The 55938-nt window shown below is 68.2% G+C and carries 54 protein-coding genes (2 of these 54 only partly in view); 30 read left to right on the top strand and 24 right to left on the bottom strand.

Annotation, left to right across the window (positions count from 1 at the left end; translation table 11 throughout):
- A protein-coding gene (locus ACUDP5_RS10950; protein WP_445658754.1) for a LysR family transcriptional regulator crosses the window boundary here: on the top strand, positions 1-669 show its 3' portion. Its footprint begins 345 nt before the window's first position; 669 of the gene's 1014 nt are visible here — the last part of the coding sequence; the start codon falls outside the window, past its left edge; its stop codon occupies positions 667-669.
- A 99-nt stretch (positions 670-768) separates the two neighbouring features.
- Here ACUDP5_RS10950 and ACUDP5_RS10945 read toward each other — a convergent pair whose 3' ends face one another.
- Genes ACUDP5_RS10945 through ACUDP5_RS10930 form a run of 4 tightly spaced genes read right to left on the bottom strand, consistent with a single transcriptional unit; the run spans position 769 to position 4341 of the window.
- Positions 769-1695 carry an electron transfer flavoprotein subunit alpha/FixB family protein gene (locus ACUDP5_RS10945; protein WP_445658753.1) on the bottom strand — a complete coding sequence of 309 codons (927 nt, stop codon included), beginning with the start codon at positions 1693-1695 and terminating at the stop codon, positions 769-771.
- A complete protein-coding gene (locus ACUDP5_RS10940) occupies positions 1695-2444 on the bottom strand; it encodes an electron transfer flavoprotein subunit beta/FixA family protein (RefSeq protein WP_445658752.1) in 750 nt (249 codons plus the stop codon). The genes ACUDP5_RS10945 and ACUDP5_RS10940 overlap by 1 nt, the downstream gene beginning before the upstream one ends.
- Positions 2445-2459: 15 nt before the next feature.
- Positions 2460-3170, bottom strand: a complete 711-nt coding sequence (locus ACUDP5_RS10935; RefSeq protein ID WP_445658751.1) for a HutD/Ves family protein — start codon at positions 3168-3170, stop codon at positions 2460-2462.
- On the bottom strand, positions 3154-4341 hold the full coding sequence (locus ACUDP5_RS10930; protein ID WP_445658750.1) for an NAD(P)/FAD-dependent oxidoreductase: 1188 nt from the start codon (positions 4339-4341) through the stop codon (positions 3154-3156). Before ACUDP5_RS10930 ends, ACUDP5_RS10935 begins: the two co-directional genes overlap by 17 nt.
- Before the next feature lie 203 nt (positions 4342-4544).
- Here ACUDP5_RS10930 and ACUDP5_RS10925 point away from each other — a divergent pair, with 203 nt between their 5' ends.
- From ACUDP5_RS10925 to ACUDP5_RS10915, 3 genes are read left to right on the top strand one after another with little or no spacing between them, the layout of a single operon-like run.
- On the top strand, positions 4545-5543 hold the full coding sequence (locus ACUDP5_RS10925) for an aliphatic sulfonate ABC transporter substrate-binding protein (protein ID WP_445658749.1): 999 nt from the start codon (positions 4545-4547) through the stop codon (positions 5541-5543).
- Positions 5544-5561: 18 nt separating this feature from the next.
- Entirely contained in the window at positions 5562-6332 is a 771-nt protein-coding gene (locus ACUDP5_RS10920; RefSeq protein ID WP_175194941.1) for an ABC transporter permease, read from the top strand.
- Positions 6320-7111: an ABC transporter ATP-binding protein gene (locus ACUDP5_RS10915; RefSeq protein WP_025139087.1), complete on the top strand. Its 792-nt coding sequence runs from the start codon at positions 6320-6322 to the stop codon at positions 7109-7111. The genes ACUDP5_RS10920 and ACUDP5_RS10915 overlap by 13 nt, the downstream gene beginning before the upstream one ends.
- 42 nt (positions 7112-7153) lie before the next feature.
- Here the strand turns inward: ACUDP5_RS10915 and ACUDP5_RS10910 are convergent, their stop codons facing one another.
- Entirely contained in the window at positions 7154-7642 is a 489-nt protein-coding gene (locus tag ACUDP5_RS10910) for a DUF4952 domain-containing protein (protein ID WP_263911849.1), read from the bottom strand.
- A gap of 67 nt (positions 7643-7709) precedes the next feature.
- The gene (locus ACUDP5_RS10905) at positions 7710-8678 is read right to left on the bottom strand and encodes a LysR substrate-binding domain-containing protein (RefSeq protein WP_263911847.1); all 969 of its coding nucleotides are present in this window, start codon (positions 8676-8678) and stop codon (positions 7710-7712) included.
- Between the two features lie 95 nt (positions 8679-8773).
- Here ACUDP5_RS10905 and ACUDP5_RS10900 point away from each other — a divergent pair, with 95 nt between their 5' ends.
- Both ACUDP5_RS10900 and ACUDP5_RS10895 read left to right on the top strand, forming a co-directional pair.
- Positions 8774-12421 (top strand): ABC transporter ATP-binding protein/permease, encoded by a 3648-nt coding sequence (locus tag ACUDP5_RS10900; protein ID WP_445658748.1) that lies wholly within the window; start codon positions 8774-8776, stop codon positions 12419-12421.
- Between the two features lie 586 nt (positions 12422-13007).
- A complete protein-coding gene (locus tag ACUDP5_RS10895) occupies positions 13008-14906 on the top strand; it encodes an ABC transporter ATP-binding protein/permease (RefSeq protein WP_263911844.1) in 1899 nt (632 codons plus the stop codon).
- A gap of 177 nt (positions 14907-15083) precedes the next feature.
- Here ACUDP5_RS10895 and ACUDP5_RS10890 read toward each other — a convergent pair whose 3' ends face one another.
- The gene (locus ACUDP5_RS10890) at positions 15084-15737 is read right to left on the bottom strand and encodes a LysE family translocator (protein ID WP_445658747.1); all 654 of its coding nucleotides are present in this window, start codon (positions 15735-15737) and stop codon (positions 15084-15086) included.
- Positions 15738-15834: 97 nt separating this feature from the next.
- Between ACUDP5_RS10890 and ACUDP5_RS10885 the strand changes: the two genes are divergently transcribed.
- Positions 15835-16317: an Lrp/AsnC family transcriptional regulator gene (locus ACUDP5_RS10885; protein WP_263911841.1), complete on the top strand. Its 483-nt coding sequence runs from the start codon at positions 15835-15837 to the stop codon at positions 16315-16317.
- A 102-nt stretch (positions 16318-16419) separates the two neighbouring features.
- Here ACUDP5_RS10885 and ACUDP5_RS10880 read toward each other — a convergent pair whose 3' ends face one another.
- Entirely contained in the window at positions 16420-17100 is a 681-nt protein-coding gene (locus ACUDP5_RS10880; protein WP_263911839.1) for a DJ-1/PfpI family protein, read from the bottom strand.
- Between the two features lie 90 nt (positions 17101-17190).
- On the opposite strand from ACUDP5_RS10880, the gene ACUDP5_RS10875 reads away from it, so the two are divergent.
- Positions 17191-18063 carry an AraC family transcriptional regulator gene (locus tag ACUDP5_RS10875; protein ID WP_263912036.1) on the top strand — a complete coding sequence of 291 codons (873 nt, stop codon included), beginning with the start codon at positions 17191-17193 and terminating at the stop codon, positions 18061-18063.
- Positions 18060-18455 carry a hypothetical protein gene (locus tag ACUDP5_RS10870; protein WP_263911838.1) on the top strand — a complete coding sequence of 132 codons (396 nt, stop codon included), beginning with the start codon at positions 18060-18062 and terminating at the stop codon, positions 18453-18455. The genes ACUDP5_RS10875 and ACUDP5_RS10870 overlap by 4 nt, the downstream gene beginning before the upstream one ends.
- A gap of 21 nt (positions 18456-18476) precedes the next feature.
- On the opposite strand, the gene ACUDP5_RS10865 is transcribed toward ACUDP5_RS10870, so the two are convergent.
- Together ACUDP5_RS10865 and ACUDP5_RS10860 are read right to left on the bottom strand one after the other, a co-directional pair.
- Positions 18477-19202: an SDR family oxidoreductase gene (locus tag ACUDP5_RS10865; protein WP_263911836.1), complete on the bottom strand. Its 726-nt coding sequence runs from the start codon at positions 19200-19202 to the stop codon at positions 18477-18479.
- Positions 19199-20194 (bottom strand): Bug family tripartite tricarboxylate transporter substrate binding protein, encoded by a 996-nt coding sequence (locus ACUDP5_RS10860; RefSeq protein WP_445658746.1) that lies wholly within the window; start codon positions 20192-20194, stop codon positions 19199-19201. Before ACUDP5_RS10860 ends, ACUDP5_RS10865 begins: the two co-directional genes overlap by 4 nt.
- 181 nt (positions 20195-20375) lie before the next feature.
- Between ACUDP5_RS10860 and ACUDP5_RS10855 the strand changes: the two genes are divergently transcribed.
- From ACUDP5_RS10855 to ACUDP5_RS10840, 4 genes are all read left to right on the top strand, one after another.
- The gene (locus ACUDP5_RS10855; RefSeq protein ID WP_445658745.1) at positions 20376-21410 is read left to right on the top strand and encodes a cyclase family protein; all 1035 of its coding nucleotides are present in this window, start codon (positions 20376-20378) and stop codon (positions 21408-21410) included.
- A gap of 3 nt (positions 21411-21413) precedes the next feature.
- Positions 21414-23111, top strand: coding sequence for an AMP-binding protein (locus ACUDP5_RS10850; protein WP_445658744.1), 1698 nt, complete (start codon positions 21414-21416; stop codon positions 23109-23111).
- 12 nt (positions 23112-23123) lie between these two features.
- Positions 23124-23867, top strand: a complete 744-nt coding sequence (locus ACUDP5_RS10845) for a GntR family transcriptional regulator (RefSeq protein WP_025140991.1) — start codon at positions 23124-23126, stop codon at positions 23865-23867.
- A gap of 100 nt (positions 23868-23967) precedes the next feature.
- On the top strand, positions 23968-25251 hold the full coding sequence (locus ACUDP5_RS10840; protein ID WP_445659151.1) for an ABC transporter substrate-binding protein: 1284 nt from the start codon (positions 23968-23970) through the stop codon (positions 25249-25251).
- 86 nt (positions 25252-25337) lie between these two features.
- Here ACUDP5_RS10840 and ACUDP5_RS10835 read toward each other — a convergent pair whose 3' ends face one another.
- The 4 genes from ACUDP5_RS10835 to ACUDP5_RS10820 form a co-directional block, all read right to left on the bottom strand.
- Entirely contained in the window at positions 25338-25937 is a 600-nt protein-coding gene (locus ACUDP5_RS10835; RefSeq protein ID WP_263911828.1) for a 2-hydroxychromene-2-carboxylate isomerase, read from the bottom strand.
- Positions 25938-25944: 7 nt separating this feature from the next.
- Positions 25945-27270: an MHS family MFS transporter gene (locus tag ACUDP5_RS10830; RefSeq protein WP_263911826.1), complete on the bottom strand. Its 1326-nt coding sequence runs from the start codon at positions 27268-27270 to the stop codon at positions 25945-25947.
- Between the two features lie 41 nt (positions 27271-27311).
- Positions 27312-28097 (bottom strand): aldolase, encoded by a 786-nt coding sequence (locus ACUDP5_RS10825; protein ID WP_263911824.1) that lies wholly within the window; start codon positions 28095-28097, stop codon positions 27312-27314.
- Positions 28098-28250: 153 nt separating this feature from the next.
- A complete protein-coding gene (locus tag ACUDP5_RS10820; protein WP_445658743.1) occupies positions 28251-29117 on the bottom strand; it encodes a LysR family transcriptional regulator in 867 nt (288 codons plus the stop codon).
- A gap of 150 nt (positions 29118-29267) precedes the next feature.
- Here ACUDP5_RS10820 and tetR point away from each other — a divergent pair, with 150 nt between their 5' ends.
- The 3 genes from tetR to ACUDP5_RS10805 all read left to right on the top strand — a co-directional run bounded on the left by tetR (position 29268) and on the right by ACUDP5_RS10805 (position 31264).
- Positions 29268-29861, top strand: coding sequence for a tetracycline resistance transcriptional repressor TetR (gene tetR / locus ACUDP5_RS10815; protein ID WP_445658742.1), 594 nt, complete (start codon positions 29268-29270; stop codon positions 29859-29861).
- Positions 29862-29947: 86 nt separating this feature from the next.
- Complete coding sequence (locus ACUDP5_RS10810) at positions 29948-30397, top strand: NUDIX hydrolase (protein ID WP_445658741.1); 450 nt, start codon at positions 29948-29950, stop codon at positions 30395-30397.
- Between the two features lie 57 nt (positions 30398-30454).
- Positions 30455-31264: an aminoglycoside phosphotransferase family protein gene (locus tag ACUDP5_RS10805; protein ID WP_445658740.1), complete on the top strand. Its 810-nt coding sequence runs from the start codon at positions 30455-30457 to the stop codon at positions 31262-31264.
- A gap of 50 nt (positions 31265-31314) precedes the next feature.
- Here ACUDP5_RS10805 and ACUDP5_RS10800 read toward each other — a convergent pair whose 3' ends face one another.
- Positions 31315-32073 (bottom strand): AraC family transcriptional regulator, encoded by a 759-nt coding sequence (locus ACUDP5_RS10800; protein ID WP_263911817.1) that lies wholly within the window; start codon positions 32071-32073, stop codon positions 31315-31317.
- 225 nt (positions 32074-32298) lie between these two features.
- On the opposite strand from ACUDP5_RS10800, the gene ACUDP5_RS10795 reads away from it, so the two are divergent.
- Both ACUDP5_RS10795 and ACUDP5_RS10790 read left to right on the top strand, forming a co-directional pair.
- A complete protein-coding gene (locus tag ACUDP5_RS10795; protein ID WP_445658739.1) occupies positions 32299-34392 on the top strand; it encodes a TonB-dependent siderophore receptor in 2094 nt (697 codons plus the stop codon).
- 109 nt (positions 34393-34501) lie between these two features.
- On the top strand, positions 34502-35896 hold the full coding sequence (locus tag ACUDP5_RS10790) for a GntP family permease (protein ID WP_445658738.1): 1395 nt from the start codon (positions 34502-34504) through the stop codon (positions 35894-35896).
- Here ACUDP5_RS10790 and ACUDP5_RS10785 read toward each other — a convergent pair.
- On the bottom strand, positions 35875-36786 hold the full coding sequence (locus tag ACUDP5_RS10785) for a LysR family transcriptional regulator (RefSeq protein WP_445658737.1): 912 nt from the start codon (positions 36784-36786) through the stop codon (positions 35875-35877). The two genes, ACUDP5_RS10790 and ACUDP5_RS10785, sit on opposite strands and share 22 nt — an antisense overlap.
- Positions 36787-36898: 112 nt before the next feature.
- Here ACUDP5_RS10785 and ACUDP5_RS10780 point away from each other — a divergent pair, with 112 nt between their 5' ends.
- From ACUDP5_RS10780 to ACUDP5_RS10750, 7 genes are all read left to right on the top strand, one after another.
- On the top strand, positions 36899-37642 hold the full coding sequence (locus tag ACUDP5_RS10780; RefSeq protein ID WP_445658736.1) for an SDR family oxidoreductase: 744 nt from the start codon (positions 36899-36901) through the stop codon (positions 37640-37642).
- A gap of 253 nt (positions 37643-37895) precedes the next feature.
- The gene (locus ACUDP5_RS10775) at positions 37896-39116 is read left to right on the top strand and encodes a CoA transferase (protein ID WP_263911808.1); all 1221 of its coding nucleotides are present in this window, start codon (positions 37896-37898) and stop codon (positions 39114-39116) included.
- Between the two features lie 36 nt (positions 39117-39152).
- Complete coding sequence (locus ACUDP5_RS10770; RefSeq protein WP_175217900.1) at positions 39153-39950, top strand: enoyl-CoA hydratase/isomerase family protein; 798 nt, start codon at positions 39153-39155, stop codon at positions 39948-39950.
- Positions 39951-40058: 108 nt separating this feature from the next.
- Entirely contained in the window at positions 40059-41282 is a 1224-nt protein-coding gene (locus tag ACUDP5_RS10765; RefSeq protein WP_445658735.1) for a CaiB/BaiF CoA transferase family protein, read from the top strand.
- Complete coding sequence (locus ACUDP5_RS10760; protein WP_445658734.1) at positions 41279-43609, top strand: acyl-CoA dehydrogenase; 2331 nt, start codon at positions 41279-41281, stop codon at positions 43607-43609. The genes ACUDP5_RS10765 and ACUDP5_RS10760 overlap by 4 nt, the downstream gene beginning before the upstream one ends.
- A gap of 44 nt (positions 43610-43653) precedes the next feature.
- Positions 43654-44625, top strand: coding sequence for a tripartite tricarboxylate transporter substrate binding protein (locus ACUDP5_RS10755; RefSeq protein ID WP_263911800.1), 972 nt, complete (start codon positions 43654-43656; stop codon positions 44623-44625).
- A 63-nt stretch (positions 44626-44688) separates the two neighbouring features.
- Positions 44689-45651, top strand: a complete 963-nt coding sequence (locus tag ACUDP5_RS10750) for a LysR family transcriptional regulator (RefSeq protein WP_263911799.1) — start codon at positions 44689-44691, stop codon at positions 45649-45651.
- Between the two features lie 13 nt (positions 45652-45664).
- On the opposite strand, the gene ACUDP5_RS10745 is transcribed toward ACUDP5_RS10750, so the two are convergent.
- The 8 genes from ACUDP5_RS10745 to ACUDP5_RS10710 form a co-directional block, all read right to left on the bottom strand.
- Entirely contained in the window at positions 45665-46561 is an 897-nt protein-coding gene (locus ACUDP5_RS10745; protein WP_445658733.1) for an amidohydrolase family protein, read from the bottom strand.
- Entirely contained in the window at positions 46558-47172 is a 615-nt protein-coding gene (locus ACUDP5_RS10740) for a carboxymuconolactone decarboxylase family protein (protein ID WP_445658732.1), read from the bottom strand. Before ACUDP5_RS10740 ends, ACUDP5_RS10745 begins: the two co-directional genes overlap by 4 nt.
- Positions 47173-47185: 13 nt before the next feature.
- Entirely contained in the window at positions 47186-47800 is a 615-nt protein-coding gene (locus ACUDP5_RS10735) for a glutathione S-transferase family protein (RefSeq protein ID WP_445658731.1), read from the bottom strand.
- Between the two features lie 37 nt (positions 47801-47837).
- On the bottom strand, positions 47838-48482 hold the full coding sequence (locus ACUDP5_RS10730; protein WP_445658730.1) for a flavin reductase family protein: 645 nt from the start codon (positions 48480-48482) through the stop codon (positions 47838-47840).
- Positions 48483-48504: 22 nt separating this feature from the next.
- Entirely contained in the window at positions 48505-49461 is a 957-nt protein-coding gene (locus tag ACUDP5_RS10725; protein ID WP_445659150.1) for a tripartite tricarboxylate transporter substrate binding protein, read from the bottom strand.
- 35 nt (positions 49462-49496) lie between these two features.
- The gene (locus ACUDP5_RS10720) at positions 49497-50477 is read right to left on the bottom strand and encodes a Bug family tripartite tricarboxylate transporter substrate binding protein (protein WP_445658729.1); all 981 of its coding nucleotides are present in this window, start codon (positions 50475-50477) and stop codon (positions 49497-49499) included.
- Between the two features lie 240 nt (positions 50478-50717).
- On the bottom strand, positions 50718-51383 hold the full coding sequence (locus ACUDP5_RS10715; protein WP_445658728.1) for an imm11 family protein: 666 nt from the start codon (positions 51381-51383) through the stop codon (positions 50718-50720).
- Between the two features lie 295 nt (positions 51384-51678).
- Complete coding sequence (locus ACUDP5_RS10710) at positions 51679-52200, bottom strand: GNAT family N-acetyltransferase (protein ID WP_445658727.1); 522 nt, start codon at positions 52198-52200, stop codon at positions 51679-51681.
- Positions 52201-52272: 72 nt separating this feature from the next.
- Here ACUDP5_RS10710 and ACUDP5_RS10705 point away from each other — a divergent pair, with 72 nt between their 5' ends.
- The 5 genes from ACUDP5_RS10705 to ACUDP5_RS10685 form a co-directional block, all read left to right on the top strand.
- Positions 52273-52824, top strand: a complete 552-nt coding sequence (locus ACUDP5_RS10705) for a helix-turn-helix domain-containing protein (RefSeq protein ID WP_263911789.1) — start codon at positions 52273-52275, stop codon at positions 52822-52824.
- 353 nt (positions 52825-53177) lie between these two features.
- On the top strand, positions 53178-54341 hold the full coding sequence (locus tag ACUDP5_RS10700; RefSeq protein WP_445658726.1) for a hypothetical protein: 1164 nt from the start codon (positions 53178-53180) through the stop codon (positions 54339-54341).
- Positions 54342-54501: 160 nt separating this feature from the next.
- Complete coding sequence (locus ACUDP5_RS10695) at positions 54502-55122, top strand: hypothetical protein (protein ID WP_263911786.1); 621 nt, start codon at positions 54502-54504, stop codon at positions 55120-55122.
- Positions 55123-55200: 78 nt separating this feature from the next.
- The gene (locus tag ACUDP5_RS10690) at positions 55201-55560 is read left to right on the top strand and encodes a Rap1a/Tai family immunity protein (RefSeq protein ID WP_445658725.1); all 360 of its coding nucleotides are present in this window, start codon (positions 55201-55203) and stop codon (positions 55558-55560) included.
- A gap of 342 nt (positions 55561-55902) precedes the next feature.
- Positions 55903-55938, top strand: the 5' end (the start) of a protein-coding gene (locus tag ACUDP5_RS10685) for an alpha/beta hydrolase (protein WP_445658724.1). The gene runs 891 nt beyond the window's last position; only the first 36 of its 927 coding nucleotides appear in the window; its start codon is at positions 55903-55905; its stop codon lies beyond the right edge, outside the window.

Raw genomic sequence — 55938 nt, 5'->3', positions numbered from 1 at the left:
ACCCTGGGCCCGACGCTGATCCATGGGCTGTCGGGCGCCTCGCGCCAGATCCGCCTGTGGTCGGGCATCACGCCCGTGCTGGACAAACAGCTGGAAGACCGGCAGCTGGACCTGGTGGTCACCACCAGCGCCGCCACCGGCAAACCCGGCATCCGCAAGACCAGCCTGTTCAGCGAGCCCTACGTGCTGGTCGTGCCGCGCACCCTGGACATGGGCCGCATCACCACGCTGAAAGAGCTGGGCAAGCGCGCGCAGTTCATCCGCTACAGCGCCCGCTCGTTCATCGGCGCCGAGATCGACCGGCTGGTCGAGGCGCACGACGTGATGATCGAACGCACCTTTGAATTCGACAACACCGACCCGCTGCTCAGCCTGGTCACGGCCGGACTGGGCTTCGGCATCAGCACGCCGCTGTGCGTCTGGCAGTCGCGCCACTTCGTCGACCAGTTGCGCGTGCTGCCGCTGGCGCCGTTCCTGGGCATGGGACGCAGCGACGACGCCAGCCTGTCGCGCAGCTTCTACCTGGCGGCGCGCCCCCAGGAGGTCGGCAAGCTGCCGACCGAGGCGCGCGACGTCATCCTGGTGGCCATGGAACGGCTGGTGCACAAAGACATCGCGCCCGCGCTCGGCTTGCCGCCGGCCACGCTCTGGCGCAGCCTGCGGCGTTGATCCCGCCAGGCCCTGTGCGGGCCGGCCCGGCGGCGCGCCGATCCGCTGGCCTGGGCCGCTGGCGAACCGGCCCCACCATCGACGACCGGCGTGCGCCCCTCACAGCGCCGCGGTCAGCGCCGGCACGGCCTCGAACAGATCCGCCACCAGCCCGTAATCGGCCACGCCGAAGATCGGCGCATCGCCGTCCTTGTTGATGGCGACGATGGTCTTGGAATCCTTCATGCCGGCCAGGTGCTGGATGGCACCCGAGATGCCCACCGCCACGTACAGTTCGGGCGCGACGATCTTGCCCGTCTGCCCCACTTGCCAGTCGTTGGGCGCGTAGCCCGCATCCACGGCGGCACGTGAGGCGCCCAGTGCGGCCCCCAGCTTTTCCGCCAACGGATCGAGCAGCTTGAAGTGCTGCGCGCTGCCCAGGCCCCGCCCGCCCGACACCACGGTCCGCGCGCCGCCCAGGTCGGGGCGTTCGGACGTGACGATCTCGCGACTCACGACCCGCGCCAGGCCCGCATCGGCCACGGCGGCCACGTTTTGCACCGGCGCGTTGCCGCCGCCGGCGGCCGCGTCAAAGGCCGTTGGGCGGATGGTGGCCACCACCACCGGGTACGCACTGCGCACCGTGGCGATGGCGTTGCCCGCGTAGATGGGGCGCTTGAAGGTATCGGCGCCCAGCACGTCGATCACGTCCGAGACCTGCGCCACGTCCAGCAGCGCGGCAATGCGCGGCGCGACGCTCTTGCCCTGCGCGGTGGCGGCCAGGAAGACGTGCGTGTATCCGCCCGCCAGCGCCACCGCCTGCGCAGCCAGGTTCTCGGGCAGGCCGTCGGCCAGCTGCGGCGCCTGGGCCAGCAGCACCTGCGCCACGCCCGCGACGCGCGCGGCGGCATCGGCCACCGCCTGCACGCCGTCGCCGGCCACCAGCACATGGATGGGCCGCGCCAGCCGGGCCGCGGCGGCGATGGCATTGAGGGTGGCGCCGTGCAGCGTGCGCCCGTCGTGTTCGGCAATTACCAGGACGGTCATCAGATCACCTTTGCTTCATGCTTGAGTTTGTCGACCAGCGCGGCCACGTCGGCCACCTTGATACCGGGCGCGCGGGCCGCGGGCGGCTCCACCCGCAGGGTCTCCAGGCGCGAGGCCGGGTCCACCCCCAGCACCTCGGGCGAGGTCACGTCCACGGGCTTTTTCTTGGCCTTCATGATGTTGGGCAGCGTGACGTAGCGCGGTTCGTTCAGGCGCAGGTCGGCCGTGACGACGGCCGGCAGCGCCAGGTCCACCACTTCCAGGCCGCCGTCGACCTCGCGGGTGACGCGGGCGCGCCCGCCTTCGATCTGGATGGCGCTGGCCTGGGTGGCTTGCGGCCAGCCCAGCAGCGCGGCCAGCATCTGGCCCGTCTGGCAGGCGTCGTCGTCGATGGCCTGCTTGCCCAGGATCACCAGCGCCGGCTGCTCGGCCGCCACCACGGCGCGCAGCAGCTTGGCTACCGCCAGGGGCTGCAAAGCAACGTCGGTCTGCACCAGCACGCCCCGGTCCGCGCCGATGGCCAAGGCCGTGCGCAGCGTTTCCTGTGCGGCCGCGACGCCGCAGGTCACCGCGACCACCTCGGTGGCCACGCCCTGCTCTTTCAGGCGCACGGCGGCCTCGACGGCGATCTCGTCGAACGGATTCATCGACATCTTGACGTTGCCGATGTCGACACCCGTCTGATCGGCCTTGACGCGTACGTTGACGTTGTAGTCCACCACGCGCTTGACCGCGGCAATTACCTTCATGAAAAGACTCCTGGGTCAGTAGAAAATGTCCAGCAATACGGCGGCCAGGCCGGGGGGCGGCGGTGACGCGCCGCGGATGGGCGTATAGGTGTCTTCCGCCTGGCCTTCGGCGCTACGGGGGCCACCCGGATTCGCCGGGTGGCCGGAACACGCCGCCGGCCGCAGCAGGAACTCGCCCGCGGCCAACTCGGTCACGCCCTCCGGGGTGTGCCAGCCGCCCGCGACGTGCGCCACGCACAGCGTCAGGTGCCGCGCGGCGCCGCAAGCCGCCAGCGCGCCGGCGGCCACCCCGGCCCGCCCGGCTTGGGGCCCCTGGCCCACGCCGCGCACCCAGGCCCGCGCCGCTCCGCGGCGCACGAACAGGTTCAACACCTGCACCGGGCCGTCGACCAGCGTGCCGTGCCAGGCCGCGTCGCCCGCGTAGGCGACGGGCTGGCCGGGCGGCAACAGGATCTGCGCGTTGCCCTCCCGCTGCGGGACGCCTGCATCACGCAGGACCACCCCTGCACCGGACAGCACCACCGACACGCGGTCATCGCCCGCAAAGCGCGAATACGGGCCGTCCCGCGTGATATCCGCGACGCTGAGGCGCCATCGGGGCGCCGCGCCTTCGGCCGTGTCCGCGGCCAGCGTGCGCGTCACGCCGCCGCCGTTCTTCCACGGTTCGGGCGGCAGCGCCTGCCAAGAGCCCCGCCGTGCGCCGCCGGTCTCAGGAGACTGCGCCAAGGCCGTACTTCCCGGTCAGCAGCGCGCCGCGCTGAAAGCGGCTCAGCGCGTACGGCGCCAGCGACACGTCGGTGGCCAGGCCCAGCGCTTCCTGCGCCAGCACCCGGCCCACGGTGGGCGACAGCTTGAAACCGTGCCCCGAAAAGCCAAACCCCACCACCAGCCCCTGGACGCCAGGCACCCGGCCCAGCACCGGGTTCCAGTCCGGCGTCACGTCGTACACGCCCGTCCACGACGACGCCAGGCCGGCGGTTTCATAGGCCGGAAAGCGTTCGGCCACCTGCGCGCCGACCTCGGCCACGTAATCCAGTGCAATATCGCCTTGCTCGGCGTCGCTGTGCTGCAGGGTTTCGCCCACCACGCCCTCGCTCACCAGCATCTGGTTGCCGCCGTAGCTGCGGCAATACAGCATGCCGGGCGAGGCCAGGTCCTTGTAGACCGGCATCGAATAGGTGTAGGGCGCGGCCTCGCATTCCAGCGCCAGCACCGCGTGGCGTTCGGGCATGACGGGCATGGCCACGCCCGTCCAGGCGGCCAGTTCCGACGTCCAGATGTTCTGCGTGCTGATCACGAGCGGGCTGGCGAAATCGCCTTCGGACGTGGACACGCCGGTGACCCGGCCGTTCTCGACCAGCAGGCGCTGCACGTCGACGTTTTCGCGGATGGTGACGCCGCGGCGGCGGGCGCCGCGCGCAAAGCTGGTGGCCACTAGATAAGCATCGGCAAAGCCGGCGTCCGGTTCGAAGCCGATCAATGCGGCGTCGTCGAAGGTGGCGATCGGCAACAGCTCACGCGCCTGCGCGGCGTTCAGCAATTCAAGCGCGATGCCCTGGGCCTGCTGCTGCGCCAGCGCACTGCGCAGCGGTTCCAGCTTGTCGTTGTCGGCCGCGCTGATCAGGTAGCCGCACTTGACCAGGCCGCACGAGGCTTCGTCGTCGCCCAGATAGTTGGCGAAATCGTTGAACACGCCCCATGAGCGCTGGGCCAGTTCCACGTTCTCGCGCACCGAATAGTGGGTGCGCAGAATGCCGGACGATTGCGAGGTGGTGCCCGCGCCGATCGTCGCGCGATCCAGCACCAGCACATCCTTCGCCCCCAACGCGGCCAGGTGGAAGGCCACCGAACTGCCGATCACGCCCGCCCCGATCACGATCACGTCATAACTTTTCACGACTTGGCTCCAAGAACAAGTGGCCGGAGTGTGAACCCGCGTTTCCCGGGCCATCGAAATATAAGCGCGTTGGATTTAGAGCATCGGCATTGCTTATATACAGGCCGGCGCTCCGGCGGCGGGCGAAAGTCTGGGCAGCCGCACCGCAGAGTGCCGGCGACATCAGTCGTTCAGTCCATCACCATTCAAGCAGGGGAAATCGCATGAACATGAATCGCCGCGCCATGCTGGTCCGCACCGCCGCGCTGGCCGGGGCCAGCGCCTTGGGCTTTCCGATGATCGGCCGCGCCGCCGGGGCGTCCTGCACCTACGGCGGCTCGGCCTGGCTGGGCCATTACTCGGCCTACATCGCCCTGAAGACGGGCCTGTTCGCCAAGCAGGGCCTGGACATCAAGTGGCAGAGCTTTGCCACCTCGTCCGACCGGATGAGCGCCGTGATGGCCGGCAACATCGACCTGGCCGGCACCGGCGTGGTCTCGTCGCTGGCCCTGATGGCCGCGGGCGCCCGCCAGTTCCAGGTGATCGCCACGCCCAACAATTTCGGCCGCGCCGAAGGCGTGCTGGTGCGCGACGACGTCAAGTCGATCGCCGACCTGAAGGGCAAGAAGATCGGCGTCACCTACGCGTCCAGCGCCCACGTGCTGCTGCTGGACGTGTTGCGCCAGGCCGGGCTGGACCCGGACCGCGACGTGTCCATCATCAACCTGCCCGCCACCAACATCCTGTCGGCCTACCAGGGCAAGCAGATCGATGCGGCGGTGGCCTGGACGCCGGCCTTCGACCGCATCAAGGCCGTGCCCGGCACCCGCGTGCTGCTGGACGACACCGCCTTCTCGCTCTACAAGCAATACGCCATCACGCCCGGCCCGGACGTGCTGCTGACCCGCGCCAAGCTGGGCCAGGACAACCCCGAGGCCGTGCGCAAGTTCCTGGCGGCCGTGTTCCAGGCAAATACGATGCTGACCGAACAGCCGCAGGAAGCGGCCGGCGTGCTGCTGGAACTGACCGGCCTGTCGCGTGAGGACCAGTTGGGCGTCATCAAGCAGACCCAGTGGTACAGCGCGGCCGACCAGAAGGCGCTGATGGTGGACCCGGGCAATTTCGTCAGCGGCATGCAGAAGCTGGCCGAGATGCTGGTGTCCCTGAAGCAGATCGACCGCGCGCCCACGGTCAAGGACTGGGTCCAGGCCTCGTACCTGTAAGCCCGGAGCCGTCGCCTCATGTCCACGCGTACCGCTCCCCGCGATACCACGCTGATCTGGGTCAGCGTGGTGTCCCTGCTGTGTTTCCTGCTGTTGTGGGAAGGCCTGTGCCGCGCCGGCGCGGTCGACCCGATCTTCCTGCCCGCGCCGTCGCAGGTGCTGGCCCGCGCCCTGTCGATGTCCGACCAGGGCACCTTGTTCTACAACGTGCTGGCCTCGACCCGGCGCGTGATGGTGGGCTTTCTGGCGGCCGTGGCAGTAGCCATTCCGCTGGGCATCCTGCTGGGCACGTCCAAGGTGGCGCGCGCCGTGTTCGACCCCATCATCTCGTTCCTGCGCCCGCTGCCGTCCATGAGCTGGATTCCGCTGTCGCTGCTGTGGTTCGGCATCACCGAGACGCAGAAGTACAGCATCGTCTTCATGGGTTCGTTCGTGCCCGCCCTGCTCTACGTGATGGAGGCCTCGCGCAGCATCGACCCCGTGCTGGTGCGGGCCGCGCGCAACCTGGGCGCCAACCGCTGGCAGGTGATGCGCGAAGTGCTGTTTCCCGGCTGCCTGCCGCAGATCCTGTCGGGCATGAAGATCATCCTGGGCCTGTCCTGGACCTGCGTCATCTCGGCCGAACTGGTCGCGTCCAAGGAAGGCCTGGGCTTCATGATCATGAACGGCAAGGAATTCTTCCAGACCGATACCGTGGTGCTGGGCATGGTGCTGATCAGCTTCACCGTGCTGGTCACCGACCTCTGTCTGCGTCTACTTGAACGATGGGTACTGGCATGGCAACGATAAGCAACGACACGATGATCCGCCTGCAGGACGTGTCCAAGGCCTATGGCGACATCACCGTGCTGGACAAGGTGGACCTGTCGGTCAAGCGCGGCGAATTCCTGGTGCTGCTGGGCGCCTCGGGCTGCGGCAAGTCCACCTTGCTGAACCTGATGGCCGGCTTCATCACCCCCAACACGGGCACGGTGACGGTGAACGGCAAGCCGGTCACGGACGTCACCGCGGCCTGCGGCATGGTGTTCCAGCAATACGCCCTGTTCCCCTGGCGCACGGTGCAGGAAAACGTGGAATTCGGCCTGAAGATGCGCGGCCTGTCCCGCGCGGAACGCGCCCCCATCGCCCGCAAATACATCGAGATGGTGGGCCTGAAGCAGGCGGCCGACAAATATCCGCATGCGCTGTCCGGCGGCATGAAGCAGCGCGTGTCCATCGCGCGGGTGCTGGCCAACGACCCGGACGTGATGCTGTTCGACGAGCCGTTTGCCGCGCTGGACGCCATGACGCGGCAGGTGCTGCAGGAACAGCTGCTGTCGATCTACGAGCAGAGCGGCAAGACCATTGTCTTCATCACCCATTCCATCGACGAGGCCCTGACGCTGTCCACCCGCATGGCGGTCATGGGGTCCAAGCCCGGCCGCATCGTGCAGGACATCCAGAACGACCTGCCCCACCCGCGCAGCGCGGACGTGCAGCTGTCGCCGCGCTTCGTGGAACTCAAGCGCGCCATCTGGGAACGGGTGCAGGAAGAAGTGACGCGCAGCATGGAACTGGCCGACGGCTAGGGCGGCAACGCCGGCGGGCGCGGCCCAGGCCGTGCCCGCCCGTCAGGGCTCTTCCGTGTAGCGCTCGACCCGGATATGAAAGCTGGGAATCTGGCTCCATTGCGAACGGGACGACAGCAGGGTTTCTTCGGAACCGAAACCGATCGTGTAGCCCTCCCCCGTGCGCAAATCGCGCCAGAACTGCGGCGGTGTCTGCCAACCGCAGCACTGGAATTGCAGCGGCGGCATGCCGAACTGACGCCGCAGATAGCTTTCGGCCAGCGCGGCTGCGGCGCCGTCCACCCGGTAGCGCGCCACCAGCGGCTTGCCCTGCACACGCATTTCCAGGCGGCAACCCTGGTATTCGATGAAGTCGGGCTTGTCGCCCAACGCGGCCAGGAAATCCTCGCAGCCCGGCGTGGGGGCGGCCTGCGCCAGGGCGGGCGATGGCAGCCACAACGCTGGCAACACCAGGCACGGCCATGCCAGCAAGGCCAGTGGCAGCAACACAACGCGCAACGGACGCAACAGCAATTCGACCAGGGGATTCAAGGACGCCTCGACAGGAACGGGCCGCGGACACTTGCCTTTTCGCCAGAGGGCGCCGCGGGTCGGCGCGCTACGCACGCGCCACCACCGGATTCTGCCACGCCGCGGCGGCGCGTCCCTCTTCGGCCAGGAATTCCACCAGCGCCGGCAGCGACGCGTCCATCGGCCGGTTGGCATGGATGCGCATCACATAGCCCCACGACCCCGGCATGCGCAGGCGCGGCGTCAGCGCCACCAGCCGGCCGCTTGCCAGTTCTTCGTCGATCAGCGGCGCGCGGCCCAGCGCGATGCCCACGCCCGCCGCGGCGGCCGCCACTACCGTGCTCAGGCCCGACAGCACCAGCGGGTCCTGGCCGGCGCTTTCCGGCAGGCCCAGGCGCGGCCGCCAGGTGCGCCAGTCGGTTTCGGGGCTGTCGATGTGCTTTTCTTCCAGCCAGCGATGGCGCGCGAAGACCCCGGGGTCGTCGCGATCCTGCGGCGCCACCAGCGCCGGGCTGCACACCGGCACCACGGTTTCGGTCATCAGTGGAATGTCGCCCGGCGCGGCCAGGTGCGGGCCCAGGGCGCGCACGTGCAGAAAGGCCAGGTCGATGTCCTGCGCCTTCCAGGCCGGGTCCTGGCTGGCGTGCAGGAACACCTGGATGTCGATGTCCGGGTGCAATGCGATGAACCGGCCAATGCGCGGCGCCAGCCACAGCGCCGCCAGCGACGGGTTGGCCGACACGTTCAGGTTGTAGCGGCGCTTGCCCCGCGCGCTGGCCCGCGCATTGCGGCAGGCGGTCTCCAGCAGGGTCAAGGCTTGTTGTACCGACGCCAGCAACGCAGCGCCCGCCTCGGTGGTTTCCGCGCGCCGCACCGTGCCCCCGCGCCGCAGCAGGCTGACGCCCAGGTCGGCTTCCAGCGCCCGCAACTGGTGGCTGACGGCGCTTTTGGTCACGTGCAGTTCAACCGCTGCCCGACTCAGGCTGCCCAGGCGGGCAACGGCTTCAAAGGCGCGCAGGGCGGCCAGCGGCGGCGTGTGGGTAGGCAGATCAGGCATAGGGGTTGAGTTTATCTCAACCCATGATTGAATAACTATCGCTTTTCCGCCGCTGCCGGATGCGTGACCATTCAGGCTTCTGAGGGAGCATTGATATGTATTTCGATTCCAGGCTTTGGCGATTGACCGAAGGCTTGCGCGCCGCCATGGCGGGCGGCATTTTCCTGGGCCTGCTGGCCTTGGCCGCAGGCATCGCCCGCTACGTGTTCCTGGGCCAGCTGCTGGCGCGCGTGTTCGACGGCGCCCCGTGGCAGCAATGGCTGACGCCCGCCCTGTGCGCCGGCGCCATGGTGCTGCTGCGCGCCCTGTTCGACCACCTGCGCACGGTGCAGGCCAACCGCTGCTCGGCCGACGTGCAGCAGGCGCTGCGCGCGCGGCTGTACGACCGCATCGTGGCGCTGGGCCCGGCCTGGTTCGCCAACCAGCGCACCGGCGGCGTCATGCTCACCGTCGTGGACGGTGTCGAGCAGTTGCAGACCTTCTTCGGCCAGTACCTGCCTCAGGTGGCCATCGCCGCGGCCGCGCCGTTCGCCATCTTCGCCGTCATCGCCTTCTGGGACGTGCCCACCGCGTCGGTGTTCCTCGTGGCCGCGCTGTTCGCGCTGTTCGGCCCGATGGCCGTGCACATGCTCGACCGCCGCGCCAGCCTGGCGCGCACCCGTTCGCTGAATGAATTCGGCGAGGAATTCCTGGACGCCGTGCAGGGCCTGCCCACCCTCAAATCCTACGGCCAGGGCAAGGCCTGGGGCGAACGCCTGGCCGCCCGCGCCCGCAAGCTGTCCGACAACACCTTCTGGGTCCTGTCCGTCAGCCTGCTCACCCGCGGCATCAGCGACCTGGGCGTGGCGCTGGGCGCCGCGCTGGCGCTGACCGTCGGCGCCTGGCGCGTGGCGGCTGGCGACATGAGCGTCGAAGCCCTGTTGATCGTGCTGATGGCCGGCACCGAAATCTTCCGCCCGCTGCGCGACCTGCGCTCGGTCCTGCACCGCGGCATGCTCGGCCAGTCCGCCGCACTCAGCATCCATGCGTTGATGGACGCCCGCCCCCTGACCGCCGCGCCCCAGGTCCACGCGGCCACCGCCCCCGCGCGGCTGGACCCCACCATCGAATTCGACAACGTCGCCTTCTCGTACACCCCGGAACGCCACGCCCACCAGGGCCTGTCCTTGCGCATCGCGGCCGGTGAACGCGTCGGCATCGTCGGCCCCAGCGGCGCCGGCAAGTCCACCATCGTGCGCCTGTTGCTGCGCGAATGCGTGCCCCAGGCCGGCGCCATCCGCGTCGGCGGCCACGACGTCAACCAGATCGATACCCAGACGCTGCTCAGCCACATGGCCCTGGTCAGCCAGGACATCACGCTGTTCCACGGCACCATCGACGACAACCTGCGCCTGGGCCGCCCCGACGCCACCCACGAACAGGTGCGCGCCGCTGCGCGTGCCGCCAACATCGACGACTTCATCATGGCGCTGCCGCAAGGCTACGCCACCCGCATCGGCGAACGCGGCCTGCAGCTGTCGGGCGGCCAGCGCCAGCGCGTAGCCATCGCCCGCGCCCTGCTGCGCGACGCCCCCATCCTGATCCTGGACGAAGCGCTCTCGTCCGTCGACACCGAAAACGAAGCCCTGATCCAACAGGCCCTGGACCGCCTCATGGCCGGCCGCACCACCCTCATCCTGGCGCACCGCCTGGCCAGCGTCATCGGCGCCGACCGCTGCCTGGTGCTCGACCAGGGCCGCGTCGTCGAACAAGGCCCCCACGCCGACCTGATGCAGCTGCATGGCCTGTACTACCGCCTGATGCACGAACAGGCCGTCGCCCTGGCCGCCCCGCCGGCCGCCGCCAGCGATTCCCGGCTCGCCCCCACCGACATCGCCCGCGCCCGGACACCCGCCGATGCCGGCGACAACGCAAGCAATGACAGCGGCGGCGGCCAGGGCCCCGCCCTGCGCCCGCTGGACGCCGACGCCGAACAGGTCGGCTGGCGCGCCACGCTCGGCACCCTGCTGTCCGTGGTGCGCCCGTGGCGCGGCACCCTCATCGCCACCATCCTCCTGGGCGTGGCGCGCGTGGCCGCCTTCATCGGCGTAGGCGTGCTGAGCGCCCTCGTCGTCGCCGCCATCCGCGACGGCCGCGACACCGGCGCCCTCATCACCGGCCTGCTCATCGCCGCCCCGCTCGCCGCCCTGTTCCATTGGCTCGAATCCTGGCTCGCCCATGCCATGGCCTATCAACTGCTGGCCGACATGCGCGTCAAGCTCTACGACAAGCTCGAACGCCTGGCCCCCGCCTACCTGCTGCAACGGCGCTCCGGCGACCTCGTCGCCCTGGCCACGCAAGATGTCGAAATGGTCGAGTACTTCTACGCCCACACCATTGCGCCCGCCATCGTCTCGGTCCTGGTGCCCCTGTCCGTCCTGGGTTTCCTGGCCGTCTACAGCTGGCCCGTTGCCCTGGCCCTGCTGCCCTTCCTGGCCTACGCCCTGGTCTCGCCCATCAGCGGCCGCCGCAAGGTCGACGCCCTGGGCGACCGCGCCCGCCACGCCCTGGGCGAAATGAGCGCCCACACCACCGACACCATCCAGGGCCTGGCCGACCTCACCGCCTTCCAGGCCACCGGCCGGCGCCGCGACGAATTCCTCAAGGTCGCCCACCAATACCGCGGCCGCCGCCTGGACATCCTGCGCGACCTCTCGCGCCAGACCGCCTGGTTCGAAGTCGCCATGGGCCTGGGCGGCCTGGCCGTCGCCGTCGTCGGCGCCCTGCAAGTGTCCGCCGGCGCCCTGTCCGCCAGCATGCTGCCCCTGCTGGTCCTCATTGCCCTGGCCACCTTCCTGCCCGTCTCCGAAATCTCGCAGGTCAGCCGCCAGCTGGCCGACACCATCGCCGCCACGCGCCGCCTGCACGTCGTCAACAACGAACCCGAGCCCGTCACCGACGGCCCCCTGCCTCCGCCCGTCGCCCCCCACGGCCTGTCCCTCGCCTTCGACCACGTCCACTTCGCCTACCCCGGCAAGCAACAGGACACCCTGCGCGACCTGACCTTCACCGTCCCCGCCGGCGCCACCGTCGCCATCGTCGGCGCCTCCGGCGCCGGCAAAAGCACCGTCGCCAGCCTGCTCCTGCGTTTCTGGGACCCACGCCAGGGCACCGTCAGACTCGACGGCGTCGACGTCCGCCAGCTCAACCTCGACGGCCTGCGCGAACGCGTCGCCCTGGTGACCCAAGACACCTACCTCTTCAACGACACCCTCGAAGGCAACATCCGCCTGGCCCGCCCCGACGCCAGCCGCGAAGACCTTGCCCGCGCCCTGGACCAGGCCGCGCTCACGTCCTTCGTCGCCACCCTGCCCGACGGCCTGGCCACCCGCGTCGGCGAACGCGGCATGCAACTGTCCGGCGGCCAACGCCAACGCATCTCCATCGCCCGCGCCTTCCTGAAAAACGCCCCCGTCCTGATCCTGGACGAAGCCACCTCGCACCTGGACACCGTGTCCGAAATGCAGGTCCGCGGCGCCCTCGACCTCCTGATGCGCCACCGCACCACCCTGGTCATCGCCCACCGTCTCTCCACCATCCGCGACGCCGACCTGATCCTGGTCCTGGAAAACGGCACCCTCGCCGAAGCCGGCACCCACGACCAACTGCTGCGCAGACAAGGCGCCTACGCCAAACTCGCCAGCCACCAGGGCGCCTACGCGCAGGATCGCAACACGGGCAACGCGGCGTCGATACCAACGTAACTCACCACCACCAAGACAGTGCGTCCCCCTCCCGACGCACCGACCCCCCTGCGCCCAAGAAGGCCGCCCGCGCGGCCGATTTGGGCGACCCCGCAAGACCTTCAGAAGACGGGCAAGCCCCTCAACAAAACGCCAGGCAAACCACCCGCCCCAACGCCCGCAATCGTAGCCCCGCGCTCCCCCATCCCCGCCGCGACGGGCGTCTTCAGAACGCGGCCCCGGCCAGCAAACACCGGCAACCGTTACCGGCAACCGTTAGAAAAACCCCACAGGCCGCCAGTCCCCGGGTTGATTCCCCTACACCATTTCTATAGAATCATCAATCCGGGCCTACGCCCATGTTTTTCCCCTTCACCTACACCTGGGAGGCGCAAGATGACAAATCCGCATACCGCCATCCCGCGCGTATCTCCGCGACGCCATTAAGTAGTCGTCGCCCGCGCGGACCCATCGCCATGCTATTTGGCGACTGGCCCTCCGTGCCCGCCCCAAACCCTTGAACGCAATGCCCGCGCCTCGCTGCGCAGGTCGTATCACCCCCTTTCCCAAAAGGAATCCGGCATCCCCGCGTTGCCGGCCAATCGCAATGAATCGAACAAAAATCGATCTGCGAGGACAAGCCTTCAAGGACGTCCTCGGCTTTACCTTCCGCTATTGGCGCGCCCAGCCCTGGCGCACCGCCGTCATCATCGGCCTGGCATTGCTCTCCGCATTGGCCGACGTCCTCACCCCGCTGTACGCCGGCCGCCTGGTCGACGCCGTCGCCTCCGGCGCCGCGGCCGACGACATGATCTGGGGCGCGGCCATCACCTCGTTCTGGTTGCTGATCGCCCTGGGCATCGGCGGCACCCTGCTGCGCCAGGGTGTCTTCCAGAACATCATCACCTTCACCCTGAAGATGATGAATGAAATGGTGTCCAACGCCTTCTACCGGGTCCAGCGCTTTTCCACCGACTGGCATGCCAACAGCTTTGCCGGCTCGACCGTGCGCAAGATCACTCGCGGCATGTGGGCCGTCGACGTCCTGAACGACACCTTGCTGGTGGCCCTGCTGCCGTCCGTCGTCATGCTCGTCGGCGCCACCGCCCTGCTCGGCGTGCACTGGCCCATCATGGGCCTGGTCGTCGGCCTGGGGTCGGTGCTGTACATCGCCGTCACCGCCACGCTGTCCCTGGGCTACGTCGCGCCGGCCGCGCGGCTGGGCAACGCCTGGGATACGCGCATGGGCGGCGCCCTGGCCGATGCCGTCAGCTGCAACCCGGTCGTCAAGGCCTTCGGCGCCGAAACGCGCGAAGAAACCCGACTGGGCCGCGTCGTCGACAAGTGGCGCCGCCGCACGCGCCGCACCTGGGTCCGCGCCACTATCAACGGTGGCGTCCAGGGCGCGATGCTCGTGGCAATGCAGGCCGGCATCCTGGGCGCATCGCTGTTCCTGTGGTCGCGCAACCAGGCCAGCGTCGGTGACATCACCTTCGCGCTGACCATGTTCTTCATGCTGCAGGGCCATCTGCGCGACGTCGGCATGCACATCCGCAACCTGCAGCGCTCGGTCAACGACATGGAAGAACTGGTGGCGATGGACAGGCACCCCCTGGGGGTGGACGATCGTCCTGGCGCGGGCGCGATCCGCATCGGCGCGGGCGAGATCCGCTTCGAAGACGTCACGTTCCGCTACGGCCGGCACGACACCGCGCTGTACGACCATTTTTCGGCGCGCATCGCCCCGGGCGAACGCGTCGGGCTGGTCGGCCATTCCGGCTCGGGCAAGACCACCTTCATCAAGCTGATCCAGCGCCTGTATGACGTCAACGGCGGCCGCATCACCATCGACGGGCAGGACATCGCCCAGGTGAAGCAGTCGTCGCTGCGCAGCCAGATCGCGATCGTGCAGCAGGAACCGGTGCTGTTCCACCGCACCCTGGCCGAGAACATCGCCTACGCCCGTCCCGGCGCCACGCAGGCCGATATCGAAAAGGCCGCACGGCTGGCCAGCGCGCATGACTTCATCATGGCGCTGCCCAAAGGCTACGAAACGCTGGTCGGCGAACGCGGCGTGAAGCTGTCGGGCGGCGAGCGCCAGCGCGTGGCGATTGCGCGGGCGTTCCTGGCGGACGCGCCCATCCTGATCCTGGACGAGGCCACCTCAAGCCTGGACAGCGAAAGCGAAGTGCTCATCCAGCAGGCCATGGAACGCCTGATGGTCGGCCGCACCACGCTGGTGGTCGCGCACCGCCTGTCGACCGTGCGCGCGCTGGATCGCCTGCTGGTGATGGACCGTGGCCGCATCATCGAAGAAGGCAGCCATGACCAGCTGATCCGTTTGAAGGGCGGCTTGTACCGGCGCCTGTTCGAGCGCCAGGCCCTGGAACTGACCAAGGGCCTGACGCAGGCGGAAATGCTGGCCGATGGCGCCCAGCCCACGCCCGTGAAAACGGATGGCGAGGCCGAGGACCAGGACGAAACGTCCTTTGCCTTCGGCAAGTAATGCGCCGGCAACGCCGCAGATGACAAATGGGCCTGACGTATGTCAGGCCCATTTTTTTGGCCTGAGTTTCAGGCTTTTTTTTGGCCTATTCATCAGGCCCATTCGTCTGGTCCGTTTTATTTGGCCGAGCCGCCCCCTGCGCCTACCGGCTCAAGGTCAGCTTCAAGCCGAACCCGATCAGCGCGGTGCCGAACACCGCGCCCTGCCACTTGCGGACCCGCGGCCGCGCCGCCAGCCAGCGGCCCAGCGCGCCGCCGGCCAGCGGCCCAGCGCGCCGCCGGCCAGCGCGCACAGCACGTCGAAGGTCAGCCCCAGGCTCACCAGCACCACGCCCAGCACCGCGAACTGCTGGCCGATGCTGCCTTGGGCCGGCGACACGAACTGCGGCAGCAGCACCGAGCAGAACAGCAACGCCTTGGGATTGAGCACATTGGTCAGCACGCCGCTCAGCAGCGCCGCGGCCAGGCCCTTCCCGCGCGCGGCGGCCTGCGCCTGGGTCGCCACGTCATACGACAGCGGCCCGGCGCGCAGCAGACGCACGCCCAGCCACACCAGGTAGCAGCCGCCCACCGTGCGCGCCGCGTCGAACGCCCACGGATGCGTCTTGAACAGCGCCGCCAACCCCAGCGCGGCCAGCGTCACGTGGGCGGCGCGGGCTATCGCCAGGCCCACTGCCACGGCCAGGGCCGGTGCCCGGCCCCGCAAGGCGCCGGTTTCGAGCAGCAGGATCATGTCCGGCCCGGGCACCACATAGACCACCAGCAACGCCCCCAGGAACAACGCCATATCGGCCATGACCACCCTCATTTCAACGACTTGGAATGCGGTCATTCTAGGGAATAGGCATCGGCATGTGCCTTCTATTCATGCCACTTGGAGTAGCATTATTGGCATATTTCACCAATAAATATCAACGTACATAAATTCCATGCCAAAACGCGAATTGGACGCCTTCGACCGCCGCATTCTGGAAGCCTTGCAGAAGAACGGCCGCCTGACCAACGTGGAGCTGGCCGAGCAGATCGGCCTGTCGCCGTCGCCCTGCCTGCGGCGGGTGCGCCTGATGGAAGAAGCCGGCGTGATCCAGGGCTACGAGGCGCGGCTGGCGCCCGACGAGGTGGGCCTGGGCCTGACCGTGTTCGTGGGCGTCAAGGTCGAGCGCCATCACGAGCGCGATGCCGCCCAGTTCCGCAAGGAAGTCAGCGCCTTGCCCGAAGTGGTGGCCGCGCACCTGGTGTCGGGCGAGTCCGACTTCCTGTTGCAGGTGGTGGTGCCGGACCTGCGCGCCTACGAGACCTTCCTGCTGGGCACCTTGCTGAAACTGACCGGCGTGAAGGACATCCGCAGCAACTTCGCGATCCAGACCGTCAAGCCGCACGGCCCGTTGCCGCTGGATCATCTGGGGCGCTAGGCGCACAACCGCCTCGGCCGCACCTGCTGGCGGGCCTCAAGCGCCCGCTGGCGCCACAAGCCGCCCAGGGCCTGCAACACTAAAAGAAACCTCGCACAGGCCCTAATCCCGCGGCATCGCCGCCGCGGCGCGCTCGACCGCCGCGCGACGCGTCTCGAAACGCGCCTGGGACATGTCCAGATAGCGCTGCACGATGGCCGGTTCCGACGTCTTGGGCGTGCCGCCCGGAAACGGCGGCTTGGGGTCGTATTCGATCTGCAGCTGGATCTGCTTGGCCACGGCGTCGCCGCACAGCGTGGCCACCACTTTCAGGGCCATGTCGATGCCGGACGTGACGCCACCCGCCGTGAAGAACTTGCCGTCCACGCACAGGCGCTCATCGGTGGGGATCGCGCCGAAATGCGCCAGCAGCTCGCGCGCCCGCCAGTGGCTGGACGCGTGCTTGCCGCGCAGCAGGCCCGCCGCGCCCAACAGCAGCGACCCCGTGCAGATGCCGAACACGTGCCCCGCCGCCAACCCCTGGCGGCGGGTAAAGGCTACCCAGTCCGGATCAACGATGGCATCATCCGTGCCCGGCCCGCCCGGCACCACCAGCAGATCGCACGGCGGCGCGGATGCCAGCGTCTGGGTGGGCACGAACCGCAGGCCGCGATCACTGCGCACCGGCGCAAGCGTTTTTGCGACAAAATCCACGGTAAAACCAGGCGCGGCGGCCAGCACCTCGTACGGCCCCGTCATATCCAGCTGGGTCAGCCCTTCGAACAAGAGAATATTCACATGCATGACGATGCTCCTTCGCAGAATGGAAACGCCAGGGTAGGCGGACGCGCCGGCGAGCGTGCGCCAAATGCACCCGCGATCGCGCCAAAGCGCATTGTGTTCCTGCTGTACGACGGTTTCCAGCCGCTGGACCTGGCCGGCCCGTGGCAGGCCTTCAGCGCCGCCAACGAAGAAGGCGGCGCCCCCTATTACCAATTGGCCACCGTGGCCGCCGCGCCGGTGGTATCCACCTGGGACCAGGGCCTGCGCATGCAGGCCGACGCCACCCTCGGCCATGATGACGATGCGCCGATCGACATGCTGTTCGTGCCCGGCGGCCCCGGCATCGACCAGGCCAGCGCCCACGGCGAAACACTGGCCTGGCTGCGCCGCCGCAGCCCGCAGGCGCGCCGCACGTGCAGCGTCTGCACCGGCGCCTTCCTGCTGGCCTCGGCCGGCCTGCTAGAGGGCCGCCGCGTGACCACGCACTGGCGTTCGGCTGACCGGCTGCGCCAATTGCATCCCGGCCTGCGGGTGGAAGACGACCGCATCTACATCGAAAGCGGCGCCATCTGGACCTCGGCAGGCGTAACCGCCGGCATCGACCTGGCGCTGGCCCTGATCGAACGCGACGTCGGCGCCCAGGTGGCGCAAGACGTGGCGCGGCGCCTGGTCGTGTTCATGCGCAGAAATGGCGACCAGCGCCAGTACAGCCAGTCATTGCGGCTGCAGGACCGCATGGCTGCGCCGTTTCGCGACCTGGTGGAAAAGATCGAAGCCAGCCTGTCGGCGCGCTGGTCGGTGGACGACATGGCGGATGCCTGCCATATGTCGCGCCGCACCTTCCAGCGCAAGTTCGCCGCCCACTTCGGCGTGACGCCGGCCGAAGTGCTGCGCCGGCTGCGGCAGGAACGCGCCGTGGCGTTGCAGGCCTCGGGCAAGGTGTCCGGCAAGACGCTGCGCCACGTCATGGGGCTGGCGCCATGACCGAACGCATCACGCAATCGCCCTGCCCCGAATGCGGCCAGCCCCAAATCGTGGCCGAACAGGGCCTGAGCCTGATCGCGCGTTGCACGGCGTGCGGCTGGATGGTGGCCACGACCAACCCCAACCACCCCTTCCACGACCGTACGCCCTACACGCTGTGGGCGACGCCCGGCGCGCTGGGCACGGCCACCGCCATCGCCCGCCTGTCGGTGGCGCTGGGCATCGGCGTCAAGCGGGCGCGCGACCTGATCACGCAAAACCTGCCGGTAGCCGAAGACCAGCTGGCGCATGAAGTGATCCGGCTGCACCAGTTGCTGTCGCAAGCGGGGTTGGAATTGCGCATCACGCCGGACTTTCCGTGGCCGCTGGACGGCAGCGACGGCACCGGCTGACAGGCCGCCGCCGCCCGGCCCCTACCCCGCCAACCCCACCGACATCCCCCCGCACACGTACAGCACCTGCCCGGTGATGAAGCCCGCGCGCGGGTCCAGGAACCCGGCCACCGCGTGCGCCACGTCTTCGGGCCGGCCGATCCGCCCCACGGGAATGGACGCTTCCAGCGCCACGGTCTTCGGCTCGCCCGGCGGGTTGGACTGATCGAACAGCTCGGTGGCGATGGGCCCGGGCGCCACCGTGTTCACGGTGACGCCGGCCTTGCCCAGTTCCAGCGCCCAGGTGCGGGTCATGCCGACCAGGCCGGACTTGGTCGCGCCATAGACCGAGCGCCCGGGCTTGCCCAGCGCCGCACGGCTGCCGATGTTGACCACCCGGCCGTAGCCCGCCTGGCGCATGCCCGGCAGCAGCGCCTGCATCAGCAGCAGCGGCGCGGTCAGGTTCAACGCCACGGTGCGCGCCAGGTCTTCCTGCGTGACGGATTCGATATCGGCGACCTGGATCATGCCGGCGTTGTTGACCAGGTGCAGCACGGGCTGCGCGGCGACCAGCGCGCCGGCCGCCGCGATGGTGGCCGCGGCATCGCCCAGGTCGACGGACTGGAAGGTCTCGCCGGGCAGGGTTTCGTCGGGTGCGCGGCGGCTGAAGTTGACGACCCGAAAGCCGTCCTGCAGCAAGCGCGCAACGATGGCGCGGCCGATGCCGCGGCTGCCGCCGGTCACCAATGCGATGGGAGAAGGGGTCATTGCGCGGTGATTCCTTTGTCTTTGATGAGGCTGCCCCATTTCTTGCGCTCGTCGCGCTCGAAGGCGGCCAGGTCGGGGCCGAACAACGTACCCGGCCGGGCGCCCAGGGTGGCGAAATTGGTAGCGATGGCCGGACTGGCCAGGCCCGTACGCGCGGCCTCGATCAGTTGCTTGACGACCGCTTCCGGCGTGCCGCGCGGCGCATACAGCGCGAACCAGGCCGTGACGTCAAAGCCCGGCAGGCCGGACTCGGCCACGGTGGGCAGGTCGGGCAGCGACGGGTCGCGCGTGGCCGAGGTGACGGCCACGCCGCGCACCAGGTTGCCGTCCTTGATCTGCGCCAGCGCGCCCGGCAGGTTGTCGAACAGCAGGTCCACCTGACCGCCCGCCACGGCCGGCAGCGACGCCGACGTGCCCTTGAACGGCACGTGCAGCATCGTCACCCCCGCCATCGCCTCGAAATAGGCGCCCGTCAGGTGCACCGACGAGCCGATGCCGGGCGAGGCATAGGTCAGCTTCCTGTCTTTGGATTGCCGGGCCGCCTGGATCACGTCGGCCACGGTCTTGTAGGGCGACTTGGCGCTGACGGCAATGACGTTGGGCGTGGTGGACACCAGCGCGATCGGCACCAGGTCGCGCTCGGGGTCGAACGTCATGTTGGCGTACAGGAATGGGTTGATGCTTTGCGTGCCGATGGTGCCCAGGCCCAGCGTATAGCCGTCGGGCTTGGCGCGGGCCACGTAGGCCATGCCGATGTTGCCGCCGGCGCCGGGCTTGTTCTCGACCAGCACCGTCTGCTTCAGGCCCGGCTGCAGCGCGTTGGCGATGGCGCGGCCGAAGAGGTCCGCGCCGCCGCCCGGCGGATACGGCACGACCACGGTGACGGGATGCTCCGGATAGCCCGCGGCGTGCGCCGCGGACAGGGCCAGCGCAGCCAGGGCGGCCGCAGCCAGCGCCCGCCGCCCGGCACGGCGATGCAGGGAATGCGTCATGGATCTGTCTCCTCGCGAATCCGCTGATCGCGGATTTCTATTGGCTCCGCCGGCGGCGGATTGCCTTTTTTTCCTGCGGTCCGGCATGACGGGCGGCACGCGCGGCCGACAGGTGCTTCCTATAGTACGTAAATACGGACTATATTCACAAGCACACGAAAAACAGACCGGAGACATGCCCATGAAACGCTGGACGCAACGGCCCGAAGGTTCCACCTGGGGCGATTTCGGCCCCGACGACGAGATCGGCCGGCTGAACCTCCTGACCGAGGAAAAGGTGCTGCAAGCCGTGCGCGAGGTCCGCACGGGCAAGGTGTTCTGCCTGTCGCTGCCGCTGGACCTGCCCGGCGGCAACGTGCTGAACCCGCGCCGCCACCCACCGGTGCTCAAGCCCACCTTCCGCGACGGCGCGCCCTACCTGAACTTCGCCATGTCGCGTCTGCAGCCCGAGGCCGTGGATGTGCTGTCGGACGACCAGGTCACGCTCAGCATGCAGTATTCGACCCAATGGGACGGCCTGTGCCACGTCGGCGCGCAGTTCGACATCCAGGGCGATGGCGAGGCCCGCCGCGTCTACTACAACGGCTACGCGGCCGGCGTGGACGTGTTCGGCGGCGACGATGCCGCCCCGGGCGACTGCTGCCCGCCCGGCGGTTCGTATGCGCGCAAGCTCGGCATCCACCGCTACGCCGAAAAAGGCATGCAGGGCCGCGGCGTGCTGGTCGACCTGGCGCGCGCCTTCGGCCCCGGCCGTACGCTCATCGGCCACACCCAGCTGCAGGCGGCGATGCGCGAACAGCAGGTGGTGGTCGAACCGGGCGACATGCTGGTGCTGCGCACCGGCTTTGCCGAGACGCTGGTGGAAATGAACGGCCAGCCCGACCCGCACCGGCTGGAGCAGACCGGCGCGGTGCTGGACGGCGCCGACCCGGCGCTGCTGGGCTGGATCACCGACAGCGGCGTGGCGGCCATCTGCGCCGACAACTACGCGGTGGAAGCCTATCCGGCGCGTACCTCGGGGCCCGGCCATTCGATCCTGCCGCTGCACCATCACTGCCTGTTCAAGCTGGGCGTGCCGCTGGCCGAGCTGTGGTACCTGAAGGCGCTGGCCGACTGGCTGCATACGCAGGGCCGCAACCGCTTTCTCTTGACCGCGCCGCCGCTACGCATGCCCGGCGCCGTCGGTTCGCCCGTCACTCCCATCGCCACGGTGTAAGCCATGACGCAGCCTGTTGCCCCGGCCCCGTTCACAGCCCCGTCCGCCGCCAAGTCCATCGTCACACCCGCCGCGCCGCGCCTGCCCCCGCTCTCCGCCACGTTTTCGCAGCACCTGGACGCCCTGGCCGCGCGCCAGCCCGATGCCCCCGCGCTGATCGACCGCGACCGGCCCGTCAGCCACGCGCAACTGCTCGCCCGCAGCCGCGCCCTGGCCGCCGGCCTGGCGCGCGCCGGCGTGCGGCCCGGCGACCGCGTGGCGGTCTGGCTGCCCAATTGCGCCGCCTGGGTCGAGACCTTCCTGGCCGCCGCCCACCTGGGGGCGCTGGTGCTGGCGGTGAACACACGCTTTCGCGCGCTGGAAGTGGCCGACATCCTGGGCCGCGGCCGCGCCGACTGGCTGGTGTTCTGGCCGGGCTTCAAGGGCATCGACTTCCAGGGCATCCTGAACGACGTCGCGCCCGAGCACCTGGCCCGCCTGCGCGGCGTGGTGGCGGTGGCCGAGGACGCCGGGCCGGACGACGCATCCAACCAGGCGCCCCTGGACGGCCGGCCCCGCCACGCCTACGCCGAACTCCTGGCCTGCCCCGACACCCCGCCGCCCGCCCAACCCAATGCCGGCGTGCTGTGCTTCACCACGTCCGGCACCACCTCGCAGCCCAAGTTCGTGCTGCACGACCAGACGACGCTGCTGCGCCACGGCGCGGCGGTGGCCCGCGCCTTCGGCTACGACGCCCGCACCTGCATCCTGGCCAGCGCGCCGTTCTGCGGCGCCTTCGGCTTTGCCACCCTGGTGGGCGGCCTGGCGCAAGGCGCGCCGGTGGTGTGCGCACCGGTATTCGATGCCGCCGAATCCGCTGCCGCGGTACAGCGCCACCAGGTCACGCATACCTATGCCAACAACGAGGCGCTGGTCGCCATGATGCGCGCCGCCGCGCCCGGCGGCTTCGCCTCGGCGCGGCTGTTCGGCTTTGCCAGCTTCACCCCCGCGCTGGACCACATGCTGGACCTGGCCCGCGAGGCCGGCGTGCCCTTGACCGGCCTGTACGGCTCCAGCGAACTGATCGCCCTGGTGGCCGGCCAGCCGCGTGAGGCCGCCGACGGCGACGTGTCGGCCCGCCACCAGCCCGGGGGCACGCTGGTCAACCCCGACGCCCGGGTGCGGGCACGCGACCCGGCCAGCGGCAAGGTGCTGCCGCACGGCGAATCGGGCGAACTGGAAATCCTGTCGCCCAGCCTGATGCAGGGCTACCTGGACAATCCCGCCGCCACGGCCCGCGCCGCGACCGAAGACGGCTACTTCAAGACGGGCGACCTGGGCTACACGCTGAATCCGCGCCAGTTCGTGTTCCAGACCCGCATGGGCGACTCGCTGCGGCTGTCGGGCTTTCTGGTGAACCCGGTGGAAATCGAACAGGTCGTGGAAACGCTGCCGGGCGTGCGCGCCTGCCAGGTGGTCGGCGCCAGCCGCGACGGCAAGACCGTGCCCTACGCCTTCGTGCTGCTGCACCCCGGCGCGGCGGCCGATGCGGCCGGCTGGACTGCCGCCTGCAAGCAGGCAATGGCCGGCTTCAAGGTGCCCGTGGGCTTTACCGCCCTGGACGCCTTTCCGTCGGTGGAAAGCGCCAATTCGGTGAAAATCCAGAAACACCGATTGCGCGACATGGCCGATGCCCTGCTCGCCGCCCCTCTTTCCCCTTGATTCCGCCGACCCATGCCCGCGCGCAAGCTTTTCTCGCACAGTCCCCAGCCCCTGTACCTGCAGGCGGCCGCGCTATTTCGCAGCCACATCCAGAACCGCACCTGGCGGCCCGGCCAGCAGATTCCGCCGCTGGAATCGCTGATGGACACCTACGGCATTTCGCGGGCCACCATCCGCCAGGCGTTCGGCCTGCTCGAACAGGACGGCCTGATCCGGCGTTCGCGCGGGTCGGGCACCTTCGTCAATGCCGCGCTGCCCGAAACCCCCACGCTGCTGATTCCCAAGACCTGGGCCGAAACCGTGGAACTGAGCAACCAGCTGGGCACCGTGTCGCTGGTGGAATCCAGCGCCGATTCGCCGCTGCCGGACACCCTGGGCATGCCGTGCGAGGCCGACCGCGGTGGCCGCTTCCAGTACCTGCGGCGCGTGCATACCACCGACGCCGGGCCCTTCTGCTACAGCGAGGTGTTCCTGGAAAGCAGCCTGTTTCGCAAGCACCGCGCCCGCATCCAGAAAAGCACCGTGGCACCGGTGCTGGACCAGTTCTACGGCGCCCGCATCAGCGAGGCGCGCCAGGTCCTGAACGTGATCGAGGCGGGCCAGGAATCGGCGGAATCGCTGCAGATTCCCGTGTCGTCCCCCGTCGCCGAACTGCGCCGCTACGCCTGTATCGACGGCCGCGTGGTGTATTTCGCGCGGCTGGAGTTTCCGTTCCGCAAGGTCCGCATGGAGTTCGACCTGCTGACGCAGCGCTAGCCGCGCGCCCCCCATTCAAAAAGGCGCGGCTTAGCCCAAGCGCCTGCCAGCCCCCCGCACGTATCCGGCATAACCATAAATGGAGACAACCATGATCCCGATGCCCCGGATTTCGCAGCAACGCAGCACCCCGCCGCGCCGCCTGTTGGCGCGGCTTGCCCCTTCAGCGGCCCTGCTGGCCGCGGCCCTGGCCTGGGCCGGACCGACTGCCGCCCAGGCCCCGTCCGCCCCCGCCATCTCGGACGACATCGTCCGGCTGGGCCTGATCCTGGACATGGGCGGCGTCTACGCCGACGTGACCGGCAAGGGCAGCGCCACCGCCGCGCAGATGGCCATCGACGACTTCGGCGGCACGGTGCTGGGCAAGAAGATCGACCTGCTGGTGGCTGACCACCAGAACAAGGCCGACATCGCCGCGGCCCGCGCCCGCGAGTGGTACGACACGCAGAAGGTCGACGCCGTGTTGGACGTGGCCGGCTCGGCACCGGCGCTGGCGGTGCTGGAAGTGGCGCGCGAGAAAAAGAAGATCGTGGTCTTCAGCGGCCCCGGCACCGAACGCATCACCAACGACCTGTGCTCGCCGTATTCGGTGCACTACACCTACGACACCTGGTCGCTGGCCAACACCACGGCCCGCGCCATCGTCGACCGGGGCGGCAAGAGCTGGTACTTCCTGACGGCGGACTACGCCTTCGGCCATACGCTGCAGGCCTCGGCCACCGAAGTGGTCAAGGCCCGCGGCGGCACCGTGCTGGGCGCCGCGCGGCATCCGCTGGGGTCCAGCGACTTTGCCTCGTACCTGTTGCAGGCGCAGTCCAGCCGCGCCCAGGTGGTGGGCCTGGCCAACGCGGGCGGCGACACGGTCAACGCCATCAAGGCGGCCAGCGAATTCGGCCTGACCCAGGGCGGCCAGAAGATGGCCGGCCTGCTGCTGTACATCAACGACATCCATGCCATCGGCCTGGACGCGGCCAGCGGCCTGATGCTGACCGAGGCCTTCTACTGGGACATGAACGACCAGACCCGCGCCTGGTCGCAGCGCTATTACGACAAGCTCAAGAAGATGCCCAACATGAGCCAGGCCGGCACTTATTCGTCAGTGATGCACTACCTGAAGGCGGTGCAGGCCGCCGGCACGGACGCGCCGGACGCCGTGATGAAGCAGATGAAGGCCATGCCCATCAACGACTTCTTCGCCACCAACGGCCGCATCCGCGAAGACGGCCGCATGGTGCACGACATGTACCTGTTCGAAGTGAAAAAGCCGTCTGAATCCAAACGGCCCTGGGACTACTACAAGCTGGTGGCCACGGTGCCGGGCGACGAGGCCTTCATGCCGCTGTCCAAGTCCACCTGCCCGCTGGTGAAGGCGGCGGCGAAGTAGCCGGCGCGTTGGCCCGGTCCGCGCGGTCGCGCGGGCCGGGCCGGACCGCAGCGCGTCACGCCTGGCCGGCCCGATCAGGCAGCGCGTCATGCCGGCGCGGCCACCGCCTCTTCCAGCATGTCCAGCCGGTCCTGCCCCCAGAACAGCTCGCCGCGATACACGTACGACGGCGAGCCGAACACGCCCGCCGCCACCGCGGCATCGGTATGCTGGCGGTAGATCTGCCCGGCGTCGGGCCGCTCGGCCGCGGCCAGCAGCGCGTCGGCATCCAGCCCCTGCTGCACGACGATCGCATGCAGCGTGGCCGGCGACGAAATGTCCTGCTCATCACACCATTCGGCCTTCAGGATGGCCTTGTACAGCGCCGCCACCGGCAACCCGGCGCGATCCGCCGCGATGACGATGCGCGAGGCCAGCCCCGCGTCCGGGCACATGAACGCCGGCTTGGGGTTGACGGCAATGCCCAGCCTGCGGCACCAGCGCGCCAGTTCGGCCACGCGGTAGGCCTGGCGTTCAGGCGAACGCTGCCCCAGCAGCACGCCGCCGGTGCGCGAATACACGTCGGGCAGGTCCACCGGCAGGTAGCGGATGCGCGCCTGGTGACGCGCGGCCAGGGCTTCGAGCCGGTCGGCGCCCAGGTAGGCCCAGTCGGAATTCATCCAGAAGTAATAGTCGATCGTCTTCATGTCGTCCTCAGGTTCGCACGCCGGCCGGAACGGCCCGCGCCAGCCGCGCCGGCGTATCGCCACGCATGCGCCAGGCGCTGAACACGGCGATGACCCCCAGCACGCTCAGGTAGGCCACCACGTACTTCGGATCGCCGCCCGCCTTGGCCAGCAGCCAGGTCGCGACGATGGGCGCCAGGCCCCCGCCGATGGCGCCCGACACCTGCACCGCCAGCGAAATGCCCGTGTAGCGCACCTCGGCCGGGAACTGGCTGGAAAACAGCGTGCCCTCCGGGCCGTACAGGCAAGCGTAGACCAATCCCACCGCCAGGCATACCGCCGTGATGATCCAGGCGGTCTGGCCCGTGGCCAGCAGCTGGAAGAACAGCGGCGCGCAGGCCAGGATGCCCACGGCGCCCGCCATGAAGACCCACTTGTGGCCGATCTTGTCGCCCAGCACGCCGAACAACGGCATGGTGAACAGCGCCAGCGCCGCCCCCCAGATGGTGGCGTCCAGCATCACGGAACGTGCAATGCCCAGCGTGCCCGTGGCATAGGCCAGCGAAAACGTCACCACCGTGTAGAACCAGGTCACTTCGGCCAGCCGGGCGCCCACCACCGTCAGCAAAGCGCGCCGGTGGTGCTTGAGCACCACGGCCACCGGCACTTCCACCTTGGCGCCCTGCTCGCGCATCTGCTCGAAGTCCGGCGACTCGGCCACCTTGACGCGGATGAACCAGCCCACCAGCAACAGCACCACGCTGGCCAGGAACGGCAGGCGCCAGCCCCAGGCCAGCATGTCGGCTTCGGGCAGCGCGGCCACCGCCCCCATCGCCAGCGACGACAGGATCAGCCCCGGCGCCACGCCCGCCTGCGGCAGGCTGCCGAAAAAGCCCTTCTTGCCTTCGGGCGCATGCTCGACGGCCATCAGCACCGCCCCGCCCCACTCGCCGCCCACCGCGATGCCCTGCAGGAAACGCATCAGCACCAGCAGCACCGCGGCCCAGTAGCCGATCTGCTCGTACGAGGGAATCAGCCCGATCAGGATGGTGGGCACGCCCATCAGCAGCAGCGTGATCAGCAGCATGGACTTGCGCCCGATCCTGTCGCCGTAATGGCCAAAGATGACGCCGCCCAGCGGCCGCGCGAAAAAGCCCACCGAATAGGTGGCAAAGGCCGCCAGCGTGCCCGTCAGCGGGTCGAACGATGGAAAGAAGATCTTGTTGAAGATCAGCGCGGCGGCCGTGCCGTACAGGAAAAAGTCGTACCACTCGATGGTAGTGCCCATCATGCTGGCCAGGCCGGCCGTGACGTAGTCGCGGCGTGAGCGCGCGCGTGGTGTCTTGGACGTCATCTTCGTGACTCCCCTTGAAATGTTCGTATGGAAAACAGCGCTTAACGGCCGGGCAGCGGCAACGGCGCAATGCCGTGCGTCTGGCGGCACCAGTAGTCGAACGTGGCGCGCACGATGGACGGTTTGAGCAGATAGTCGTGCGCTTCGCGCGCCAAGGCGTCGTCCACCGGCGTCAGCGGGCCGAAGGCCTGCGCCCGGATCTGCATGCGCGCGGCACGTTCCAGGTAGACCGACAGATAGGTCGCTTCCTCACAGCTGGCGCCCGCCGTCAGGTAGCCGTGGTGCGCCAGGATGATGGCGCGCTTGGCGCCCAGCGCGGCCGAGATGATCACGCCTTCCTGGTCGGCGATGGGCACCCCGGGCCACTCGCCCAGGAACGCGCAGTCGTCGTGCAGCGGCGTCATGTCCATCTGCGAGATCACCAGCGGCTGGCGCGCCGCCGCCAGCGCCGAGGCCCACGGCGAATGCGTGTGGATGATCGAGCGCACGTCGGGCCGGGCCTCGTACACCCACAGGTGAAAGCGCGTGGCCGGATTGGCCATGCCATCGCCGGTCAGCGTATTCAGGTCGCGGTCGACCTCGATGAAGTCGGCGGGGGTGGCCTCGTCGAACCCCAGGCCGAAGCGCAGCGTCCAGTAGGCGCCCGGGCGCTCGGACCGCACGCTGATCTGGCCGGCCAGGCCGGCTTCCTGCTCGGTCATCGCCAGGATGCGGCAGGCGTAGGCCATGGTCTCCTGGGGGGTGCGCGGCACGGCGCGCAGGTGCTGCGCCATCTCTTGGGTGGCGCGGGTGTCGAAATAGGCTTTTTCGCGCAAGGCGTTGTCCATGCTGTCTCCTGTCATGGCGGACGGCGCGGACGGACCCCGCGCCATGGGAAGCAGTATGGAAACCTTGGCGGCATCAAGCCATGCAGCGTGGGTCATAGCAGGTATTCGGCGGCCGTCGAGGGCCGGCCAGCGGCAGGATCTGCCCCCGCCACCCTACCCCCGCGCGATGCGGCGCGCGCAGCCCAGCAGTTCACCCACCAGCGGCAGCGGTTCGCGCTGGGCCAGGGTGATGGCCACCACCCGGCGGCGCAGCACCGGGCTGGCAATGGCCACCTTGCGCAATTCATAGTCGGCCAGCAGTTTTTCGGGAATGCGCGACGGCAGGATACAGGCTCCCACCCCCGACGACACCAGCTTGAGCATGGCGTCGATGGTCTCGGCTTCGGCCACGAATTCCGGTTGCAGGCCGGCGCTGTGGATCATCTTGCGCAGCGCATAGTGCGGCGGAAAACCCACCAGCCGCAGGGCCATGGCGCCCAGGTCGACGCTGTCGGCCACGTCCACGCCACGCCGCACGATCAGGCACATGTCGTCGTCGAACAGCGGCGTGGACGCCAGCGCATCGGAGGCCACCGCGGCGTCATAGACAAAGCCGATGTCGGCCTTGCCGCTTTCCACCAGCGCCACCACCTCGGGCGAGCTGCGGCCCATGACCGACAGGTTGACGTGCTCGCGGCTGCTGACGAACTGCGCCACGACCTCGGCCATGAAGTAGTAGCTGAGCGTATGCACCGTGGCCAGCCGCACCGAGCCCTGCGTCACGCCTTCGCGCTGGCGCACGGCCTCCAGCGTCTGGTCGATGCTGCGATAGGCGGGCACGATGCCGTCCAGCAGGCGCGTGCCGGCTTCGGTCAGCTCGACCCCGCGGCCCGTGCGCACGAACAGCGGCTTGCCCACGTGCGCTTCCAGCGCGGCCAGCTGGCGGCTCAGGCCCGATTGCGTCTGGTCCAGGTCTTCGGCCGCGCGCGACAGCGACTTCAATTCCGCGATCCGCAAGAAATAACGTAGTTGGCGGTCCATGCTTTCCCCTGCGAGGCCCTGCGGCAAGCCTCGTCTTTATCGATTGCGCTCGAGACGGCGCGGCTGACAGTGTGCCCCAAGGCACGCGGCGCCACTATCGGGATTTCCATTGATCGGTGATAAATTGTCGGACTCGACAAGGAGCCCCGCATGGCCAAATTGCAACGTGACGCCGTCATCGCCAGCGCGCTGGAACTGCTGGACGAGGTGGGCGTGGACGGCCTCACCACCCGCAAGCTGGCCGAGCGCCTGGGGGTGCAACAGCCGGCGCTGTATTGGCATTTCAAGAGCAAGCAGGCGCTGCTGGACGCGCTGGCCGAGGTCATGCTGCGCGACCACATGCAAGCCATGCCGACGCCCGGCGGCCCCTGGAAGGAATTCCTGCTGGCCAACGCGCGCAGCTTTCGCCGCGCACTGCTGGCCCATCGCGACGGCGCCCGCATTCACGCCGGCACCCGGCCCGCCGAACCGCAGTACGAACGCGTGCAAGCCCAGCTGAACCTGTTGTGTGATGCCGGCTTCACACCGCTGCGCGCGGCCAATGCGCTGCAGGTGATCGGCCACTACGTGGTGGGTTCGGTGATGGAGCAGCAGGCCTTTGACGCCGCCGCGCCCGATCGCGCCCAACCGCCCAGCCCGCCGCCGGCCCTGGCCCGCGCCATGAAGGCGCTGGACAAGCAAGGCCCCGACGCCACCTTCGAATTCGGCCTGGCGATGATGCTGGACGGGCTGGCGCCGGGCTAGGCCTGCCCGACGATCCTGCCCGGGCTGCCCCCCCCCCAACGACCCGCCCGTCGCCGCCCCCGCGCCCCACGCATTCTGGAGTTCCCATGCAACCCTCCCCCCAACGCCCCATCGCCGCCACCATCGCCGCCGTCATCCGCGACGGCCACGTGCTGCTGGTGCAGCGCGCCAACCCGCCCGACCAGCATCGCTGGGCTTTTCCCGGCGGCAAGATCGATGCCGGCGAACGCCTGGAAGACGCGGCCGCGCGCGAGCTGTTCGAAGAATGCGGCGTGCGCGCCAAGCCGTTGAGGGTGTTCGATGCCGTCGACGTGTTCGACCACGACGACCGCGGCGCGCTGCGCCGGCACTACATCCTGATTGCGGTGCTGTGCCAATGGCAGTCCGGCGAACCCGTGGCCGGCGACGACGCGCAGGATGCGCGCTGGGTGCCGCTGGCCGACCTGGACGGCCAGGCGCTGGCGACCAGCTTCGGCGTGGCGGCGATTGCGCACAAGGCCGCGGCGCTGATGGCCCAGGCCGGCAAGGCGCGCTAGCGCCGGCGCCCCCATCCTGGCCTTCCCGTCCTACTGCCAAACAAGCGATCCACGCCCATGTTCGACCCCTACCTGTCCCGCTGGAACCTCGTGCCCGACGGCGCGCCCATCACCACGCCCGCCGCGCGGCTGCTGCCGGTACGCCAGGCCGGCGTGCCCGCCATGCTGAAGGTGTCGGTCGAGGAAGACGAGCGCCAGGGCGGTGTGCTGATGACCTGGTGGGACGGCCAGGGCGCGGCCCGGGTGCTGGCGCATGACGCGGACGCCATCCTGCTCGAACGCGCCACCGGCGCGCGTTCGCTGGCCGCCTATGCCCGCACCGGGCGCGACGACGACGCCACCCGCATCATCTGCGGCGTGCTGCGCGATCTGCACGCGCCGCGCGCCAAGCCGCTGCCGCCGCTGCGGCCCCTGCGCGAATGGTTCGTCGAGCTGTGGCCGATGGCGCAGGCGCGTGGCGGCCTTCTGGCCCACAGTGCCCGCCACGCCCGCGCGCTGCTCGACGATCCGCAAGACCAGGTCGTGTTGCACGGCGACGTGCATCACGACAACATCCTGGATTTCGGCGAGCGCGGCTGGCTGGTCATCGACCCCAAGCGGCTCTATGGCGAACGCGGGTTCGACTACGCCAACGTGTTCTGCAACCCAGACCTGGCCGACCCGAACCCGGCGGTCGCCATCGTGCCGGGCTGCTTCGAGCGGCGCCTGGACATCATGGTCGACGAATCGGGCCTGGACCGCCGCCGCCTGCTGCAATGGGTGGTGGCCTGGTGCGGCCTGTCGGCCGCGTGGTTCCTGGGCGACGGCGACGATGCGGCCATCGACCTGAACATCGCCGCGCAAGCGCTGGCGCTGCTGGAAGGCTAGCGGGTTCGCGCCACGAAGATCGGCCAGCCAGCCTAGTTCCAATCCCCCCGCTACGTCGGCGCAATCTGCTCCAGATAGCGCGTGGGCGACACCCCCATCAGATTGCGGAACATATACACGAACGCGCTGGCGCTGGCATAGCCCAGCGCGCGCGCCACGCTCACCACCGACTGGCCCTGCAACAGCCTGCAGATGCCTTCGTCGATGCGCACCTGCAAACGCCAGTGGTGAAACGTCATGCCCGTCTCGTCCTTCATGCGGCGTGCCAGCGTGCGGGCGCTGGCCCCCATGCGCTCGCCCCACTGTTCCAGCGTGTCGTCATTGCCCGGCGTTTGCAGCACGGCGGCGCAGACCTTGCGCAGGCGGCGATCGAACGGCAGCGGCAGCTGGCGGTGCTGGCGCTCGGTGCCGGCCAGCAGGTTGAGCAGCAGTTCGGCGCTCAGGCGCTGCACCGGGCCGTGACGCGCGACCGGCTGGTTCAGCGCCAGGATCAGTTCGCGCATCAGCGGCGCCACGTCCAGCGCGCAGGTGTCTTTCCAGAGCCAGGGCGCCGCGTCCGGCGCGATGAAGGCCGAACGCATGGTGACCTGGCCCACCATGCGCACCTCGTGGGCCACGCCCGGCGGAATCCACAGCGCGCGCATCGGCGCCAGCAGCCAGGCGCCGTCTTCGGTCATGACGCGCATGATGCCGGTGGGCGAATACATCAGCTGGATGCGTTCGTGCGAATGCGGCTCCTGGCGCTGGCCGTCTTCATAGTGAAACGAGCGTGCCACCACGGGTGGCGCCTCGACGGGAAACTCTCGCATTGACGGTTTTTCGATAGCAATGGATCAAACGACGCGCAGGCAGACAGTTATGTCCGTTTTTCGACATTTTCTGTCCGGCGTTCGGGGAACTTGCTTTTTATCATTAATGCAAATGATTCCCATTGTTTTCAAAAGAAAATGACCCCCGCCGCACGCCTCCCTGTCGCTTTTGGCCCACGCCCCGCTGCCTTCCCCCAACCCGCAACCCGCCGCCTGCGCCTGACCGTGGCCGCCGCCCTGCTGGCCCAGGCGTGCCTGCCCGCCCTGGCCCGCGCCGACGACGCCGTGCCGCAACTGAGCCCGGTGCGCGTCACCGGTTCGGCTGACAGGATGTCGGACCCCGGCCAGACCGAAGGCGTGCCGTCCTACACCGCCAACAAGGCCACCGTCAGCAAGACCGGCGCCGACGTGCGCAACATTCCCAATTCGGTGTCGATCGTGACGCGCCAGCGCATGGACGACCAGAACATGGTCACCGTGGAAGATGCCCTGCGCCAGACCACCGGCGTCAGCGCCATGACCTACGGCGACGGCACCGCCTATTTCACCGCGCGCGGCTACGAGGCCGACGTGCAGTTCGACGGCATCCCGGCCAACGGCGCCCTGCAATACCTGCCGCAGTTCGACCTGGCCCTGTACGACCGCGTGGAAGTGCTGCGCGGCCCGGCCGGCCTGCTGCAAGGCTTTGGCAGCCCCGCCGGCACCGTCAACCTGGTGCGCAAGCGCCCGCAGGACGCCTTCAGCCTGACCGGCGCGGTCATGGCGGGATCCTGGAACAACTATCGCACCGAGCTGGATGCCACCGGCCCGATCACCGAGGACGGCCGCGTGCGCGCCCGCGCCGGTTTCGCCGCACAGGACCGCGATTATTTCTTCGACAAGGCCAACACCCGCCAGGGCCTGGTCTACGGCGCGCTGGAATTCGACCTGACGGCCAACACCACGCTGACCCTGTCCGCCGCCTACCAGCGCCAGCGCATGGCGCCGTTCGACTACGGCCTGTCGATCTACTCGAACGGCAAGTTCGTCGATTCGCCGCGCAAGGGCTTCTACGGCACCGACTGGGCACGCGGCGACACCACCTTGTCCGAAATCTATACCGAACTGAGCCACCGCTTTGCCAATGGCTGGACCGGCCAGGTCTCCATGAACTACCGCTCGACCGACCTGGACAGCCGCTACGGCTACGTCAACGGCCCGGTCAACCCCGCCAACGACCGCGCCGGCTACCGCCTGCAAGTGCAGAAAGACCAGATCCGCTGGCTGGGCATGGACACCCATGCCACGGGTCCGTTCGAACTCTTCGGCCGCACCCATCAGGCCATGATCGGCGCCAACTATGCCGAGCGTAACCAGGACAGCCGCTCGGGCGGCGCCAACTACACCAACGTGTCGATCTACGACATCGACGTGCCCCACCCGGACCTGCCCTACACCTCGGGCAACAAGTCCACGTCCAGCCAGATGGGCATCTACGGCCAGTTGAGCCTGAACGTCGCCGACCCGCTGACGCTGATCGTGGGCGGGCGCCAGAGCTGGTATCGCAATGCCACGCAGGCGGTGCTGCCCACGCCGGGCGACACCCGGCGCGACCCCGAGGTGCGCAAGTTCGTGCCCTACTACGGCGCGGTGGCGCAGCTGAATTCGTGGCTGTCCGCCTATGCCAGCTATTCGGACGTCTACGCGTTCTCGGAAGCCTGGCAGATGACGGCCGACGGCAAGCCGCTCAAGCCGCGCACCGGCAAGCAGTACGAAGTCGGCCTGAAAGGCGAATTCCTGGACGGCGCCGCCAACGCCTCGCTGGCGCTGTTCCGCATCCGCGACAAGAACCGCGCCGTGGCGGACGATGCCAACCCCGGCCGCTACCTGGCCCAGGGCGAAGCCCAGAGCCAGGGGGTGGAAGCCGAAATCACCGGCCGCCTGCTGCCCAACTGGGACCTGTACGCCGGCTACACCTACCTGCAGACCCGCTACCTGTCGGACCCCACGCAGGAAGGCCAGATCGTCAACCCCGAAACGCCCAAGCACCTGTTCAAGGTCTGGACCACCTACCGCTTCACCCCCGACGTGCTGCCGGGCTGGCGCGTGGGCGGCGGGGTGCGCACGCAAAGCCGCACCAGCCGCAACAACGTCTCGTGGCAAGGCGGCTACGCCGTCGTCGACGCGCAGGTCGGCTACAAGATCAACCGCAACCTGGACGCCTCGCTGACGCTGAACAACGTCTTTGACCGCAGCTACTACGCCCGCGTGCCGTCCAGCTACTACGGCATCTATGGCGAACCTCGCAACGTGATGCTGACGCTGCGCGCCACCTACTGAGCGCCCAGGCCCGCCGCGGCGCGGGCCTGCCCGCCGTCAAACGGCTGCCGGGATCGATTTGTTAAGGTGTAGCTCCACACCCCTTGACCTCTCATTCCAGGAGTACCGGATGACCGGATTGTTTATCGTGGTGGCGGCGTTGGCATTCCTGATGCTGGCGGCGTATCGAGGCTACAGCGTGATTCTGTGCGCGCCCATCGGAGCCATGGGCGCGGTGCTGTTGACCGACCCGTCGGCGCTGGCGCCCGTGTTCTCGGGCATCTTCATGGAGCGCATGGCGGGCTTCGCCAAGCTCTACTTCCCCGTCTTCCTGCTGGGCGCCGTGTTCGGCAAGCTGATCGAACTGTCGGGCTTTTCGCGCGCCATCGTGCAGGCCGTGCTGCGCCTGATCGGCGCCGAGCGCGCCATCATGGCCATCGTGCTGGTCTGCGCCGTGCTGACCTACGGCGGCGTATCGCTGTTCGTCGTGGTGTTCGCCGTGTACCCCTTCGCGGCCGAGATGTTCCGCCAGGGCGGCATCCCCAAGCGGCTGATGCCCGGCGCCATCGCGCTGGGCGCGTTCACCTTCACCATGACGGCGCTGCCCGGCACGCCGCAGATCCAGAACATCATCCCCACCACGTTCTTCGAGACCACCACCTGGGCCGCGCCCTGGCTGGGGCTGATCGGCGCACTCTTCACGCTGACGGCCGGCATCAGCTACCTGGAATGGCGCCGCAAGCGCGCCGCGGCCGCCGGTGAAACCTACGGCACCGATCTGCGCAACGAGCCCGACACCCCGGCCGGCGGCCGCGAGCATCACCCGCTGATCGCCCTGCTGCCGCTGGTGGTCGTGGGCGTGGCCAACTACCTGCTGACGCGCTGGATTCCCGGCTGGTACCCCGCCGGTTCGCAGGTCGACCTGCCCGGCCTGCCCCAGCCCATGCCCGTCAACGCCGACGACCAGGTCGCGCTGTGGGCGGTGATGGGCGCGCTGATCGCCGGCATCGTCACCATCCTGCTTTTCTCGTTTGCCAGCATCAAGGCGCATTTCGCCGAAGGCAGCAAAAGCGCTGTGTCGGGCGCCCTGCTGGCGTCCATGAACACCGCCGCCGAATACGGCTTTGGCGGCGTCATCGCCGCGCTGCCCGGCTTTTTGATGGTGGCCAGTGCGCTCAAGGCCATTCCCGACCCGCTGGTGGGCGAAGCCGTGGCGGTCACGTCGCTGGCGGGCATCACCGGGTCGGCCTCGGGCGGCATGAGCATCGCCCTGGCGGCCATGGCGCAAACCTTCATCGACAGCGCCCACGCCGCCGGCATCCCCATGGAGGTGCTGCACCGCGTCGCCGCCATGGCCAGCGGCGGCATGGACACCCTGCCCCACAACGGCGCCGTCATCACCCTGCTGGCCGTCACCGGCCTGACCCACCGCCAGTCGTACGGCGACATCTTCGCCATCACCTTGATCTCGACGCTGTCCGTCTTCCTGGTGATTGCGGTGTACTACCTGACCGGCATCGTCTGACCAAACGCCTGGCCGAAAATCTCGGCCAGCCACTGGCTGAACACCCGCACCCGCGCCGACACCTGGCGGTTCTGCGGGGACAGCACCGACACCGGCATCGGCGCGGGCGGCAGCTCGGGCAGCACCACCTTCAGCCGCCCGCTGGCCAGTTCATCGGCCACGCGGTAGCGCGGCACCTGCGCCAGCCCCAGGCCGGCCAGCGCCGCGCTGGCATAAAGCTCGGCGCCCGTCACGCTGACCACCGACGCCGGGCGCACCAGTACATTGCGCCCATCCACCATGAAATCCAGCGGCAGGCTGCGCCCCGTGGCCGATGACAGGTAATCCACCGCCTGGTGGCCTTCCAGATCGTCCAGGCTGCGCGGTTCGCCATGGCGCGCCAGATAGGCGGGACTGGCCACCGTCACCTGCGGCATCAGGGCAATCTGCCGTCCCACCAGCGACGAATCCTGCAAGGTGCCCGCGCGCAGCACGCAATCCACCCCTTCGCGCACCAGGTCCACCAGGCGGTCATCTTCGCCCAGGTGCAGCACGATGTCCGGGTAGCGCGCCAGGAAAGCCGGCAGCGCCGGCACCACGAACACCCGCGCCAGCGTGCCCTGCACATTCACCCGCAACAGCCCCTTGGGCGCCGTGTTCAGAAAGGCCCCGTCCGCCTCTTCCAGGTCGGCCAGCAGGCGCACGCAGCGGCGGTAATAGGCCTCGCCGTCGTGCGTCAGCCGTACCTGGCGGGTGGTGCGTTCCAGCAGCCGCGCCCCCAGCCGCCTTTCCATGCGCTTGATCAGGTTGGTCACCGTGGCGCGGGGAATCTGCAGGTCTTCCGAGGCCTGGGAAAAACTGCGCCGCTCGGCAATGCGCACGAACACCTGCATTTCCTGAAAGCGATCCATACCCGGCCCCGATTATTAAAGTAAATGAAATTATGTTAGCAAAATCAGGGTAATTATCTTTCGTTTGGAATAGTCGATGATTCGTCTCACCCCCTCACCTGCGGAGCCTTACATGAACCCCCAAGCCCCCCAACGCGTTGCCCTGGTCACCGGCGGATCCCGCGGCATCGGCGCCGCCATCGTGCGCCGCCTGGCCGCCGACGGCTTTGCCGTCGCCATCAACTATGCGTCCAGCGCCACCGAAGCCGACGCCCTGGCCACCGAAATCCGCCAGGCCGGCGGCCGCGCCAGCACCGTGCGGGCCGACGTATCCAAGAGCGCCGACGTGCGCGCCATGTTCGATCACGTCCAAGCCGAACTGGGCCGCATCGACGTCCTGGTCAACAATGCCGGCGTGCTCAAGCTGCAGACGCTGGCCGACACCACCGACGAGCAGTACGACCAGACCTTCGACATCAACACCCGCGGCACCTTCAACACCCTGCGCGAAGCCGGCGCCCGCCTGGCCGACGGCGGTGCCGTCATCAACGTGTCCAGCACCACCGTGGCGCTGAACATGCCCACCTATGGCATCTACATCGCCAGCAAGGCCGCCGTCGAAGGCTTCACCCGCGTGTTCGCCAAGGAACTGCGCGGCCGCCGCATCACCGTCAACGCCGTCGCTCCCGGGCCCGTCGCCACCGACCTCTTCAAGAAAGGCAAGAGTCCCGAGCTGATCGAGCACTTCGCCAAGATGCCGCCCCTGGAACGCCTGGGCGAACCCGAAGACATCTCCGGCGTCGTCGCCTTCCTGGCCAGCCAGGACGGCGGCTGGATCAACGGCCAGGTGCTGCGCGCCAACGGCGGGATTGCCTGATTCAACGGCCCCTTCCCGGAACCTCCCTCATGCCATCCGTCATCCTCATCACCGGCGCCGGCACGCCCGGCGACACGGCACGCGGGACGGCGTATGTGCGCTGCGACGGCCTGCCCGCCGGCAGCCGGGGCCGGCGCGGCCGGCGGTGAATCACGCCGCAAACCGCATAACAGCTTTGCGCCCCCAGGCCCATCCCCAGGCGCGCACCAACTCCTAGACTGGCTGCAAATCATCGCAGTCAAGGAGAGGTCCGTTGCAACCGCTGTTATCCAACCTGAAAGTGCTCGACCTGAGCCGCGTGCTGGCCGGCCCCTGGGCCAGCCAGATCCTGGCGGACCTGGGCGCTGACGTCATCAAGGTCGAGCGGCCCGGCCTGGGCGACGACACTCGGTCCTGGGGGCCGCCCTTCCTGAAGGACGAGCAGGGCCGCGACACGGCGGACGGCGCCTACTTCGTGGCCACCAACCGGGGCAAGCGTTCCATCACGCTGGACCTGCAGACCGCCGAAGGCCAGGCGCTGGTCAAGCAGCTGTGTCGCGACGCCGACGTGGTGCTGGAGAACTACAAGGTCGGTACGCTGGCGCGGCTGGGGCTGGACTACGCATCGCTGTCGGCGATCAACCCGCGCCTGGTGTACTGCTCGGTGACGGGGTTCGGCCAGACCGGGCCGCGCGCGGCCGAGCCGGCCTACGATTTCCTGATCCAGGCCATGGGCGGGCTGATGAGCGTGACCGGCGAACGCGATGACAAGCCGGGCGGCGGGCCGCAGAAGGTGGGGGTGCCGATCGTGGACCTGACCACCGGCGTGTATGCCGCGCTGGGCATCGTGGCCGCCTTGCTGCGGCGCTCGCAGACCGGCCAGGGCGAGTACATCGACGTGGCCATGCTGGACGTGCAGGTGGGCCTGTTGGCCAACCAGGCCATGAACTTCCTGCTGGGCGGGCGCGTGCCGCGCCGCACCGGCACGGCGCACCCGAACATCCAGCCGCAGCGCACCTTTGCCTGCGCCGATGGCGACATCGTCATCGTGGTGGGCAACGACGGGCAGTTCGCCACCCTGTGCGAGGCGCTGGGCCAACCCGCCCTGGCGCACGATCCGCGCTACGTCAGCAACAGCCAGCGCGTGAAGAACCTGGACACGCTCGACCCGCTGCTGGACGCCATTTTCATCCGTGAGCCACGCGCCCATTGGCTGGACCTGCTCAAGCGAGCCGGGGTGCCCGCCGGCTCGATCAACACGGTGCCCGAGGTGTTCGACGACCCGCAGGTGCAGCACCGCGGCATGCTGCGGCGCCTGCCCCACCCCGTCGCCGGCGAGGTGCCGCAGGTGATGAACCCGCTGCGCTTCGGGCAGTCGCAGCTGCGGGTGGACCGCGCGCCGGCGCTGCTGGGCCAGCACACCGACGAGGTGCTGGCCGAACTGGGGCTGAGCGCGGCGCAGATCCAGGACTACCGCGACCGCAAGATCATCTGACCGGCCTCGACCGACCCGACAACAAGGAGACACACCATGACCATGCCGGAAAACCTGGCCGGGCCCTACACCGCGCTGGACGTCAGCCTGGACGGCGGCGTCGCCACCATCCTGCTGGCCAATCCCCCCGTCAACGCGCTCAGCACTGAAATGATGAACGAGCTTGCGTGGGTGCTGGACCGCATTTCCGAGACGCCCGAGGTGCGCGCGGTGGTGCTGTCGGGCCAAGGCAAGACCTTCTGCGCCGGCGCCGACCTGAAGAACCGCGCCGCCACCATCAAGGGGCCGGGCGACCTGCCGCAGCATTCGCGCCGAACGCGCGAGTGTTTCCATGCCATCCGCGAATGCGCCAAGCCGGTGGTGGGCGCCATCAACGGCGCGGCGCTGGGCGCGGGCTTGGCCATCGTGGCCTCGTGCGACATCCTGCTGGCGGCGTCCGACGCGGTGGTGGGCCTGCCGGAGATCAACGTCGGGCTGCTGGGCGGCGGGCGCCATGGCATGCGGCTGTTCGGCCATTCGCGGCTGCGGCGCATGATGCTGACCGGGCTGCGGGTGGACGGCAACGAGCTGTACCGGCTGGGCGTGGTCGAGGAAGCGCTGCCGGCCGAGGCCCTGATGCCACGCGCGCTGGAACTGGCGCGCGAGCTGGCGTCCAAGAGCCCGCTGGCGACCATGCTGGCCAAGCAGACGCTCAACGCCATCGAGGACATGAGCCTGCGCGACGGCTACCGCTACGAGCAGGACATGACGGCGGCCATCGCCAAGACCGAAGACGCGATGGAGGCGCGCCGCGCCTTCCTGGAAAAACGCGCGCCGGTATTCCAGGGCCGCTAGCGGCGCGCCCCCGGAACGGGGCGCATAACAGCCATTGCGGTGGCGCCGTACGAGCGAGGCCGGGCGCTGCCCGCACTTCGCAAGAAAAAAAAGACACTAGGAGACGACATGACGAGCGCATTGGACGGCGTGAAGGTGCTGGACCTGAGCCGGGTGTTCTCGGGGCCGTGGGCGGCGCAGATGCTGGCCGACTTCGGCGCCGAGGTGATCAAGGTCGAGCGCCCCGGGCGCGGCGACGACGTGCGCCACCAGGGCTACCCGCTGCCCGGCCGCGACGGCGCGCCCAGCCCGCAGACCTCGTCGTTCGTGGCCATGAACCGCGGCAAGAAGTCGCTGACCCTCGACATCTCCCGACCCGAGGGGCAGGCGCTGGTGCGGCGGCTGGCACAACAGGCGGACATCGTCATCGAGAACTTCAAGGCCGGAGACCTGCGCCGCTACGGACTGGACTACGCGGCGCTGGCGGCCGTCAATCCGCGACTGGTGTATTGCTCGATCACCGGCTTCGGCCAGAGCGGGCCGTACAGCCACCTGCCGGGCTATGACCCGATCTTCCAGTCCATGAGCGGACTGATGAGCGTGACCGGCGTGCCCGACGGCGAGCCGGGCGCGGGGCCGGTCAAGGCGGGCTATTCGGTGTCGGACCTGACGGCGGGGTTCTATGCGGTGTGCGCCATCCTGGCGGCGCTGCGGCACCGCGACCAGGTGTCGGGCGCCGGCCAGCACATCGACCTGGCGCTGCTGGATGCGCAGATCGCGGCGTTGTCGCACATCGGCATGAACTACCTGGCCAGCGGCCAGTTGCCGGCGCGCATGGGCTCGGCCTCGCAGATCACCGCGCCGTTCCGGGCGTTCGAATGCCAGGACGGGCACCTGATGGTGGCGGTGGGCAACGACTCGCAGTTCCGCGGCTTCTGCCAGGCGATCGGGCTGCCTGACCTGGCATGCGATGCGCGCTTCGACACCAACCCCAAACGGGCCGCCGCGCAGCCGGAACTGTCGCGACTGATCGAGCCGGCCATGCGCGCCCGCACCGTGCAGGACTGGAACCAGGCGCTGGCGGCGGCCAACGTGCCCTGCGGGCCGATCTACACCATGGACCAGGTGTTCGAAGACCCGCAGGTGCGCCACCGCGAAGTGCTGGGCAGCGTCGAGCATCCGCAACTGGGCACCCTGCCGGTCATCCGCAATCCGATCCATTTTTCCGGCACGCCGATCACGGGCGGCTTGCCGCCGCCCCTGCTGGGCGAGCACACGGCCGAGATCCTGCGCGCCGAACTGGGGCTGGCCGATGACGAGATAGCCCGCCTGCGGGCGGAGGGCATCGTATGAACGGCATCGACCCTGACCTGATCGAAGAGATCCGCGACAGCGCGCGCGACTTCCTGCAGCGGCGCGACCAGCGCCAGCGCAAGCGCAGCGCGACCGCGCCAGACCGCGACTATTGGCGCGAGATCGCCGAGGTCGGCTGGATCGGCATGAGCGTGCCCGAAGCGCAAGGCGGCCTTGGGCTGCCCTGGCGGGCCATGGCGGCGGTACTGGAGGAAGCGGGCCGCGCACAACTGCCCGAACCGCTGGTGGCCGCGGGCGTGCTGCCGGCGGCGCTGCTGGCGCGGCTCGCGCCGGTCGACGCGGCGCGACGCGACGCGCTGCTGCAAGCGGTGTGCGGCGGCGCAATGCTGATCGGGCTGGCCTGGCAAGAGACCGAGGGCCAGCTGGAGGCCGGCGAGGCCGCCACGGCCTTCGGCGTCAGCGTCATCGAACGCGAGGGCGCCTATGTGCTCAATGGCGAGAAGCGCCACGTGGTCCCCGGGGCCGGCGTCGACGGCTGGCTGGTCACGGCCGATGGCGAGCGCGGCAGCGCCCTCTTCTACGTCGCGGCCGGCACGCCGGGCGTGTCCGCGCAGGTCCACGAGCGCGCCGACGGCACCGTCGCCTGCCACCTGGCGATCGAGTCGGCCGTGGTGCCGGCGGACGCGCTGCTGGCGATCGACGCCGTGCTGGACGCGGTGGACGAAGCGCTGGACCTGGGCCGCCTGATGCAGTCGGCGGAACTGGTGGGCGTGGCGCGGCAGGTGCTGGCCGACTCGGTGGCCTACCTGAACACGCGCCAGCAGTTCGGCAGGCCGCTGGCGTCGTTCCAGGCCTTGCAGCACCGGCTGGTGGACGCCGCCATGCAGGTCGAGCTGGCGGCCAACAGCCTGCTGGACGCGCTCGATACCCTGGCCGCGCAGCCGGACGACGCCACCCTGCGCAAGAGCGTGGCCAGCCGCGCCAAGGCCCGAGCGGCGCGCGCCGGCCTGGAGGCCGCGCGGCTGGCGATCCAGCTGCATGGCGCCATCGGCTACACCGACGAATGCGACGTCAGCCTGTACTTGCGCAGCGCGCTGCACCTGGCGGCGTGGCTGGGCAATGCGACCGCCCATCGCCAGCGCTACGGCGCGCTGGCGGCGTTGCCTGCGCAAGACGCCGCGGACGACGCCGCCGAGCCCCCCATCGACTTCCCGCGCGAGGCCGACTGGAACGGCATGCCGGAAGCCGATTTCCGCCGGCTGGTGCGCGGCTTTTTCCGCGCCCATTATCCCGAGCACCTGCGCCACGTGCCGTGGCGGCTGCACTGGGACGAGATCAGGGACTGGTATTTCACGCTGTCGCGCCAGGGCTGGATCGCGCCGTCATGGCCGCGCGAGCATGGCGGCATGGCGCTGTCGCCCGCGCGCCAGATCGCCTTCATCGAAGAGGCCGAACGCCACGGCGTGGCGCGCGCGCCGGACCAGGGGCTGGTGATGCTGGGACCGATCCTGATCCGCCACGGCACCGAGGAACAACGCGCCCGCTTCCTGCCGGGCATCCTGTCGGGCGTAGCGGTATGGGCGCAGGGCTATTCGGAGCCGAACGCCGGTTCGGACCTGGCCTCGCTGCGCTGCGAGGCGCTGGTGGACGGCGACGAGCTGGTGGTGAGCGGCCAGAAGACCTGGTCGACGCTGGCCCAGGACGCGACCCACATGTTCATGCTGGTGCGCACCGACAAGACGGTCAAGAAGCAGGCCGGCATCAGCTTCCTGCTGGTCGACCTGGCCAGCCCGGGCGTGAGCCGCCGCCCCATCCGCACGCTGTCGGGGCACGAGGAATTCTGCGAGGTGTTCTTCGACCAGGTGCGCGTACCGCGCGCCAACGTCGTCGGCGAGCTGAATGCCGGCTGGGGCATCGCCAAGGCGCTGCTGGGCTTCGAGCGCCTGTTCAGCGGCAGCCCCAAGCACGCCAACCATGCCTTGCAGCAGATCTACGGCATCGCGCGCCAGCGCGGGCTGCTGGCCGACCCGGCGTTCGCCGACCGGCTGGCCGAGTTGCGGCTGGACGCGGCCGACCTGACCGCCATGTACAGCGTCTTCGCCGAGCTGGCCAAGGCCGGCCGACCGCTGCCGCCCGAACTGTCGCTGCTGAAGGTCTGGGCCACCGAGACGCACGAACGACTGGGTGCCCTGCTGATCCAGATCGCCGAGGAATACGGCGGCGCGGCGATGCGGCTGGGCTATGGCAACGGCCAGGTGCACGCGCTGGCGCCGTACGTCAACGCGCTGGCGGCGACCATTTTCAGCGGCACCAACGAGATCCAGCGCAATATCTACGCCAGACAGCTCGGCCTGGAAGGCGCATGACAACGACGCGCCGGCCTTGAGCCGGCGCCACAGGAGAGAGACAGATGAAGCAAGCAACCGCACTGACGGTGGCCACCCTGCTGCTGGGCGCCACCTTTGCCGCCCCGGGCCACGCCGCCGCGCCCTGGCCGAGCCAGCCGATCCGGCTGATCGTGCCCTACCCGCCCGGCGGTTCGGTCGACAACCTGGCGCGGCTGCTGGCGCCGGCGCTGGGCCAGCGGCTGGGCCAGACCATCGTGATCGAGAACAAGGCCGGCGCCAGCGGCACCATTGGCGTGGACGCCACGGTGCGCGCCACGCCCGACGGCAATACCTTCGGCTTCGGCGTGCCGGGCGCCATCACCGGCCTGCCGCACGTGATGAAGGTGCCCTACGACGTGTCCAGGATCCAGTACGTGTCGCTGGTGGCGCGCATTCCCCTGGTGATCGTGGTCAACCCGTCCCTGCCCGACGCCACGCTGGCCGACTTCGTCGCCAGCGCCCGGCGCCAGCCCGGCAAGTACAACTATGGCTCGGCCGGCAACGTCACCACCCCGCACCTGGGCGGCGAACTGCTCAAGCAGCAGACCGGCATCGACATCATGCACGTGCCGTACAAGGGCGCCTCGCCCGCGGTCACGGCGCTGCTGTCCAACGAGGTGCAGATGTTCCCGGGCGACGCCTCGGCGGTGCTGGGCTTCATCAAGGCCGGCAAGCTGCGCACGCTGGCGGTGGCCAGCCCGACGCGCTTCGAGGGCCTGCCCGATGTGCCGACCACCAAGGAGGCGGGTTTTCCCGATGTGATCGTGGAATCGAACTACGGCATCATCGCCCCGACCGGCACGCCGCCCGAGATCGTGCAGAAGATGTCGCAAGCCATCGCCCAGACGCTGGCCGAGCCGGCCCTGCGGCAGAAAATGATCGACCAAGGGGCCATTCCCACGGCCACCACGCCCGAGGCCTACCAGGCGCTGATGCAGGCCGAATCGAAGAAATGGGGCGAGGTGATCCGGCGCGGCAAGCTGGGGCTGGAATAGTCCCATGCCGGCCCGCTTTTGCCGTACCCTTATGCCGTCTCTTTCGTTGCCGCCTTATCCATCATGCCGCCTGCCAAAGCCACGGGCCTGAGCCTGGACGTCACCGCCGACCTGCACAAGTGGCGGGCCTTCCTGGCCATCGCGGAACTGGGCAGCATCTCGCGCGCCGCCCTGTACCTGGACCAGGACCAGTCGGTACTGAGCCGCCGCATCAACGCGCTGGAACGCGAGTGCAATGCGCGGCTGTTCAATCGCACCGGCCGCGGCGTGCATCTGTCAGAGGTGGGCGAACGCCTGTTTCCGCTGGTACGCACGCTGCTTGGCGACGCCGAGCGGCTGGAACTGGAACTGAACGGCGAGGCGCGCGAACCGGCCGGCGAAGTCACGTTGGGGCTGCTGCCGTCCACCGCGCATCCGCTGATCCGGCGGCTGTTCTCGCGGCTGCGCAAGCAGTTTCCCAAGGTACACCTGAAGATCCTGGAAGGCTCCAGCGGCCAGATCGAAGAATGGCTGACCGACAGCCGCGTCGACATCGCCATCCTGTACCGCTATGGCGACAAATGCCCGCCGGGCGAGCAAGCGCTGGCCTCGGTCGATTCGTATCTGGTGGGCGCGGCGGGCGATCCCCTGACGCGCGGCGGCGAAGTCGCGTTCGAACAGCTGGACGGCCTGCCCTTCATCCTGCCCGGCGCGCCCAACGGCCTGCGCAATGCGCTGGATGGACTGGCGCGGGCGCGCAAGATCACCATCGCACCGCTCATCGAGGCCGATTCGCTGCCGCTGATGAAGTCCATCGTCGAGCACGAGCATATGTACACGGTGCTACCGCTGCACGCGGTCTGGCAGGAGGTGCAGGAAGGCCGCCTGGGCATTGCCGCGCTGCGCGATCCGGCCATGGGCCGCATCATCTCGATGGCGTTCGCCCGCGCCAAGGGGCCGGGCCGCACCGTCACCGAGGTGGCGGCGCAGATCCAGAGCCTGGTGCGCGAGATCGGCGGCGAAGGCGTGTGGCACGCCAGCCCCTGACCGGGCCGGCGCTTCAGGCAAAGCCGTACAGCCGCGCCGGGTTGTCGACCCACACCTTGCGGCGCAAGGCGTCATCGCCCAGCCAGCGCTGCGCCACGGCCACCAGGGCGTCGGCCGAGGGCGCCGACTCACCCATGCGCACGAACGGCCAGTCCGAGCCCCACAGCACCTGGTCGGGGTTGGCGGCGACGAAGGCGTCGTGGATGAAACGCGCGTTCTCGTAGTCCGGCGCGCTGCCCACGCGGCACAGCGTCAGCTTCATCCACAGGCGGCCATCGGCCAACAGGCTGCGCAGCAGCTGGAACGCAGGATCCTGCTCGCCACGCGCGGGCACCAGGCTGCCCAGGTGGTCGATCACCAGCGGCAGGTTCAGCCTCGCCAGCGCCGGCAGGTGCCGCAGATAGGTGTCGCACGGGGCCCACAGCTGCGCGTGCAGGCCGAATTGCTTCATGCGCGGGGCCAGCGCAGCGACCTGGTCGAAGCCGACGCTGCCCGGAAACAGGTTCCCGGCCGGGTCGCGCGCCTCGACAAAGCGCAGTCCACGCACGCCGCCGTCATACAGGGCCTGCAGTTGCGCGTCGCTGACCGACGGGTCGGCCACCGCGATGCCGCGCAGGCGGTCACCGCCCTGCGCCAGGGCGTCCAGCAAGGCGTCGGGATGCGTGCCGTAGGGCGCGGGCTGCACCAGCACGCCGCGTGCGGCGCCCAGGATGTCCAACATGCGCAGGTAGCGCTGCGCCGGCGCGTCGGGCGCGGCATAGGACGACGGATGCCAGAGCGGAAAGCGGTCGTAGGGGCCGAACACGTGGCAGTGCGTGTCGCAGGCCTGCGGCGGCAGCGGCTGGGCGGGGGCCGCCGGCATGCGCGGCGTCTCGACGCTGTCGGGCACGTAGGCGCTGGCGGCGGTCATGCCTTGCCCTGCCAGGCCAGCGGCGCCAGCCGACTCAGCGCCGGCCGGCCATCCTGCTCGGGCACGTCCAGCGGCGCGGGCGCGTCGTCCGGCATCGGGATCTCATGCGCGTTCAGCGTCATCGATACCATGGTGTAGTAGCCGATGACGGCGGTGAGCTCGACCACGCCCACGGCGGCCCAGCGCCGCACCGCCTCGGCATAGAGCGTCGGCTCGACCTGGCCGGTCTCCTGCAACTGGCAGGCGTAGGCGTAGACGATCTCGTCTTCGTGGTTGTCGAAGGCAGGTTCGCGGCGGGCCTGGATGGCGTCCAGCACCGCCTCCGAAATGCCGGCGGCGCGGGCGGCCTGGGCGTGGATGTGCCATTCGATCTGGCTGTTCCAGCGCCGCGCGGTGACCACGATGGCCAGTTCGCTGACGCGCGGCGGCAGGCTGGTGCCAAAGCGCAGCAAGGCGCCCAGCGCCTGCCAGCGCTCGGCCAGCTCGGGATTGTGCAGCGCCGCGCGCAAGGGGCCGACCAGCCGGCCGCGCGGGCCGGAGACGATGCGTTCGTACACGCGCTTCTGGTCGTCGCTCATGCTGTCGGGCGTGGGCAGGGGAATGCGGCTCATCATCGTCCTTCGATCAAGGGGTGTCGTCGGGCTGGCTGCGCTGCACCGAGGGCCGCGCACTGAAGTCCTGGTGCCAGGCGGCCAGCGCCGGATGGCCGTCGCGCCAGGCCAGGTCCGGGAAACGATAGTCCAGATACGACAGCGCGCAACCGATGGCGATCAAACCCAGGTCGAAGCGGCTGGCCCGCAGCGCCGGTGCCTCGGCTTCCAGCACGGCCAGCACGGCGCGGGTCTTCAGCGCGAAGGCATCGAGCCAGGCTTGGGTCTGCTTGTCGACCGGTTTGTTGCGCTCCTGCCGATATAGCAGCAGCGCGTCCAGGAAACCGTCGCCCAGCGCCTGGCGGCGTTCGGCCAGCAGGCGCGCGGCCGGGTCCGCCGGCAGCAGGCCGGCGCCGGCCAGGCCGTCCAGATAGGCGCAGATGACGCGCGAGTCGTACACCGGCGTGCCATCGTCCAGCACCAGCGTGGGCAGCTTGATCAACGGGTTGTCCGCCACCAGGTCCAGGTTGGGCTTGTCCATCGCCACCGGCGTGCGCACCCGCGTCACGCGGTCGGCGATGCCGGCTTCGTACAGGACGATCATCACCTTGCGCACGAAGGGCGAGCGCGGCGACCAATGCAGTTTCATCAAAAGGCTCCCTGTGGATTCGAAATCGTCACGCGCTTCAATGGCCCTGGGCCGGCCGCAGCGCCGGATCGTTGGCGGCGTCCGGCGCGCGCATCTGGAACAGGTCGCTGGTGTGCGCATACCAGCCGGCGCCGTGCATGCGGCCCAGCAGGCGCAGCGCGGGCGTGTCCACATGGAAGCGCTGCGCATCCAGCAACGCGTCGTCGCGCAGGTACAGCGCCACCACCCGCGCCAGCACGATGACCCGTTGCGGCGCGGCATCGAGCACCTGCCACACCCGGCATTCCAGCGCTGCCGGGCTGAGCGCGATGCGCGGCGGCGCGACCACCAGCGACGGTTCGGTCGCCAGCCCGGCGCGCGTCAGCTCATCCACCCCGGCCACGTAGTCCAGGCTGGTGTGGTTCATCTGCGCGGCCAGCTCGGCCGACACCAGGTTGATGACGAACTCGCCGGTCTCAAGAATATTGCGCGACGTGTCTTTGAGCTGCCCGCCGCGCGGGCCGATGCCCAGCGCCACGATCGGCGGATCGCTGCTGACCACGTTGAAGAACGAGAACGGCGCGGCGTTGCGTTGCCCCTGCGCCGACTGGCTCACCACCCAGGCGATGGGCCGCGGCACCACCACGCTGGACAGCAGCTTGAAGGCATTGGCAGCGCTCAGTTGGCTGAAATCGAAATTCATGGATGTGGCGTCCCTCTCGTCCTCATTTGGCTAGCAGCCCCAGCGCGCCCAGCAGTCGGCGCATGGCGGCCTGGTCCTTGGCGACGTAGGCGTCCGCCTCCTGCGGCGACAACGCCATCAACGCTATCGCCTGATCCTGCATCACGCGGCGGTAGTCGGGATCGTCGTTCACGGCGCGGACGGTCTCGCTCAGCGTGCGCACGATGTCGGCGGGCGTGCCGGCGGGCGCCGCCAGGCTGTACCAGGTGGCCGCGTCCGCGCCCGCCACGCCCGCCTCGGCCAGCGTCGGCACGTCCGGCAGCAAGGGCGAGCGCTTGTCCGACGCGTAGGCCAGCGCCACCAGGCGCCCCTGGCGGATGAACGGCAGGCTGGCCGACAGGTTCAGCATGGCCAGATCCGTCTGGCCGCCCACCACGTCGTTGATGGCAGGCGACGCGCCGGCATAGGGAATGTGATTCAACTGCACACCCGCGACCTGCTGAAACAGTTCGGCGCCCAGGTGCGTCGCGCCGCCCACGCCGGCCGAGCCGTAGCTCCACTTGCCCGGTTCGGCCCTGGCGCGGGCGATCAGCGCCGGCACCGAGCGGATGCCGCGCGACGGATTGACCACCAGCATGATGGGCTGCACCGCCACCACCGAGCAGAAGGCGAAGCCCTTGACGCCGTCGTACACGGTCTTCTGCATCAGCGGCGTGACCACATGGCCGGCCGAGGTGCCCAGCAGCAGCGTGTAGCCATCCGGCTTGGCGCGCGCCACGAAGCCGGTGCCGATGGACGCACCGCCGCCAGGCTTGTTCTCCACCACCACCGGCTGGCCCAGGCGCTTTTCCAGCGCCCGCGCCAGGCTGCGCGCCACCACGTCGGCGGGGCCGCCCGCGGCATAGGGATTGACCAGGATGACGGGCCGGTCGGGATAGGCTGCCACGGCAGAGGCGGCAGCGACGGACAGCGCAACCGTCGCCAGCAGGGATCGAAGCATCGTGCGCATGGGAGTTCCCTAGTGGGGCCGGGGCCTCAATCGGCGCGCGCGCCGGACTGTTCGATGATGCGCGCCCATTTCGCCGTATCGACGCGGATGCGTTCGGCGAAGGCCTCGGGCGTGCTGTGCGTGGTCTGGATGCCATAGCCGGCCATGCGCTCGACCATCTGCGGCGACGTCATCACCGCCTGGATGTCGGCATTCAGGCGATCGATGACCGGGCGCGGCGTGCCCGCCGGCGCCAGCACGCCCGACCACAGGCTCACCTCGTAGTCCTCGAACCCCGGCGTCTCCGACATCGACGGCACGTCGGGCAGCGCCGCCAGCCGCTGGCGGCTGGTCACGGCCAGCGCCCGCACCTTGCCCTGCTTGACCTGCTCGATGAAGTTGGACGAGGTGTCGATCATCATCGAGATGCGGCCGGCCAGGAAGTCATTGATGGCGCCCGAGGTGCCCTTGTAGGGAATGTGGCGGATGTCGGCATGCGCCGCCGTCTTGAACATCTCGCCCGCCAGGTGGCTGGTGGTGCCGTTGCCCGACGAACTGAAGGTCAGCTCGCCCGGCCGCTGGCGTGCCAGCTCGGCCAGCGCAGCCACCGAATCGACCTTCAGCGCGGGGTTGACCACCAGCAGGTTGGAGGTCAGGTTGGTCAGCGACACCGGCGCGAAGCTGCGCTGCGGGTCATAGCGCAGCTTGGGATACAACGACGGATTGATGGTCAGCACGCCCATGGTCGAGTACAGCAGCGTGTAGCCGTCGGGCGCGGCGCCGGCCACGGCCTCGGCGCCGATGGCGCCGCCGGCCCCCCCACGATTTTCCACCACGACGGTTTGGCCCAGCTTTTCGCCCAGCCCCTGCGCCAGCGAGCGCGCCATCAGGTCGGTGGCCCCGCCGGCCGGAAACGGCACGATCAGTTTGACCGGCCGGTCGGGATACGCCCCGGCCGCCACCGCCGCCGATATCAGGCCCGCACCGAGCCACAGGCTGACCGCGGTCAGCGCACTTGCCATTCTCATGCTGTCTCCACCCTGGGGGTTCTTGTGTTTTCAGCATGGTAGGCGCGGCGCAGAGACGGCGCTATGCGCAGGACCGCATATCTGCTTTGCTCGACATCGGGGAATGGGGCGGCAGCGCGACTACGGCGGGACTGGGGAGGCCGCGGTGCATCCAACGTTGGGCGTCATCGCCGAATATTGGCGTCGCGCCTGAATGCCGGCGCACAACCTCATTCAAGAATCCGTTTGAAGGCGCCTTTCTCAGAGATCGGCGACATCGCGCAGCCGTACGCCGGAGAAATTGGCCGCACGCAATGCGTCAAACATCGCGCGGTCGCAGATGGGAGGCGCGCCCATGCGATCCTGGCGGAAAATATGGGCATCTCCGATAACATCCTTTCTGAACACCAAACTGGCCCCGCCGACGAGGCTATAAAGCTTCTCGTCCTCGCCGGTCTGATCATTGTGGTCGAGCTTGATCCTCACGCGAGAAGAGGCTTCATCCAGGGCATCAATTCTGCGCAGCACATTGCCCAGGTAGTACCGAGGACCGGGGCTGCCGTCAGCCAGGCTGAAGTCGCAGGCCACAAATGCAAACGCCTCGGCGTCCATTTGTTCAAGCAGCTGCTTCAAAGGCTCGGACACAACCCATATGCCGGCAAGCTCTTCCAGATCGCGTGGCATTGCGCCCTTCTCCGGTACATGGACCAGGTGAGGACGCTCCGGATACTGATTAGGCGTTCCGTCAGGACGCGAGACGACGTGCATTCCCGGATGGATCAGCTTCGCTTCGTTGGCGATTGCTATGCCGGGAACCCCGCCGTTGCCCGGGAAGCTGGCGTCGATCAGGAAAAACTCGCCCTTATGAGAGGCGGCTTCGGCTGAAATTTCAGTGGCGGGCGGTTCGGTCACGGTGGCTTCGGTCATGGCGGGTAAAGGGGTCGACTTCGCTAAAGCCAATCTTGATGAATCCTTTTTTGCTCGGAGCGAGCTGGATATACATAGCCTGCGGCAGAACTTCGTGGCTGCCAAGCAATTTTCGAGGGATCCCTTTCGGCAGCAGAAATTTGACACAGATCGCTGATTTAAACCAATACGAGTACGGTCGGCTTTAACCGGAGTTGCAATTCTGGGCCGGAATCACTGGCAGGAAGACCGCACTGCGTCGGACGCGGCCCGTCGCCGACGTCCACTCCCGGCCAGCAGCGGGCATCGGTCGTCGTCATTCTTCGTTCGGATGGGCCGGTGTGCTCAACACCTTCTGATAGAACGCCAGGTCGAGCCAGTTTCCGAACTTGTAGGCGACCTCTCTGATGACCCCGCCCGGCTGAAAGCCCAAGCGCTCGTGCAGGGCGATACTTGCCCGATTGGTGGTGTCGATCCCGCCCACCATGGTGTGGACATCCCTTGCCCGAGCCTCTTCAATCAGCTCGGTCAGCAAGCGACGGCCTAGCCCCTGGCCGCGGCATGCATCGTGGATATAGATCGAGTGTTCAACGCTGTACTTGTAGGCAGGCCAAGCACGGAACGTCCCATAGGATGCAAAGCCCAGCAGTTTCCCGGATTCGTCCTCCAATCCCAGGACCGGGAAGGCATGCTTGCGTTTCGTCTCGAACCAACCGGACATGGCCTCGGGCGGGCGGGGCTTGTAGTCGTATAGCGCCGTGGAATTCAGGATCGCGTGGTTAAAGATAGCCAGCATGGCTGCCGCATGGCGTTCTTCGGTGCAATGGACGGTACGCATAAGGGGGCCTCGGGTTTCACATTAGAGTACGATTCGTCTACTATATGAGACATCTTTGAAAAAGGAAACCCGATGGCTGTTGACGACGTCATTGCACAACGCATCTCTGAATTGAGGACTGCCCAGCGGCTGAGTCTTAGCCAGTTGGCCGAGCGCTCCGGCGTCAGCAAGGCAATGATCTCGAAGATAGAGAGACGGGACAGCAGCCCGACAGCGGCCGTGCTCGGTCGCCTTGCATCGGGCCTGGGGGTCGCGCTGACAGAGCTGCTGGCCCCGGCACCCTCCCCCAACCCATTCCTGCTCCGTCACAAGGCGGATCAAACGACCTGGCGTGACCCAGCCACCGGATACGTCCGGCGGCAAGTCGCAGAACTGGATGAAAAAACCGGCACCGAGCTCATAGAAATCGAGCTGCCTGCCGGTGCCCGCATCGACTATCCACAATGGCATTCGAAACCGTACCGACAGCGGCTATGGCTGCTGAAGGGCGTGCTCGAACTGGGTTACGGCGACGAGACACGACGCCTGGTGGCAGGCGATCAACTGGACTTTGCCGTGGACAAGGCCGTCAGCTATTTCGCATGCGAGCAATGCCGATACCTGCTCAACGTGCTCCATGCCTGAATCGCTTCGGCAATCCGATGTATCCGCCTGTCTCATACACGCTCCGCTTCGGCTCGGAAGCGGGCCGTGCTCGAAGACTGCTCACAGGCTTGGCCCGGACGCCAGAAAGTACGCGTTTGAATGGCTTGCGCAAGTCGTTGTTCCAACCACGCATTCAAACGTCCCAATTCAGTTGATGAAGAACAGACCGCGATGCAATATCAGCCCCTGTGGACCTCTTGCCGACGCTCGAAAGCCTCTGGCTACCTCGGAGAATCGTGCAGACGATGCCTTTGACTAATGGCCAAGATCCGCTCCATCATTAAAATGCGACAGGATCGCCACAACCCTGAAGGTCTTTCTGAGCGACACAGATGAACAGAAGGAAAGCGTATCTTATCCTTGCCAATACGACGTTGGCGGTGTCGATTTGGGTCCCACCCACCATTGGAACGGCTTTCGCCACAGGGAACGACACTTCGTCCGATGGCGGGCCCTGGGTAACCCAGCAGTTCGATTTTTCAGCGCCCGCGTTGAATTTTGAAAGCCGCGTTCCTCGGGATGCGGCAGTCAAGTTGGTGCCAATGGAACCGAAGCCGCCAAACACCATCGGCAACGTAAAGGTCATAGGAAAGATCGAGTCGGAGAAAGATGCCCCGAAGCTCGAGACAAGTATTGTGGGCTATAACCTGCAAGCGCCCGCCACAGCATTGCGTATCTGCACGTTCGAAGTGGAAGCAATCGGTTTTATACCTTCAGTCTCCACGACCTCGGACGACCTGACAGAGGCGGGCCTTCTGGCCCAGAAGGCCGAAAGGGGAAAGCCAAAGAGCGCCGCGATCGGTTATTGCTTCGCCCGCGAAAAGCAGGCGTTGGGCATTTATTTCATCGTCGATGTGAGCAGTGCCGCCAGCATGGAGGCCGCGAACGATCTGGTACGTAAAGTCGACCGAGACGCCGCTTCGTTCATTGACAGCCTGTCATGGGCAGATGGGCGGCAGTCGAGCTTCGGACGGGAAATGCAGGCAATCCCGCTTCGTATTGGCGCCAAGGACCTGACGCTTCGCATTCCGAGAGGATGGGACATTCCTATCAACGATTTTCACGGCCCGCTTCCTGCCGAGCTGCACATGGTCAGGCGTAAGGACGGAAAGGATGTCGGGTTGGTTTGGCTCTTCGTGCAAAACATGAAGGACAAACCCGACCTCGCAACAGCCGGTGCCGCTATCGTGAAGGATTATTTCGTCAAGCAGACAACGGACGCGCGAACACCGGTGCTGTTGTCGAGCGAAGAAGACAGCTCATTGAGGGACCAGGGGGCTGCCGCGCGCACCTTCCGCTTTTCCGTCGAAGACAAAAAAGGCCGAGATGCCGGCGCCATTGAGGCTTTCGTCGCATGGAAGAACGGCCAGCTTTCCGTGCTGACACTGTGGTCGGCATGGAAACCTTCTGCTGATAGAAGCTCCTTCTTCTCGCGCCTCCCGGGCCTGTCGGTCTACGACATCGTGCGGCAGGCCGTGCTGACGACACAGCCCTAGCAATTGCACCTTCTTTACGGTCATTGCCTTGACCCTTCCAAAGTCGCAGCTGGCTGCTCGCTACCGGCCTCTGAACTGAACGAATCTTGTCGAGAGTTGGCCTGAAAGCCCTTATTTGGTAAAAGCAAAGTTGATCAGAACCCGAGAGTCGACGGCTACCATGTCCGAACCCTATTCTGCCTTTCTCAATCTCCAGATGTCCCGCGAGAATCTTGCCAGATGGCTCGCTGCCCCGGCGCCGGCGGCATCAAGATGGTCGGACTGGCGTTCCATCGGCGGCCAGTGGTATCTCTCCGAAGGCAAGGATCTGGCTGCCTCCAGCAATCAGGATCTGGGCAGGCTCATTTCGGAATGCGACGCCATGCTGGCTCGCCATCCAGACAACCGCGCGGCGCTGGGGGCCATCCTGAAATCCGCGGAGGCCGAGAACATAAAGGTTGCGGCCTACGATCGTACAGGAACGTGCTTCGTTGCAGGCTCGCTGACCTATTCCGAAAACCTCTACGACCTCATCGTCTTTTTTACGGTAGCGCGCGGAGCGGCCGATTTTTTCGAGGCGGATGATCGCGGCCTTGCAGTGGTTCACGACTATCTCTGGGGCGAGGAAGACGAACGAGAAACTGTGGCTGCGCTTGAATTCGCCGGAAAGGGCTGCTCCGTATTCCTGGCATCCGAAAAACTCGGCCACGCCGCTGGCGCCTTCGAGGCCATGGTGGACGCGATGCTGGACGGCAAAGAGGATCCGGAGTTCCACCCCCGCGATCAACTCGACCATCTTTGAGACCAGACCTGCGCCCAGCAGGGACGACAGAATGCACACGACAGGGCCGTCAGGCGGGTCAAGGAGGTAAAATTTCCAATGCGACTACTAGCACAGGTCATCATGCTGTCCGCTTGCGCGGTCTGCCAGGCGCAGGGAACCAGGACCTGGCACTTCACTGGTGCCGAACTGGCCGCGGCCCTTGAAGGCCGGATGCCCTCGGAGCTTCACGAACCATCGCTTCGCCGCCAATTCGCTTCCTCCTATGCGCAGGCCTACGTCGTCGGTATCGCCGACCAGACACAAGGCACGGTCTGGTGCCCCCCCACCGGCGTCCTTCCCCACGAATTGAAGGACAGGGTGTACAGCTACTTGTCCACGCTGCAAGCCAGCCGTCTTGAGGAAAATGCCGGCCCGCTAGTAAGCGAGGCACTCCATCAGTCTTTCGCTTGCCGGTAGAGTCATCCCCGCCAATACGGCCCCCCCGCTGCGCTAAGACCGGAATGGGTGCGTGCGTTCTGTCGCACGGTAACTGTCGATGATTCCGAGCGGCTGCTGACATCGGCGCGCGCAAAAGCCCCTGCCGGCCAGAAGCGGTAGTTCGACGTGTCGCCGAAGGTCGACGAAAATCACCTCGACCAATGCTAACTGGAACGACTACCGCGGCCAAGGCCGATACGAGCACGCTGGCATCTCGAATTCAGTAGTATGTGCCCCGTGCGGCTGCGCAAGCACGCCACGCATCATCGACCCGAATCATTCCCGTGCGCCAAGGGCAGCGCTCATCAACGAAGAATCCACATGCATCGACGTCTTGCACATGCCGTATTGATCGCG

The sequence above is a fragment of the Achromobacter sp. NCFB-sbj8-Ac1-l genome (assembly GCF_052695805.1).
The sequence above is the reverse complement of the archived record's forward strand: the minus strand, read 5'-3'. Positions and strand labels throughout refer to the sequence as shown.

Bases quoted from the DNA above. Each gene is read 5' to 3' on its own strand.
- ACUDP5_RS10945 (WP_445658753.1), bottom strand. From the start codon at position 1,695: ATGACCGTCCTGGTAATTGCCGAACACGACGGGCGCACGCTGCACGGC.
- ACUDP5_RS10940 (WP_445658752.1), bottom strand. From the start codon at position 2,444: ATGAAGGTAATTGCCGCGGTCAAGCGCGTGGTGGACTACAACGTCAAC.
- ACUDP5_RS10925 (WP_445658749.1), top strand. From the start codon at position 4,545: ATGAACATGAATCGCCGCGCCATGCTGGTCCGCACCGCCGCGCTGGCC.
- ACUDP5_RS10920 (WP_175194941.1), top strand. From the start codon at position 5,562: ATGTCCACGCGTACCGCTCCCCGCGATACCACGCTGATCTGGGTCAGC.
- ACUDP5_RS10915 (WP_025139087.1), top strand. From the start codon at position 6,320: ATGGCAACGATAAGCAACGACACGATGATCCGCCTGCAGGACGTGTCC.
- ACUDP5_RS10905 (WP_263911847.1), bottom strand. From the start codon at position 8,678: ATGCCTGATCTGCCTACCCACACGCCGCCGCTGGCCGCCCTGCGCGCC.
- ACUDP5_RS10900 (WP_445658748.1), top strand. From the start codon at position 8,774: ATGTATTTCGATTCCAGGCTTTGGCGATTGACCGAAGGCTTGCGCGCC.
- ACUDP5_RS10895 (WP_263911844.1), top strand. From the start codon at position 13,008: ATGAATCGAACAAAAATCGATCTGCGAGGACAAGCCTTCAAGGACGTC.
- ACUDP5_RS10890 (WP_445658747.1), bottom strand. From the start codon at position 15,737: ATGACCGCATTCCAAGTCGTTGAAATGAGGGTGGTCATGGCCGATATG.
- ACUDP5_RS10885 (WP_263911841.1), top strand. From the start codon at position 15,835: ATGCCAAAACGCGAATTGGACGCCTTCGACCGCCGCATTCTGGAAGCC.
- ACUDP5_RS10880 (WP_263911839.1), bottom strand. From the start codon at position 17,100: ATGCATGTGAATATTCTCTTGTTCGAAGGGCTGACCCAGCTGGATATG.
- ACUDP5_RS10870 (WP_263911838.1), top strand. From the start codon at position 18,060: ATGACCGAACGCATCACGCAATCGCCCTGCCCCGAATGCGGCCAGCCC.
- ACUDP5_RS10865 (WP_263911836.1), bottom strand. From the start codon at position 19,202: ATGACCCCTTCTCCCATCGCATTGGTGACCGGCGGCAGCCGCGGCATC.
- ACUDP5_RS10860 (WP_445658746.1), bottom strand. From the start codon at position 20,194: ATGACGCATTCCCTGCATCGCCGTGCCGGGCGGCGGGCGCTGGCTGCG.
- ACUDP5_RS10855 (WP_445658745.1), top strand. From the start codon at position 20,376: ATGAAACGCTGGACGCAACGGCCCGAAGGTTCCACCTGGGGCGATTTC.
- ACUDP5_RS10850 (WP_445658744.1), top strand. From the start codon at position 21,414: ATGACGCAGCCTGTTGCCCCGGCCCCGTTCACAGCCCCGTCCGCCGCC.
- ACUDP5_RS10845 (WP_025140991.1), top strand. From the start codon at position 23,124: ATGCCCGCGCGCAAGCTTTTCTCGCACAGTCCCCAGCCCCTGTACCTG.
- ACUDP5_RS10840 (WP_445659151.1), top strand. From the start codon at position 23,968: ATGCCCCGGATTTCGCAGCAACGCAGCACCCCGCCGCGCCGCCTGTTG.
- ACUDP5_RS10835 (WP_263911828.1), bottom strand. From the start codon at position 25,937: ATGAAGACGATCGACTATTACTTCTGGATGAATTCCGACTGGGCCTAC.
- ACUDP5_RS10830 (WP_263911826.1), bottom strand. From the start codon at position 27,270: ATGACGTCCAAGACACCACGCGCGCGCTCACGCCGCGACTACGTCACG.
- ACUDP5_RS10825 (WP_263911824.1), bottom strand. From the start codon at position 28,097: ATGGACAACGCCTTGCGCGAAAAAGCCTATTTCGACACCCGCGCCACC.
- ACUDP5_RS10820 (WP_445658743.1), bottom strand. From the start codon at position 29,117: ATGGACCGCCAACTACGTTATTTCTTGCGGATCGCGGAATTGAAGTCG.
- tetR (WP_445658742.1), top strand. From the start codon at position 29,268: ATGGCCAAATTGCAACGTGACGCCGTCATCGCCAGCGCGCTGGAACTG.
- ACUDP5_RS10810 (WP_445658741.1), top strand. From the start codon at position 29,948: ATGCAACCCTCCCCCCAACGCCCCATCGCCGCCACCATCGCCGCCGTC.
- ACUDP5_RS10805 (WP_445658740.1), top strand. From the start codon at position 30,455: ATGTTCGACCCCTACCTGTCCCGCTGGAACCTCGTGCCCGACGGCGCG.
- ACUDP5_RS10800 (WP_263911817.1), bottom strand. From the start codon at position 32,073: ATGCGAGAGTTTCCCGTCGAGGCGCCACCCGTGGTGGCACGCTCGTTT.
- ACUDP5_RS10790 (WP_445658738.1), top strand. From the start codon at position 34,502: ATGACCGGATTGTTTATCGTGGTGGCGGCGTTGGCATTCCTGATGCTG.
- ACUDP5_RS10785 (WP_445658737.1), bottom strand. From the start codon at position 36,786: ATGGATCGCTTTCAGGAAATGCAGGTGTTCGTGCGCATTGCCGAGCGG.
- ACUDP5_RS10780 (WP_445658736.1), top strand. From the start codon at position 36,899: ATGAACCCCCAAGCCCCCCAACGCGTTGCCCTGGTCACCGGCGGATCC.
- ACUDP5_RS10770 (WP_175217900.1), top strand. From the start codon at position 39,153: ATGACCATGCCGGAAAACCTGGCCGGGCCCTACACCGCGCTGGACGTC.
- ACUDP5_RS10765 (WP_445658735.1), top strand. From the start codon at position 40,059: ATGACGAGCGCATTGGACGGCGTGAAGGTGCTGGACCTGAGCCGGGTG.
- ACUDP5_RS10760 (WP_445658734.1), top strand. From the start codon at position 41,279: ATGAACGGCATCGACCCTGACCTGATCGAAGAGATCCGCGACAGCGCG.
- ACUDP5_RS10755 (WP_263911800.1), top strand. From the start codon at position 43,654: ATGAAGCAAGCAACCGCACTGACGGTGGCCACCCTGCTGCTGGGCGCC.
- ACUDP5_RS10750 (WP_263911799.1), top strand. From the start codon at position 44,689: ATGCCGCCTGCCAAAGCCACGGGCCTGAGCCTGGACGTCACCGCCGAC.
- ACUDP5_RS10745 (WP_445658733.1), bottom strand. From the start codon at position 46,561: ATGACCGCCGCCAGCGCCTACGTGCCCGACAGCGTCGAGACGCCGCGC.
- ACUDP5_RS10740 (WP_445658732.1), bottom strand. From the start codon at position 47,172: ATGAGCCGCATTCCCCTGCCCACGCCCGACAGCATGAGCGACGACCAG.
- ACUDP5_RS10735 (WP_445658731.1), bottom strand. From the start codon at position 47,800: ATGAAACTGCATTGGTCGCCGCGCTCGCCCTTCGTGCGCAAGGTGATG.
- ACUDP5_RS10730 (WP_445658730.1), bottom strand. From the start codon at position 48,482: ATGAATTTCGATTTCAGCCAACTGAGCGCTGCCAATGCCTTCAAGCTG.
- ACUDP5_RS10725 (WP_445659150.1), bottom strand. From the start codon at position 49,461: ATGCTTCGATCCCTGCTGGCGACGGTTGCGCTGTCCGTCGCTGCCGCC.
- ACUDP5_RS10720 (WP_445658729.1), bottom strand. From the start codon at position 50,477: ATGAGAATGGCAAGTGCGCTGACCGCGGTCAGCCTGTGGCTCGGTGCG.
- ACUDP5_RS10715 (WP_445658728.1), bottom strand. From the start codon at position 51,383: ATGACCGAAGCCACCGTGACCGAACCGCCCGCCACTGAAATTTCAGCC.
- ACUDP5_RS10710 (WP_445658727.1), bottom strand. From the start codon at position 52,200: ATGCGTACCGTCCATTGCACCGAAGAACGCCATGCGGCAGCCATGCTG.
- ACUDP5_RS10705 (WP_263911789.1), top strand. From the start codon at position 52,273: ATGGCTGTTGACGACGTCATTGCACAACGCATCTCTGAATTGAGGACT.
- ACUDP5_RS10700 (WP_445658726.1), top strand. From the start codon at position 53,178: ATGAACAGAAGGAAAGCGTATCTTATCCTTGCCAATACGACGTTGGCG.
- ACUDP5_RS10695 (WP_263911786.1), top strand. From the start codon at position 54,502: ATGTCCGAACCCTATTCTGCCTTTCTCAATCTCCAGATGTCCCGCGAG.
- ACUDP5_RS10690 (WP_445658725.1), top strand. From the start codon at position 55,201: ATGCGACTACTAGCACAGGTCATCATGCTGTCCGCTTGCGCGGTCTGC.